The organism is Acidimicrobiales bacterium (genome assembly GCA_036491125.1).
In the GTDB taxonomy this organism is placed as follows: domain Bacteria; phylum Actinomycetota; class Acidimicrobiia; order Acidimicrobiales; family AC-9; genus AC-9.
In genome coordinates this window covers 1-46136 of record DASXCO010000051.1, presented here as the reverse complement: position 1 = coordinate 46136, position 46136 = coordinate 1, and the positions used below count along the sequence as shown (strand labels likewise).

The following is a 46136-nucleotide window of genomic DNA, read 5'->3' as shown; positions in this document are numbered from 1 at the left end:
TGGCCGCCACCAAGCGGGCGCTGTGGCAGGCCCTCGAGCTGGGGCTGACCGACGCCTGCCGGGCCGGGGGCAAGGAGCTGGCGTCGCTGTGGGGCCACCCCGACCAGGAGGAGGGTCCCCGAGCCTTCGCCGAGAAGCGCGAGCCCGTATGGCAGCCGCTCTCCCCTCCGACGGCCGGCGGCGGGGCTGGGGTCCCCGCCCCTTCGGAGGAGGGCGGGGATGGGGCCCCGCCCGGGGCGGCGAAGCCGCAACAACAGAGCGACACGTGATCACAGCGAGCCAGCTCCTGGGCCGGTGGCTCCGCGTGCGGGGGATCGATGTCGTGTACGGGCGATCGCTGACCGGCCTGCGAGTCGTCGAGGTCGACGACCCCGTCGTGGCCACCAGGCTGGCGGCTGCCCACCGGCGGGTGAACGGCCAGCCGGCCGCCGTGCACAGCGGCGACGGCCGGTTGCTCGTAGCCAGCCCGGAGCCGTCGGCACAAGAGCTCGCCCTGACCGATCCCAGAGATCTCCTCGACGCCGACATCTCCCCGGTTGGCGGCGCGGCCGTCCTCCGGTTGGACCTCGACCTGGATGCGCCGGCACCTGACGCGATGCCATCCGCCCCCCCGCCGGTCGACCGGTGGATCGATCCCGACCCCGACCACGTGAAGGCATTGGTGGCGGCCCGATCCCCGGTCGTCCTCGCCGGCCCGGGGGTGGTCGAGAGCAAGGCGACATCGGGACTGAACGCCTTGGCCGCGGTGGGCAGTCTCGGCGTGCTCAACACCTGGGGCGCCAAGGGCGTGCTGGACTGGCGCAGCCGACACCACTGGGCCACGGTCGGTCTCCAGGCGCTCGACTTCGAGCTCGGCGGGTTGGGAGCTGCCGACCTGATCGTGGCCACCGGGGTGGACGCGGCCGAGGCCCCCGATGAGCGCTGGCAAGTGGCGCCGTTCCTCGTCGCACCCCCGGGCTCTCTCGGGCCGCTCGCCGAGCGGTGGTCCCGGCCGGACACGGAGCTGACCATGCCGCCCCTGCGGGCGGCCCTGGCCACTGTCACCCAGCAGGGCTGGGCGGTCGATGCGGGTCCTCTCGCCCCCACCCGGGTGACGCTCCACTACGGGCAGTGCTTCGGCACCGGTGGCCTGGTAGCGGCCGACCCCGGCGTCTCCGGCTACTGGGTGGCGCGCACCCTGGCCACGACGGAGCTGGGCGCCGTGCAGGTGCCGGCGGAGCGCGACGCCGGCGGCTTCGCTCCTGCCTGCGCCCTGGCCGCCCGGCTGCGCCGTCCGTCCCGGTCGGTGCTGGCGGTCGTGGACGCACCGCCGAGCCCGGCGGTGCGAGCGGTGCTCGAGGCCGCCGATCAACTGGGCATCAGCCTCCCTCTCGAGGTGTGGGATCCGTCGGGACCGGCGCTGGCGCCCGCCGATCACGTGGACCGGCTCAGACGACTGGCCGTAGCCGATCGACCCGAGCCGGTATCGCTGGCGGCCGACCCGACACAGCTGAGCCGGATGGTCGACGCCGCCGGCCCTGTCGTGGCGTGGGGCGGCTGCGTTGCGAACAGCTCATGAACCTGACCTCGTTGCTCACCGACCATCCGTTCTCCGACGACGAGCTCCTACTGCACACGGTCGACCGGTCTGTCACGGCAGGCGATGTCCGGCGCGCGGTAGCCGGGTGGGCGAAGGCCCTTCGTGAGAGCGGGCTCCATCCCGGCCAGGCCGTCGCCGCCCAGCTGCCGAACGGTCCGGAGGCGGTCATCGCCATGCTCGGCACCTGGATGGCCGACTGCGTGTGGGTTCCCGTCAATCCTCGCTCTCCATCGCACGAGGTCGACCGCGTGGTGGACGTGACCCGACCCGCGGCGCTGCTCGACGAGTCCGGCCTGGCTCCCCGCGCACGGGGCCGCACCTACGAGCCGGGGATCGCGTTCGTTCTCTGGACGTCGGGGACGACCGGCGAGCCCAAGGCCGTGCTGCACACGCACGAGGCCTACCTCGAGCTCATCGATCGGGTGCTGGGTCCTTTGCGACCCGGCCCCGGCGACCGATCCCACCGACCGACCCCCAATCTGATCCCGGTCTCGCTCGCCCTCAACGCCGGGATCTACAACGCGCTGTTCGGACTGCGGGCGGGCGCCGCCCTCGTGATCATCGACAGGTTCGAGGCGAGGGGGTTCGCCGACCTGGTGCGACGATTCCAGATCCGCTCCACTGTGCTGCCACCGGCCGCCATCACGATGCTCAACGACGATCCCCACATCACCGACCTCTCTCCTCTCAAGTACGTGCGCAGCATCACCGCGCCGCTCTCGCCGCTCCAGGCTCGACGCTTCACCGAACAGTTCCACGCCTTCGTGTTGAACGGATACGGTCAGGCCGAGATCGGAGAGGTCATCGGCTGGACGGCGGCGGATGCCAAGGGTTTCCCCGAGAAGATCGGCGCCGTCGGGCGGCCCCATCCGGGGGTGAAGATCAAAGTCGTCGGGGACGAGTCCAGGGTCCTCGAGCCGGGTGGGACCGGGCGGCTCCACGTGCGGCCGCCCAACCGGGCCCTCGGCTACGCAGGAGGGGGCGATCTCGACGACCGCGTGGACGCCGACGGCTACCTCGACACCGGCGACATCGCCCGGGTGGACGGCGACGGGTTCGTCTGGATCGAGGGCCGCGCCAGTGACGTCATCAACCGGGGCGGCAACAAGGTGTTCCCGGGCGACGTCGAGGAGGTGCTACGACTCTCCCCCGCGGTGGCAGATGTGGCTGTCGTCGGAGCGCCCGACGACCGTCTGGGCGAGGTACCGGTCGCCTTCTTCACCGGAGAACAGGCTCGAGCCGGTGAGTTGGAAGCACTATGTCGCGACCACCTGGCGCCCTACAAGGTGCCGGTCGCGTTCAAGCACGTCGGGCTGTTGCCTCGCAACGAGGCTGGCAAGCTGCTGCGGAGCGAGCTCGTCTCACGGGCGATCGTCGAGCCCAGTTGAACGCCGGCAACCTCGGGCGACGGTCCGTCTCGATACAATATGCATCATAAACGGAGCTCGTTGCGCCCCCTGGAGGACAATGCCTCGCACCGCTTCTGCCCAACAGTTCGCCAGACGCAGCAGCGGCACCGACGCCGCGTTGTACATCCGGCGACTGATCTTCGAGGGCGAGCTGCGCCCCGGCGAGCGGGTACCCCAGGACGAGCTCGCCCAGGACCTCGGGATCAGCCGCATCCCCATCCGGGAGGCGCTCATCGCCCTGGAGAGCGGCGGCTGGGTGACCATCGAGCTGCACCGGGGCGCCTTCGTCACCGCACTGGACGAGCAGGCGGTCCGAGACCACTACGAGCTCTACGGCCTGGTGTACGGGTTCGCGGCCAAGCGGGCGCTGGCGCGCAAGGCGCCGGGCCTGGAGGACAAGCTGGCCGAGCTGGCCGAGGCGTTCAACGAGACCGACGACACAGAGGAGCTCGAGAGCCTCGCCATCGACTTCCACGCCGCCATCACGGGCGCGGCGCGCTCGCCACGGATCAACGTCGTGCTTCGGGCCATGTCGGGACTCGTGCCGGGCAACTTCTTCGAGCTCGTCCCCGCCGCCATCGATGGCGAACGCCGGGGGCTGACGGCCATCGCCAGAGCCATGAAGCGCCGCGACGGGGATCGGGCCGCCGCCGAGTATCAGCGGATGATGAGACGCCAGGCGGACAATGTCGTCGCCGTCCTCCGCCAGCGGGGCCTGCTCGACAGCGCTGGCTCCGGCGGAGCAGACACCAGATAGCTCAGAGGTCCTGCCAGTCGTCGCTCCTGTCCGACTTGTTGGGTTGGCGGCCGGTGCGCAACGGCGACAGGGGTGAGTCGACGACGAGGAAGCGCTGGGACGAGATGGTCCGGTCGTAGCTGGCGCGCCGCCACCGTCTGATCGGGGTGTCGGCGCACTCGACCCGCTCGGCACGCTCGAGGGCCGCCCATCGATCCCACGACGGGATCGCCCACAACAGGATGCACTCGGACTCGTTCGTCATGGCCGTCTCCCACGCGCCGACCAGCACCCAGCCGTGCTCCTCGTACAACGGCACGGCCGCGTCCCGGACGTGCTCGAGGAAGTCGCGGGAACCGCCCTGCGGCAGCTCGACCTGCTCGTGGGCGTAGACCTGCCCCCGTACACCGTCGGCGCACAGCTCCGCGATGGTGCGACTCCACGGCGCGGGGACGAGGATCCTGTCCACCCCGCCGCGGCGATACTTGGCCGCCTCGGCCCACCACTTGGCCAGCTTGGGGTCCTGGAGGCCCGGGTGCTCGAACTCGTGACCGAACGATGCCGCCAGCCCGTCGAAGCCGTCCTCCTCCCATATGTTGAGGACCCTCGGCCAGTACGACGTGCTCCCCACCACACCCCACACGCCGTAGCAGAGCTGATGCCGTTCCTCCTGGGCGATGGGGCTCCAATTGGCCGTCATGTGGTACATGTACCGAGCCCGATTGTGGCCGAGGATGTCGACCAGCTCGTGGATGTAGACCTTCTCGTTCGTGGACATCTCTCCTCGGGCCCCCTCGCCAGGAAGGTATATAGAATACGAGGCTAGTCGTACCCAGGAGGCCCACAGTGCGCCCCGAAGACATGGTCCTCATCAGCGTCGACGACCACATCGCCGAGCCGGCGGACATGTTCGACGCTCACGTGCCAGCCAGGTACCGCGATCGCGCCCCTCGGGTCGTCACGGACGAACGGGGCTTCCAGCAGTGGTGGTACGGCGAGAAGCCAGGCCGCAACCTTGGTCTCAACGCCGTGGCCGGCAAGCCTCCGGAGATGTACAACGTCAACCCCCAGCGCTACGAGGAGATGCGTCCCGGCTGTTACGACGTGCGCGAGCGGGTGCGGGACATGTCGGCCGGCGGGCAGCTGGCGGGGCTCAACTTCCCCAACTGGACCGGGTTCTCCGGTCAGGTCCTCAACGAGGGCCCGGACCGCCACATCAACGAGATCATGATCAAGGCGTACAACGACTGGCACGTCGACGAGTGGTGCGCCGCCTATCCCGACCGGTTCATCCCCTGCGGGATCCTTCCGCTCTTCGACGTCGAGCTGGCCGCGGGCGAGGTGCGCCGACTGGCCGACAAGGGCTGTCATTCGGTGACCTATTCGGAGAACCCCGCCGCCCTCAAGCTCCCCTCGATCCACAGCGGCTACTGGGACCCGCTGTTCGCCGCCTGCTCCGAGGTCGGCACCGTGCTGTGCCTGCACGTCGGCTCGTCCTCCCGCAGCGCCGCGACCTCACCCGACGCGCCGCCCAGCGTGGCCATGAGCCTGTCGTCGGCGATGTCGATCTACTCGCTCGGGGACCTCGTGTGGGCCGACTTCTGGTGGAGGTTCCCGAACCTGCGCTTCTCTCTGACCGAGGGGGACATCGGGTGGATCCCGTACTTCCTGCAGCGGGCCGAGCACACCCAGGAGCGCCACGCGGGCTGGACCCGTCACAGCTTCCCGTCCGGCTCCGGCCCGGCCGAGGTGTTCCGCGAGCGTGTCCTGTGCTGTTTCATCAACGACAGGGTTGGGATCAAGCTCATCGAGGAGTTCAACATCGACAACGTCTGTTGGGAATCGGATTATCCGCACTCCGACAGCAGCTGGCCCCGGGGACCGGAGACGCTCGAGTCGCTTCTCCAGTCCCTGACCGACGACCAGATCGACAAGATCACCCACGAGAACGCCATGCGCCACTTCCAGTTCGATCCTGCGGTCGCCCGACCTCCGGAGCGGTGGAACGTGGCCGCCCTGCGGGCCGAGGCGGCCGATGTGGACACCACCACGCGGGTGGGCCGCGCGCCCGATGACAGCGACGTCGAGTACTTCCAGAGCCTCAGGGCGGCACCGGTCGCGCCCCGCCGCTGACCGGCCTACCCCAGGGCTCCGGCGGCGCGGAGCTCGGCCATGCGAGCCTCGTCGTAGCCGAGCACCGTGGTCAGGACCTCGTCCGTGTGCTGGCCGACCGTCGGTGCCCTACTCGGGGTGGGCTGCGCCTCGCCCACGACCTTGATGGGGTTGGGGAGCAGGTCGGCGCCCAGCTCGGAGGCGGGGAGCCACGACATGCGGTCCTTGAACTGCGGATCCTCGGCGAGCGTCTTCGGCGAGTTGACCGGGGCGATGGGCACGTTGTGCTGGCCGGCAAAGTCCATCCAGGCCTGGGTGCTCCGCTCGGCGAACACCTCGGCGAGGATGGCCCGCAGCTCCAGATTGCCCTTGGCGTGGTCGGCGAGCTTCGACCCGGGCCAGCGCTCGAACAGCTCAGGCCGGCCGACGCCTTCACAGAACGACTTCCAGAAGGCCTGCTCGGACGCCATCAGCATCACGAACCCGTCAGCCGACTCGTAGATCTGGTAGCGGACCCCGTCGCGCATTCCAGCCGTGCCCGGAGGCCGGCGCTCGTAGTCGTCTGACTTGTTGCCTGTGACCTCGGACTCGGGCCGTTCGTAGGCCCGCCAGGTCGAGCTGCGAAGCCAGTCCATCGCCGCGGCGGCGTCGGACTGCGCCACCTCCAGCTGGCTCGCCTGGCCCGTGGCCCGGGCGTTGGTCACGCCGGCCAGGATGGCCAGGGCTCCATAGAGGGGCCCGGCGTTGATCCCGATCGACACGTGCTCGGGGATACCAGGGAAGCCCTCCGGGGTGCGCTCCGGCGTGACGACCCCGGCCCAGGTGTCGTAGGCGATCCCGTGGCTGGGCAGGGCACGGTACGGGCCCGTCATGCCGTAGCCGGAGATCGTGCAGAAGACGATGCGGGGATTCACCTCCCGCAGCTGCTCGAAGCCCAGGCCGCGGCGGGCCAGCCCCCCGGGCCGCATGGCCTCCACGACGGCATCGGCTCCCCGCACCAGGTCGAGGAAGACGCTCCTTCCCGCTTCGGTGCGCAGGTCGAGCACGACGCTGCGCTTTCCCCGGCTGAGCTGCAGGTGCATGAGCGAGACTCCGTCCACGATGGGCCAGGTCATCTCCCGCACGTAGTCACCCTGCGGCGGCTCGACCTTCACCACATCCGCACCGAGGTCGGCCAAAGCAGTGGTGACGGCGCCCGGTCCGAGCATCGAGCACTCGACGATCCGCAATGATGCCAGAGGTGCGGTCACAAACAGCGCCTGGTGTCGCCCATGCTCGAAATCTACGCGATCGGCGAGGGCCTCATCGCTTCTCGTAGGTGACGCCGGCCTTCTCGGCGTCCCAGGTCGCTCCGGTCATGGCCTCGGCTCGCAGCTCGCGCTTGAGGACCCGACCGACCGGGCTGCGGGGAAGTTGGTCGCGGAATTCGATATACCGGGGCAGGGCAAAGTACGGCAACTGGTCCACGCACCAGCGAAACAGCTCCTCCTCGGTGATCGAGCTCTCCTCCTTGATGGTGGCCGTGACCTTGAGATCGTCCTCGGTCAGCTCGCTCGGCACGGCGTGGACCGCCACGTCGGCGAGCGCACCGTGCGACATCAGCACCCGCTCGATCTCGAAGCTCGAGATGTTCTCCCCCCGCCGCCGCAGGTAGTCGGCCTTGCGGTCCACGAAGTACAGGTAGCCGTCCTCGTCGATGCGACCTACGTCGCCGGTGTGGTACCACCAGTTCCTGCTGGTCTCCACGGTTGCCTCAGGGCGGCCCCAGTAACCCTCGAACATGACGTGAGGGCGCTTCGGGCGCAGGACGATCTCTCCGTCGACGCCCCGAGGAACCTCTCGATCGTCCTCGTCGAACACTCGGGTGTCGAAGTACTCGTCGTTGAGCACGCCGGCCGCGTTGGGCCGATTGGTCGTGCCCGGTGGCTGCCAGGACACCAGGCTCGCCTCGGTCACGCCGTAGGCGCCGCTGAACGTCCGAACGCCGAACCGCTCCTGCACGACGCCGTCGACCTCGACGGGCAGAGGCACGGCCGCCAACAACCGCAGCGTCTTGTTGGCCGCAGGTTGCCCCGACCGCGGCATCTCCGGCCTGTCGACATCGTGGGCGAGGAGATAGGCCATGGTGCCCAGGCTCGAGGTGATGGTGGCTCCCACCCGGTTCATCTCGGGCCAGAAGCTGGAGACGGAGAACCGCCGGTAGATGGCGGACCGCCCACCGAACAGGAGCGCCCCGAGGACAGCCGTCGTCAGGGCGTTGAAGTGGAACAAGGGCAGGGGCGTCCACACGACGTCGGCGGGCGTGCGCTGCCAGCAGATGCCGATCTGGCGGGCGAGGGCGGCGTGGTAGTTGTGGCTGAGCATGCAGCCCTTCGAGGGCCCCGTCGTTCCCCCGGTGTAGATGAAGGTACCGAGATCGGACGGCCGGCAGTCCACAGACGGCTGGTCGGCAGGCGCCCCGAGAAGGTCGGCCCACCGGTGGACCTTTACCCCGGACATGGCCGGGACGTCAGCGCCCGCACCGCCATCGTCGGCCTGGTCGACCACCACCACGTGGTCGAGCCCCTCGACCTGGCCGACGACCTCGACGGCGCGCTCGAGCAGGTCCTTCTCGACGACCAGGACCCGTGAACCCGAGTCCTGGAGCTGGTGCCGGAGGTAGTAACCCTTGTACGCCGTGTTGATCGGGACACCGATGGCCCCGCCGCGCACGGCCCCCCACCACGCCAGCAGCGCCTCGGGCGAGTTGTCGATCAGCGTGGCGACACGCTCTCCCTTGGTAGCGCCGAGGTCCCTCAAGGCGTTGCCCAGCCGGTTCGCCGTCGACGCCACCCCGGCGGCGGTGAGCTTGGTCCCGCAGACGTCGAGGTACTCGCCGTCGGGGTCGTCCTCCAGGCGTCTGTCCAGGAGCTCATTGATCGTGAACTGCTCGTCGCTGATCCACACCTGGTCGGACATAGGAACCCTTACTGACGCATACCCGTGATCACCGGAGGCGCCGCTGCTTGCGCACCTCGTGGTCCGCGGTGAAGGCTACATACTGTATACAGAGGGGAGCGGAGATGGCAGACGACGGCAGCGGCCACGAGGGCGAGGCGCGGTACGCCGAGCGGATGTTCCCCGCCCCCGTCGACCACGGCATCGCCAAGGAGGACCGGGCGGTGTCGACCGTGGTGTCCGGCGTCGACACGGCGACCCTCGGGGGCTGGGAGAACGAGACGTGGTACCAAGGCGGCGGGAGGTCGGGTGAGAAGGCCGTCGAGTCCATCGTCGTCTACCCCCCGACCCGGGGCCTCCAGACCCAGGGAGACCCCTTCGAGCCGGTGAAGATCGGCATTCTGATCGACATGGACCTGGGCCAGCTCCTGGCCGACTGGATCGATCCGACCATCCTCGCCATCGAAGACGCCCTCAACGAGGGCGTGTACGACCGGCCGGTCGAGATCTTCACGGTCGACGCCCGCGGCCTGCCCCGCGAGAACTACCGGAAGGTGATCGCCGGCTACCGCCGCCTCGTCGAGGAGGGCTGTGTCGTCGTGATCGGACCCATGATCTCCGACAACTCTGTGGCCCTGCGGGACACCATCAACGCCACCGGCGTCGCCTGCCTCGGCTGGACGGGAGCCGTCCGCTTCTCGGGTGAGTACTGCTTCACCGTCGCCAATGGCGACATCCCCATCGAGGGCCGGATGTGCGCCGGATGGTGCGCCCAGCAGGGTCACACCGAGGTCGGCTTCTTCTGGGAGCGGGGCTCGTCGGGGTCCGATTACGCCGACTTCTTTCGCTCGGCAGCGCGCGACGAGGGACTGGAGATCGTGAAGGAGGTGACGCTGGGGCCGAACCCACGCGACCTCGAGCGCCACCTCGCCACCATGCGCCGTCTGGGCGCCGAGGCCATCGTCTATCTCGGCTACGGCTACAGCACGTTCCACTTCGCCCGGGCGTTCAAGGCGATCGACTGGGACCCGCCGAGGATGATGGGGACGGCGTTCATGTTCTACTCGAACTCCAACGCATGGGCCGAGGGCCTCGAGGGCTGGCATGGCGTCGACCAGCTCGGTGAGGACGGGGCGAACCCCAACTACGAGGCCATGCTCGAGCGCTTCGACGCCCGTTTCGGCCGGACATCGAGGAACGTCGTCGTCGCCCTGGCCTACGACTCGGCCCGGGCGGCCGTCCACGGCATCGCCAATGCCCTCATCGCCACCCCCCGAGAGGTGAAGGACGGCCTCGAGCGCCTCAAGTGGCTCCCGTGCACCAACGGCGGTCCCGGGACCAGCCTCACCTTCGCCCCGTACGACCACCGGGGCTACAAAGGCGACTTCCTGACCATCCGGGAGCTGCGGCGCGGCGCCCTGCACTTCCGCGGCTACTTCCGACCGACCTGGCCCTCCAACCGGAGCTCGCCCCTGATGGAGCCTCGGTCGAGCGCAGGGGTAGCGTCCGAGGAGAGCCGATCGTGAACGGAGACCACCACATGCAAGACCCGCTCGGATACGAGGGCAAGCACGTCGTCGTGACCGGCGCCGCGTCGGGGATGGGACAGGCGGCCGCGGCGATCCTCGTCGACCTCGGTGCCGACGTGATGGGGCTCGACGTCAAGCCGGTCGACAAGCCGGTCAGGCAGGCGTTCGAGATCGACCTTCGCGAGCGGGCGTCCATCGACAAGGTGGTCGGCGCCATCGGGGGGCCGGTCGATGGCGTGTTCAGCTGCGCCGGGTTGCCCGGGCCCCCGTTCTCCGACCTCGACACGGTGCTGGTCAACTTCATCGGCGCCCGGCACCTGATCGAGTCGCTGGTGCCCAACCTGCCACCCGGCTCCGGCGTGGTCGCGGTGTCGTCGGCGGCCGCTGTCGGGTGGCAGCAGGCGCTGGACTCGCTGCAACCCCTCGTCGAGACTGATGGCTTCGAGGCGGGCAAGGCCTGGATGGAGACGCACCCCGACGCAGTCGGCTACAGCGCCTATGCCTTCACCAAGCAGCTGATGAACGTGTGGGTCTCCTCGCGAGCGGTCGACCTCATCGACAAGGGCATCCGCCTCAACTGCATCTGCCCCGGCCCCACCGAGACACCCATGATGCCGGCCTTCCACGCCCTGGCCGGCAAGGAGCTGGTCGACATGGCCGTCGGTCCCATCGGGCGGTACTCGACGCCCGAGGAGCAGGCGTGGGCGCTCGTCCTCCTCAACAGCCCCCGGCTGAGCTACGTGACCGGTGAGGTGTTCGACACCGACGGCGGCTTCACCGGCGCGCTGATCACCGGCCGACAGAAGGGTTGGGGCGCATAAAGGCGCGGCCGGTGTCCACTAGTTGACGCTGTCATCCGGAAGGTACGAGTAGAACTGCTCGGACCACTTGCGGTGCTCGAGAATCGACCGCTCGGACTTCGTCAGGACCGGCCGCTCCCGGTAGATCTTGTTCTCCCAGATCGGGATGTCCTGGCTGACGCCGGTGCAGAAGCTCTCGGCGGCCTGCTGACTCACGTGCTCACCCGCTGACTTGGGCGCCGTGAAGATCCACCTGACATGCAGGTTCTCCTCGTCGATCGGCGTCGTGCTCGACAAGAAGGTGCAGTACCCGCTCACGCGGAGCACGCCGAGCCCGAGGCCGAAGCCCTCGCGGACGAAGTTGCCGTTCATGCCCACCGAGCGCTTGTACGTTCCGTCGACGACGAACTCCTCCTCAGGGATGGCATCGGTACCGTGCACGTACTTGAAGTGGGCGTAGTCGACGTTGTTCTCCGCCATCTCCTGACAGCAGCTGGCGACCTGGTACTCCCGAGAAATGATCGGCGCCCAGTCCGCGTCGTGGAACTCGGCTACGACGGGGACGTCGTAGAAGGGCGGCTTCTCCTCCCGGTGGTGCCAGGCCCAGATCATGTGGTTGCGCTCCAGGGTCGGGTAGGTGCGCGTCGTCGCCCGGTTGGGGAGGTGGTCGCTCTCGCTGTAGGGGATCTCCACGCAGGCACCCGTCTCGCCATCGAGGCACCAGCCGTGGAACGGACAGCGGATCACCTCCCCCTCGACCCGTCCGCCGACGGCCAGGTTGGCCCCGAGGTGTGGACAGTGGGCGTCGAGGAGCCTCGGCTCGCCCCCGGCCGTCCGATACAGCACGAGGTCCCGCCCGAAATAGAACAACGGCATCACGTCGCCCACGTCGAGCTCGTCGCCGCGGGCCACGATGAACCAGCCGTTCGGGATCGGAAAGGGGAACCGCCGCCCTGACCCTCTGGTCACGCGAGGTCGCCGAGCCCGGTCGAACACCAGATCCTGGTCGGCGGGCATGGGCAACCCGGCGAACTCCCGGCTCACCGAGCCGCGGTCGCTCTGCGAGACAGACATCGCTTCCTCCTCGACCCGAGGCGCGTAGATCCTCGGGTCACTCATGCTGGAGCCGGCTCCACCGGCTGGTCCCCGTGCACCTCTTCGACCGTCGGACCGATCTGCTCGGCCTGCGCCGTCACCTTGGCTACGTCGAGCCCATACAGCTCGGCGGCATTCGCGCCGAGCATGCGGCGGGTCTCGTCCTCGGGAACGTCGCGGAAGCGCCTGCGGATCCAGTAGTGGGTGTACGGAAAGGTGCCCTCTGGATGGGGCAGGTCGCTACCCCAGAGCAGGTTCCCGACGCCCACCCCGTGTCGACGGTCGATGTCCTCCTGGCCGGGCGTCGACGCCGCCAGGAAGCAGTTGCGATCGAAGTACCCGGTCGGCCTCATCGTCAGCTCGGCTCGGAAGGCGTTGCCCATCTTGGCGGTGTTGTGCCCGCCGAGGTACTTCTCGTCCATCTTGTCGAGAATGTCTGGCGCCCACCAGGCGCCGTTCTCGGCCACCACGTACTTGAGCCCGGGGTGCCGCTCGAACACGCCCGACCAGATCAGCACCCACAACGGTCTCGCTGCCCACCAGTGCGCCTCGGTCGCGTAGATGGCGATCATTCCCGGTCCCTCGCCGTAGTCCGCCGGTCCGGCGCCCGAATGCGTGTGCAGGACCATGCCATGCTCTTCGCAGGAGCTCCACACCGGGTCATACCGGGGGTGGTGGTAGGCGGGCTGATCGAACCACCTGGTCGGGATCATGACCCCTCGCAGGCCACGCTCGCGGGCGGCGCCGATCTCGGCGACGGCCGCGTCGATGTCGTGGAGGATGGGCACCACGGCCACCCCTATCCGCCGGTCGGGCGCCTCGGAGCAGAAATCGGCCAGCCAGCGGTTGTGGGCCGTGGCCCCGGCCATGACGAGCTCGGGATCGGTGCCGGTCCCACCGGCGAGGCCTGAGCCGAAGGGTGACGCCGCCACCCGCCCGGTGCCCAGGACGTCGGCGTCCGGGAAGAGCACCTCGGCGGTGACGCCCTCACCGTCAAGCACCTTGTTGCGGTACTCGGAGTCGTACGCAGCCAGCAGACCGCCATCGCCGCCCGTGAGCTTCTCCCACTTGGCGATGAACTCGGAGCTCTGCCGTTCGACGTTTGCCGCCTCGAGGAGCCCCTTCATCGCCTCCAGGTGGTCATCGAATGCGGCTCGGTACCGGGGATCGAGGTACGTGCGGTACTGAGCAGCGGGGGGTCCCGCGTGACCGTCGGACGAGATCACCAGATAGCGATTCATCGATCTCCCAATCGGGGCCTCGGGACGCGTGCCAAGGATTCCGACGCGTACTCGAAAACGTTATCAGAAAGTCCCCCCGAGACGTCAAGGTGGGTGGTCGGGTCAGGGATGCATGAAGCCCGTGCCTCGGCCCTCGGCGTTGACGTGCCGCGCCAGAGCCGGCAGTTGCTCCCATGGCTCGCCCCGCCTCGCCGCGATGCCCACCAGCACGGTGCGGATCTGCTCCTCGAACGACGGCGCCAGCTGCTCGGGGGCGCCGACCAGCTTGCGGATCTGGGTGAGCTCGGTGGGCCGGCGGCGGGCCAGGAGCCGGTGGTACTCGGCGACCGAGGACCGCCCCGCCTCGGCCTCCCTCGCCTCTCGGATCTCCCCGACGGCGACACCCAGCGACGTGGCGCTCACGAGGCGGAACGCATCGATGGCTTCGGCCGGCGAAAAGCCCTGCGCGGTCATGAGCTCGATGACCGCATCGAGATGGTCGACCATCCGGTCCATCCCGATCGACCCGCTCAGGAACTGCCCGAGAACGTCGGGCAGCGACGTCAGCGCGGCACGCACGTACTCCGCCCACTCGAGCAACCAGACCGACCAGTGCTGGCCCCGGTCGCTCGGAACGTCGATGTGGGAGGCGGCGTACTCGGCGGCCAGGCGGATCAGGTCGTCACGGCTTCGTACGTGGTGGTAGAGACCGGGGACGCTCACCCCCAGCCGATCAGCCACCGCTTTCATGGTGACCCGGTCCAAGCCCATCTCGGCCGCGGTGCGAGCGATCGTCTCCCGGTCGATGCGGGGAGGCCTTCCGGCCCGCCGGGGCGACCGGTCACTGCCGGCCGCGGTCATTCCGGAGTCGTGCCGAGCGTCGCCTATTCGGTCCTCCCTGCGTCGGGCCGGCCTCGGCCGGCAGCTGCGCCACGATGCTACCGAGCGTCCCGTTGCGCCCGGAGGAAACAGGCGATAGTTTCGGATATAGTATTCGAATCTGCTTAGAAGAGGGAAAAGTCGAAGCGACGGAAGTCGAGCAACCGACCCGGCAGAGCCGAGGGGGCGCGGGTATGAGCCAGAACCGTTGGGTGAGGGAGCCTCCGACAGGGAAGTCCCACGGCGCCAACAGCTTCTCACCCGTCTTGCCGTCGCTGGAGGCCGTGTACCTCACCGACCCTGACGTCCTGGCAGCGGTCATCCCACCACCCCTGGAGCCTCCCGACGAGCCTCGGGTCCACACCCGCATCACGGAGATCAACCTTCAGTTCGGTGACTTCACGTACCACGAGATGGTCGGGTACTTCGCGGTCGACGCCAGGTACCGGGGCGAGACGGGTGAGTATCCGCTGCTGATCCCCATCGACCTCGAGCCGGCCGTCTCGATCAGCCGGGAGAGGTTCGGCGAGCCCAAGAAGCTGGCCGACATCGAGCTGACGCGTGACGGTGACCACGTGGAAGGCCGCATGAGTCGCCAGGGCGTCACCTTCGTGGAGATCATCGGCGATGTCGTCGAGAAGCTGGAGACACCGGCCGAGTACCCCGCCATCCAGTGGTGGTTCAAGTTCCTTCCCGCCGTGGACGGCGACGGCTTCGACGCGGGTCCTCTCCTCGTGCGTGTCGACCAGGTTCGTGCCCCCCAGTCACTGGAGCGGGTCGAAGGCAAGCTGGTGCTGCGCGACCTTCCGAGCTGTCCTGTCGTCGACCTCCCCGTCGTCGACACGGTGTCGACGAGCTGGACCATCCGGCGGGCGACGCACGAGCCGAAGGTGGTCGGTCCGGTTGACCCCGATGCCTTCGAGCCCTACGCCCACAGTCGCTACGACGCCGTGCGCTGACCAGAGGCCGGCCCGGGTGGCGCGGCGCGCCTCAGACCAGAATGGGGACCCTCTTGTAGCCCCGGACCGTGCTGGTGTGGAGGCGTTCGGCGTGCTCGTGATCGACCTCCCACCGTGGGAAGCGAGCCAGCGTCTCCTCCAGGGCGATTCGACCCTCGAGGCGGGCAAGGGCGGCGCCCACGCAGAAGTGGGTCCCGAATCCGAAGGCGACGTGGCCGTCCATCTGACGATGGATGTCGAAGCGATCGGCGTCGGGGTACTTGCGCTCGTCGCGATCGGCCGAGCCGGTGAGGAGCAGCACCTTCGACTGCGCCGGGATGACCTTGTCGTGGAGCTCCACCTCTCTGGTGGCCCATCGTCCCTGCACCGGTGACGGGGCCTCGAAGCGGAGCAGCTCCTCGACCGCCTTGGGGAGGAGGGAGGAGTCACCCGCCAGCTCCGCCCGCTGCTCCGGGTAGTCGGCCAAGACGACGGCGGCCCAACCGAGGAGCCGTGCGACTGTCTCGGTGCCGGCGCTGACGAGAAGATTGGCGAAGCTGGCGCTCTCTTCGTCGGTGAGGCGCCGAGGTGCGCCAGTCTCGTCGGTCAGCTCGGACTGGACCAGGCCGGTGAGGAGGTCGTCACGGGGGTGACGGCGGCGTTCCTCGAGCTGACCATGGAGATACTGGTTGAGCTCGATCCCGGCGGTCAGCGAAACGTCGTTGATCATCCCGACACCGGGCTCGATGTGGAACAGGGTGTCTATCAGCTCGAGAACGGCGGGCCGGTCCGACGGCGGTACCCCCAGCAGGTGGGAGATGATCCGCGACGGAAGCTGGGCGCCGAAGTCACGGAGGTAGTCGAACCCGTCCCCTCCCACTTGTGGGTCGAGATATTCACTGCACACCTCACGGACGCGCTCCTCGAGGGCCGCCACCCGTCTGGGTGTGAACGCCCGCGATACGAGCTGGCGAAGCCGGTCGTGCTCGGGCGGGTCCATGAAGATCATCATGGGGCCGGCCTCGCTCATCTCGGCGCCCATCATCTCCAGCACCGTGCCCCGTCCGGAGATGTAGGTCGCCACGTCATGGTGGGCGGCCTGGACGTCGTCGAAGCGGCTGAGAGCCCAGAAGTCGTAGCGCTCGTTCCGGTACACAGGAGCGCGATCCCGCATCCTGCGCCAGATCTCGTAGGGATTCGTGTCGATGTCGGTGTCGAACGGGTCCCAGTAGATGTCCTCCATGACGGTCAGCGCTCAACCTCCAGTCGGCCTGGGAGCACTGCTCCCCTTGGCGGGTGGCCTCAGATCGTATATTGTAGGCACTCCGGCCACCGCGTGCAGGCGCATCTCGCCTTTCAGCCGGTCGCGCGATCCTCGGTCCAGTCGACGAGGAGACGACGACTGCTGATCCTCCAACGACCATCGTCGCACCGCTGGTAGGCGTCGAGGTACCGGATGAGCATGACGTAGTCAGTCGCACCTGCAGGGTCGTGGGTCAGATGGTGAGCCACGCAGTAGACCTCACCCGTTGCCGAGTCGTCGTCGATCTCGTAGAGAGCGTTCCCCATGAAGTGGAAGGTCTTGGGATACCGAGCGATCAACCGCGGGATCCCACTGATCTCGCTGCGGCCTCGAAGCACTCGGGAGGGCGGTTCGGCCTCTGCGGGCTCATGAATGCTGAGCTCGGCGTCCTCGGTGAAGATGTCGGCGATGGCGTCGGCGTCGCGTCGATCAACTGCCCTTGCGTACCGGTCTGACACCTCGCGCAGGGTAAGCCGATCGGCGATCTGGTCGGACCAGGTCATGAGTGATTCTCTCCCGATTGCCCTCGAATTATCGAGCGAGTTATGATACATATATCAGATATATGTCGAGGACACCTGACTCGAGGAGAGCAGCGATGTCGAGCCCGATCACGAGCTTCAGCGGCAAGGTCGCAGTCGTCACCGGAGGTGCCTCGGGCATCGGCAGGGCCCTGTGTGAAGCGCTCCTGACCGCCGACGCAGACGTGGTGATCGCGGACGTCGAGAAGAAGGCGCTCGACCGTGCGATCGACGAGGTGGCGGCCCCCCCGGGCAGAGAGCTGGTGGCTGTCGTCACCGACGTCACTGACTTCGAGTCGGTCAGATCCCTCGCCGACCAGGTGTACGAGCGCTTCGGACGGACCAATCTGCTGTTCAACAACGCCGGGGTCGGCGCTCCTGCGGCCAAGGTGTGGGAGACGACACCGAACGACTGGAGGTGGGTGCACGCCGTCAATGTCAACGGGGTGATCTTCGGCATCCAGGCGTTCGTTCCGCGGATGATCGCCAGCGGCGAACCGGGCTACGTCATCAACACGACCTCCGGAGACGGCGGCATCACGCCGATGCCCACCGCCTCGGCCTACGCGGCGAGCAAGGCCGCTGTGTCAATCCTGACGGAGTGCCTGGGCGTCCAGCTCGAGGAGGTCGGGGCCAACGTGGCCGCCTCGCTCTTCTTCCCGAGCGGGAAGGGGCTGCTCGCCACCGGCATGTGGACGAGCGACCGCAATCGCCCGGCCCGATGGGGGCGGGAGGTACCTCGTCCGACCGAACCCCTCACCATCGAGTCGCTCAAGGAACAGGCGGCAAAGGCAGGACGCGGGCTCCCCCTGCAGCCCCTCGACGAGCTCGCCGACGCCGTCCTCGACGGCATCGTTGCCGGTCGCTTCGTCATCACCCTGGGCCCCGTCGACGGTATGGCCAACACGCTGCGCCAACGGGCTGATCGCTTCGGAAAGACGGAGAATCCCGTGGGTGGCGCCGAGGGACACGGCCTTCCCCTGGCGACCTGACGAGTCGATCACGCACTGCCACGTCGCCTCCCTCACGCCTTGGCGCTTCCCAGATAGGTGGCGCTGAGCTGGTCGATGTCCGCCTCCGCCGTGGCGCCAGTCCAGGTCACGAGGCCCAGGTCCATGCAGACGACCGAGTCAGCGACCTGAAGGGCGTTCTGGGCGTGCTCTTCGACCAGGAGCACGGCCGTGTCGTCGTCACGCAGCTCGAGGATCGCCCGCAAGACCTCCTCGGCCGCGAGCGGTGCCAGTCCGAGCGTGGGCTCATCGGCGATCAGCACCGCTGGAGGATCGGCCAGCGCCGGAGCGAGACTCAGCATCTGCTGCTCGCCGCCGGACAGCAGGCCCGCGTGCTGATTGCGGCGCTGGGCCAAGAGGGGAAAGCGCGAGTAGGCCCGTTCCCGGTCCTGAGGGACACGGAGAGACACAGAGAGATTCTCCTCGACCGTGAGGCCAGGGAACACCCCGCGCGCCTCGGGGACCAACACGAGGCCGGCACGGGCGCGTTGGTAGGCGGGGCGAGCAGTGAGGTCGGTCCCCTTCAGCGTGATGCTTCCGTCGGTGGGCGCGACCAGGCCGGCGGCGACACCACAGAGAGTCGACTTTCCAGCGCCGTTGGCGCCGAGCAGCGCGATGACCTTTCCGGCGTAGAGGTTCATCGTCACCCCGTGGAGGACCTCCGCGTCGCCATAACCAGCGACGATTCCTGAGAGCGACAGGGCGGCGTCGGGATCGCCGGGTCCCGTGGCGGCCGCGCCGGTGTGGGTCCGCTCATGCTCAGGGACCGTGCCGCCGTGCATACCAGCCTCGACCGCGGCGATCCGCTCCCGCCGCCTCGTTCCGGGCCACCTCAGCCGCGTCCGGCCCGCCAGCGACAGAATGCCGTCGGGCTCCCGGGCGAGCTGGATGGCACCGAGGCCCGACAGGATCGGGACGAAGTAGACCGAGGTGACGAGCGTGTTGATCGAGCCGCCGGGTAGGACCGACGACATCCAGTGGAACAACGCGGTGGCCCCGGCGACGAACAAGCCGGCAAGGAGCGCACCGCCCGGCCGGCGAATGCCGAACACTACGACCACCGCCAGCCAGACGAGGCCGATGAGTGGCGGCGCGGTGCTGTTGCTGGCGGCGGACGAGAACAAGCTGAGCATGACCCCACCGAGCCCGGCGATGCCGGCCGACAGGGCGAAGATGAGGATCCTGGTGCGGTTGGCTCGGATGCCGAATGCCTGAGCTGCGATGGGAGAGCTGCGCACGGCGAGCATCGCTCGTCCCGACGCCGAGCGCAGCAGCGCGTGGATCACGGCCGTGATCACGCCGAACACGGCCAAGAAGAGAAGAATCTGGTCGGCCAGGCGGCTGAAGTTGAACGCCCCGCCCTGAGGGGCCGCAAGGGTGTGCACCCAGTTGAGACCTGGCACGTTCAATCCCGGGGACGGGATGGTCCAGCCCAGCTGCCCCTTGCCGATGGCGTCGTAGGCGAAGGGCACCAAGGAGAAGAAGAATGCGGCCGCCAGTGACCAGACAGCCAGGTAGACGGCGCCCAGCCGGACGGCTGGCAAGGCGATCAGCGCCCCCAATGCCGCCGCCGCGACAGTGGCGATGAGCACTGCCCAGGCGAAGTTGAGGTGTCCATGCGAGGCGATGAGCGGGATGTCGATGCCCCAGTTCCGGCTGAGGGCCCACCCGGCAGCGAACCCGCCTGCGGTGACAAAGGTCGCTTGGGCAAGGCTGACCATGCCCCCCATTCCCGTCACGATGACGAACGACAGGAAGATGATGGCGGTGGCGAGCCCCTGGGCGATCACGGTCTGGTCGTAGGTGTCGGCCCGCAGCCAGGACACGTTCAGCCACTGCATCGAGAACCCGACCAGGAGCACGACAAAGACCGCCCACGGCAGCCTCCGGCGGAGCGCGGACATCCCCCGGCGATGGTCGGGCGGCGACCGCTCCTCGGCGACCGAGCCCGCCTGACGGGAGCGGTCCCGACCGATGATCAAGCCCAGCACCAGGACGAGTAGGTACGGCACGGCCGATCGGAGGCCGGTCAGGTTGCCGATGAAGCTGGGCAGGACGTTGTTGTAGCCGGCGATGAGGTTCTGCACCACGCCGAGCAACAGGCCCCCGGCGAACGCGATGGGCAGGGAGCGCAGCCCGCCGAGCACCACGGCGGCCAGTGAGCCGAGCACGACGAGGGTGAAGGTGGTGTCGTCGAGCTGAAAGAGGGGGGCTATGAGCACACCGCCGAGGCCGGCGAGGATCATGGTGAGGATCCAGGCGGTGGCTGAGGTGCGCCCGGAGTTGACGCCCCGAAGCCCGGCGAGGCTGTCGCGGTCGACGACCGCGCGCATCTCCAGGCCGACCCGTGTGCGGCGCAGTAGGAACCAGAGGCCGGCGGCGGCGAGGGCGGCGACCACGAACACGGCCAGCTGGTCGGAGGTCAGCGCCACCCCGTGCAGGGGGTGGTACACGTGCGCGGGGTTGGGGCCCACCCCCGGCACCTGGCCGCCCCCCTGTGAGGACGCCGCGTTGCCGAGCAGACCCAGGCCGAGCACGTTGTTGCCGAGGGTGACCACCAGCCACTGCATCAGGGCCGGGAGGGCGACGAGCAGGCCGATGGTCCCGACGATACGGGCGTACACCGGTGCCTTGGCGAGACGGCGAAGGATCAACCAGTCCAGCAGCAATCCCAGCAACGGAGCGAAGATCAGCACCGATATCAGCAGGGCCGGAACGATGGGTACGCCCAGACCGGAGTGCAGCTGGTAGTAGAGGTAGGCGACGGCGAAGGCGACCGCGGCGTGAGCGAAGTTGAAGATCCCCGACGTCGTGTAGGTCAGAACGAGCCCGGAGGCCATGATGGAGTAGATCGACCCGGTCACCGCGCCAGAAAGGACCAGGTTCAACAGCTTGGTCACGCTGCCGCTACCTCCCTCCCCCATTGGGCGAACCATCTCCGAGGTAGGCACTCCGCACCATCGGGTCGGCCTGGATCGCCTCGGGCGACCCGATGGCCAGGACCGATCCCAACGCCAGCACCACGACCCGGTCGCTGCGCGCCATTACGAAACCCGAGTTGTGCTCCACCAGGAGCGCGGCGCACCCGGTTTCCGCTCGTACTGCTTCGATCTGCTCGCCGAGTCGACCTGCCTCTTCCTCGTCCAGACCGGCCGCCGGTTCGTCCAGCAACAGCAACCGGGGCGGCTCCACGGTCGCCCGGGCGAACTCGACCATCCGGGCGATGCCGATGGGCAGCGACCCGGCGTACTCCGAGCGCACCTTCGTGAGGCCGCAGCGCTCGAGCGCACCGTCGGCCAAGGCGCGGCGAGCTCGCTCCCGGCGACGGCGGGTAGGCAGGGCGACGAGATCGGCCAGGAGCCCACCCCCGCCGCCGCGCCACTCGGTCGCGGCCAGCACATTCTCCTCCACGGTCAACCAGCCGAAGGTCTGGACCCGCTGGAAGGTACGGCGCATCCCCTTCCAGCACCGCTGCGGTGGCCCGAGTGAGCTGATGTCGACGCCGTCCATCACGACGCGGCCCCGCTCGGGACGACGGACTCCCGACACCACGTCGAACAGGGTCGTCTTCCCCGCTCCGTTGGGGCCGATCAATCCGCAGACCTCACCTCGGCCCACGGTCAGCGACACTCCCCCCAGCGCCGTGACCCCACCAAAGCGGACGGCGATGTCCTCCAGCACCAGCACGGCCGCCTCCGACGGTGCCGAGTTCGTGGAGGCAAGCGAGACAGGGCGGGTGCTCATCGGTCGTCCCCTGATCGCCGCTCACTCCATCTTGGCGACTCGGGGGCCTCCACGCCCCCAGCGCCATGCCCACTCAACGCGACGTCACAGCGCGAGCCCGCCCCAGCCCCGCGCCTCCCAGGTCCAGCAGGATGAGGTGCGTTGTCATCCTGTGAAGTTCGGGTCGATCGAGATCTGGCGGTTCGAGCAGCTGAAGGGCTCGACGATCTGGTACCCGGATCCCCCGGGCGGGTCGGCTAGCAGCTCGGTGCATGCTGGCGTCGGCACCGCGGTCGAGGACGGGTACACGGTCGGACCGACAAACCCCGGAATCTGCCAGGTGATGGTCGAAAGTGCCTTCTGCACGGCTTGGGGGGTGATGTTCCGCCCCACCTTCTTCACGGCCTGAATGAACATATCGGCGGCGAAGTAGGCCGGCACGTTGGAATACCCGGTGAGCGCGGTGCCCGGCTTGAACGCCTGGAAGTCGGCTTGCATCTGGGCCAGTCCGGGGTTCGACGCCGTGTCCGTGTTGTAGAAGGCGGCCGTGTAAGTGCCTGCGAACACCTTCGCCAGCGCATCGACGTTACCCAGCGTGTGGTAGAAGGTGCCCTGGTAGCCCGCCGCCTGCACCGCCTGCCAGATCTGGATGCATTGCGTGGCCGCCAGGCAGGTCAACGTGTCAGGCGCCTTACCGCCGGCGGCCCTCAGCCACTGCTGGACGTAGGGCGTGTAGTCAGAGGTGACAGTCGGAAAGACCCCCTTGGCGTAGACAACGTTGAAGCCGGCACCCTGGGCCGCCGAGGCCTGGAACTTGGTGGCGTCCTTGCCCGACTGGATGTCGCTGGAGAAGAGCGCCATGGTCGGGTGCTGCTTGCCGGTCTTGCCGCTCACGTACTTGTAGAGGTTGCTGAAGGAGTCGGGCATCTTCGGCGGGTTCGTCGGCACCAGGCAGCCGTTGTAGCCAAAGCCCCATACCGACGTCGACGGCGTGGGGCTGCAATAGCTGGTGTCGAACCCGTACCCGAGGTAGGGGACCTGCTGCTGAGCCAGGTACGGCCCCGGGTTCTCGGCCGAGAGGTCGGGCACGATGGCAAAGACCTGGTCCTGTGTCACGAGGCGGCGAACCTCCGACAAGGCCGTGGCCGGATCGAAGTTCGAGTTCGCCATCTCCTGAAACTGGATCTTGATGCCGTTCAGCTCGTTGGTGTCGTTGGCTCTCTTGAAGCGCGCTTCTGAGCCGATCTCGGCTCCGGCGAAGTTCGACAGCTCGCTGATCCCGGCGACCTTGATCGTGTGGCCGTCGAAACCCCGCGACGACGCTGCCGACCCAGACGACGACGCGGCCGACCCAGACGACGACGACGTCCCCGGGCTCGACGAACCGCCCGACGAGCCGCTGCTACACCCTGCCGCGGCCAGCGCTGCCGTAAGAAGGGCGACCGCGCCGGCCTTGGATCCCGTGCGCAACTTCACGAGTGGTTCCTCCGTTCCCGGTACGTCGCCACCAGGGCACGGCCGCTCCGGCGCGTCGAGCCGGCGACAGCCCGAGGCGTGGACCATTTCGGTGGCCTGGAGCTTCGCAGCGTGAGCATATGAAGATGCCCCCCTTGATCACAGCACTCGCCCGTACGACAGTTCGAATACTTTATCCGATACTTTATGCAAACGTAGCGGCTGGCACCCCGGGGCGCAACGAGCGCCCTCGTCCCCCGACAGGGACATAGGTTTCGGGCCATGTTCACCATGCGATTCGGCATGCGGGCCACGATGAGCGACGCAGACGGCCGTGCCGACCTCTACCGGGCGGCTCTCGACATGGCGGCCTGGGGGGAGGTTCACGGGTGCCTCAGCGCCGTCGTCTCCGAGCACCATGCCAGCGACGACGGCTACCTCCCCTCGCCGGTCCCCATGGCGGCTGCCCTCGCGGCAAGGACGACAACGCTGCCGATCATCGTGGGCGCTCTCCTTCTCATCTTCTACGAGCCGGTGAAGCTGGCCGAGGACCTTGCGGTCGTCGACCACCTGAGCCGGGGTCGGGTGTCCTACATCATCGGGATCGGCTACCGCTCCGAAGAGCTCGAGATGTTCGGAGTCGACCGGCGGGGGCGGGGTGGCCTCGCCGAGGAGCGGATCGCCTTCCTCCGCCGGGCCTGGACCGGCGAGCCGGTCGAGGTCGATGGGAGACGGGCCTTGGTGCGCCCACTCCCGTTCACGCACGGCGGGCCGGTCCTGGCCTACGGCGGGGGAAGCGAGGCGGCGGCGCGGCGGGCGGGCCGACTGGGAATGCCGTTCGTCGCCGAGAAGCCTCACGCCGAGCTCGAGCGCGCCTACCGCAGCGAGGCGGCCGCTGCGGGCGTGGACGCGCCGGGCTGCGTGTTGCCATCGCCCGAGTCGCCCCCAACGGTGTTCGTGGCCGAGGACCCCGATCGAGCCTGGGACGAGATCGGCGAGTACCTACTGGTCGACGCCCTGGGCTACGGGCGCTGGTTCTCGGGCCGGGAGCTCAGCACTTCGGTCTCCCGGGCGAAGACGATCGACGAGCTTCGCGCCGAGCACGGCCCCTACCAGATCATCACCCCCGCGGACGCCGCCGCACACGTCGGCCGGGGCTTCCCGCTCGCCCTCCAGCCCCTCGTCGGGGGCCTCCCTCCCAGCCTGGCGTGGCCCTACCTGGAGGCCGCCGCTGCCGCCGCGGCTACCGGGTGAGCCGCTGTGTCAGGCCACCTGACGGAGCTGGCGCTCCACCCACTCTTCGATGTCTTGGTGGGCCTGCCGGGCGACGCGGGTGTTGACGAACAGCTCGAAGCCGTGGGGTACACCGGGGTAGACGTGCAGCTCGGTGGGCACACCGGCCTCACCGAGCCGTCGCGCGTAGTCGATGCTCTCGTCGCGGAACCCATCGGCGCCACCGACACAGATGAAGGTTGGCGGTAGCCCGCTGAGATCCTCGGCCCGGGCGGGTGCCGCCTCGGCCGGCACCTCGGAATGCAGCCCCGCCAGGTAGGCACGCCAGCCGAAGGAGTTGGACGCCCTGCTCCAGATCACCAGGTCTTCGTACTGGCTCGAGGGCGTGATCTGGCGGTCGTCGAGCATCGGCGCCTCGAGCATCGCGAACCTGATCGGGATCGCACGGTCCCGCGCCGCCAAGGCGAGCGCGGCCGCCAGACCTCCTCCTGCGCTGACACCTGCGATCCCCACTCGCGCCGGGTCGACGCCGAGCTCGTCGGCATGTCCGAAGACCCACTCGAGCCCCGTCAAGCAGTCCTCGTGGGCGGCAGGGAACGGGTGCTCGGGCGCCAGGCGGTACTCCACCGAGATGCCCACGCAGCCGAAGCGTGAGGACCAGCTGTCGAGTCGCTGGTCGTCCATGCTTCGGTCGCCGATCACATAGCCTCCGCCGTGCATCGAGTAGACGCACGCTCGCGGACCCGACGCCTGCACCGGTCGGTGCACGCGGACGACGACTCCCGCCTCCTCGTCGACAACGTGGTCAGTACGGGTCACTCCGGCCGACGGCTCCGTCGCCTGCACCATGTCCGCGAGCTGGCCTCGAAGGGTGGGCAGGCTGGCGTCGTCGATGGTCAGGTCGGGGAACGCCGCGGCCAGCTGCGCCAGCTCGGGGTCCAGCTCGGGCGCTCGCGCCCCGGCCGGGGTCGTGAGGATGCTCGATTCGGGTGATCGGCTGGCAGACACGGGGTACCTCCCGACCTTCGCCTTCGCCTCCGACGAGGCCGAAGCCGTTCGACTGATGGCGGAGATCATATGCACAAGGGACTTGACCAGTTGTGAGTGACCCTATCGGGTCGGCGCCGACGGCACCGAAGCGGATAAGGTCCCCGGGCGGTGACAGCGTGAAGCCACTGCTGGCGAGCAAACTGGCTCTGATCACCGGCGCCGGCGCCGGCATCGGGGCCGCAGCCGCGGAGTTGTACGCCTCCGAAGGGGCCGCGGTGCTCGTGGTCGACATAGACGGAGATGCCGCGGAGGACGTCGCCAAGCACATCATCTCTGACAGCGGGACCGCGACGGCGATCACTGTCGACGTCCGCGACGCGGCCCAGGTCGACCAGATGCGAGACCGCGTCCTCGACCAGCACGGACCCATCGACGTCCTCGTGAACAACGTGGGCCACTGGGTGCACCTACCACCGTCGTTCGCCGAGGGCGGGCCCGATCACTGGCAGGCGCTGTACGAGGTCAACCTCCTGCACATCCTGCGAGTCAGCTATGCGTTCCTCCCCTCGATGCTCGCTCGCGCCAGCGGGACGATCATCAACGTCTCATCGATAGAGGGTGTCCGGGGCTACCCGCCCGACAGTGTGTACGGTGCGTTCAAGGCCGCGGCGATCCATTTCACGCGGTGCCTCGGGGTCGAGCTCGCGGGCAAGGGCATCAAGGTCAACGGCATAGCCCCCGACCTCACCCAGTCGAAGCAGTCCGACTTCGAGCGGTTCGATCCTCCCGAGTTGCGGGACAAGTGGCCCACGTTCCTCCCGGTCGGTCGGATGGGCGAGCCACTCGATCAGGCCCGCGTCCTGGTCTTCCTGGCCAGCGAGCTCTCCGACTTCCTCGTCGGCCACACGATCCCCACCGACGGTGGGACCGGGGCGGCCGGCGGTTGGTTCCCGTCCTCGCGTCGAAGGGGCCGGTCGTGGACCAACCGACCGTTCGATCCGTGAGCGACGAACCCGTAACACGCGCGCATCACCGATCGAGCCGGCCGTCCCTCTGTGGGAGGCCCTCGACTGTTTTGCGAACCGCCGCAATTGATCCCCGCAGATGCTCACGAGAGGTGACGCCACATGACCATGCCCAATGATGTCGGGATCGTCGACACCATGATCGGGTTCCCGGGCGGCGATTTGAAGGCGCTCTACCGCTTCATCACCCGCCAGACCAAGGACGTGCAGTCGCGGGAGGAGTTCGCCTTTCCCGCCGAGTACATGTTCAAGGACGTCCCCGACAAGGACGTCAGTGGCACAGACAACAGGATCGGGCTCACGTTGCGGGAGATGGACACCTGGGGCATCGACAAGGGACTCATCGGCGTGGGCGATCCCGACGGGGTCGGCGCCGAGGCGATCCGCCGGCATCCCGACCGCTTCATCCCCTCGGCCAATATCGACCCCAACGAGGGTATGGAGGGCATCCGCAAGCTGGTGCGCGAGCACGAGACGTTGGGCGTCCGGGCCGCAGGGGTCTTCCCCGCCGGCACCTTCCCCCAGGTGGCGATCAACGACAAGAAGATGTACCCCATCTACGCCAGGTGCATCGAGCTGGGGATCCCGATCTTCTGCTGCGCCGGCGTGCCTGGACCGCGCCTCAAGTTCGCTCCCCAGCACGTCGAGCTCATCGACGAGGTGATGTACGACTTTCCGGATCTGATCTTCGTCACCCGCCACGGCTGTGAGCCGTGGACCGAGCTGGCTGTCAAGCTCATGCTCAAGTGGCCGGGCCTGCACTACTCGACGAGCGCCTTCGCGCCGAAGTACTACCCGAAGGCGGTCATCGACTACGCCAACACAAGGGGTGCGGACAAGATCATCTACGCGGGGTACTTCCCGATGGGCCTGTCACTCGAGCGCATCATGACCGAGCTGCCGGCCGTGGGCATCAAGGACGACGTCTGGCCCAAGTTCCTCCGCACCAACGCCCTCCGCGTGCTCGGGCTCGAACGCTAGCGGACCCGCAAAGGCCCGGCTCAGTCGAACTCGAAGGCCACGTGGGCCGACTTCAGACCGAACACGAAGGCGTTGGGCATCTCCACCGGACGGGTGCCCGGCACCAACCGCAGGCTCCGCACCCGGCGGACCAGCTCCTCGAAGAAGAGCCGGATCTCCATGCGGGCCAGCGCCGCTCCCAGACAGAAATGGGTGCCGAACCCGAATGCCAGGTGGTCGTTGGGCTGGCGGGAGACATCGAAGCGCTCGGGGTCGGCGAAGTGGGCGAGGTCACGGTTGGCCGAGCTGTACATCAGAACGACCTGCTGGCCGGCGCCAACCTCGTGCCCGGCAACCTCGGTGTCGATCCGGGCCACCCGGCACATGTTGTGGATCGGCGTGACGTAGCGAATGAACTCCTCGGTGGCGACGCCGAGGTCGGCCCCGTTCCGGAGCAGCTCCCACTGGTCCGGGCAGCCGATCAGGTTGAGGAGCGTGCGAGCAATCACGGTCCGCGTCGTCTCGGCGCCTCCGTCGAGCAGCAGCAGGCAGTCGGAGATGACCGTGTCGACCCCGAGTGGCTGGCCCTCGACGTCGGTCTGTGTCCAGATCGACATCACGTCGTCGGCCGGACACCCGACTCTCGCACTGTGGAGCTCCGACGTGGCCTGGGCGAACTCCATCGCCGCCATCATGCCGTCGTCATTCATGTACCGCGGCCCGCCGCCAAGGGCGATCGTCCGCTCTGACCACGCCTTGAGCTGGGGCCAGGCGTCCTCCCCGAAGCCGAGCAGCCAGGCGATCGTCATGGCGGGAAGAGGCGCTGCCAGCTCGTCCACGATCTCGGCCTCTCCGCCCTTGGCCTCGACGACATCGAAGAGCCGGTTGACGGTAGCCCGGACGTGCTCCTCGCGGTCGGCGACGGCTCGAGGGGTGAAGCGACGAGACACGAGCCCACGCCGCTTGTGGTGCAGGGGGTCGTCGAGGCCGATCATGGCGGGATCGGCGGGGATGTTGGGCCGGTAGCCGCCCTTCTTCTGATCAGAGTTGATGAAGACGTCCTTGCGCTTCTCGATCTCGAGCACGTCGTCGTAGCGGGAGACGCCCCAGAGCTCGTTCGTCGCGTCCCAATACAGCGGCGCGTGCTCTCGCATCCACGCGTACGTCGGGTAGGGGTCGCCGGCGTAGAAGTCGCCGTCGAGGAGGTCGATCTCGCGAGTCACCATCGAGCGACACTCTAGAACGTGTTCTCCTCGAGACTCCAGGCCTCACCCGTAGGAGAAGGTGAGGGCGTTCGACGTTCCGGCTCCGGTTGTCACCGTCACCGAGACTGTTGATACAGGCGACGAGATGTCGGGCACGGTGATCGAGCAGGACGTCCGAGCGGGACATCGGGTCGGCGCCGCCGCCCCGTTGAAGCGCGCCAGAATCTGTCCGTCAGCGCTGATCAGGTTGGTGCCAGAGATCACCACCACCTGTCCGGCGGTGCCCCCAGATGGGCTGATGGACGAGATCTCCGGTGCACCTCTTGGCGCGGGTGCTGCCGCCGTCACCGGAGGCGCGAGCAGAGAAGGCGCCGTGGTGGTCTCCGGAGCTGGTTGCAGCGGTGGTGGAGGCGAGGGGCTGGCGGGGATCGGGGTCGGAGCCCCCCGAGGCGTCAGCAAAGTAGCTGGCGGTCCTGGGCTGGCCGGGGCAATAGACCGCGTGCGAGAGGTCGTCGAGGTCCCCCCGGTGCTGAGGGCGATCGTCACGCTGGCGGCGATCACCACCCCAGCGAGAATCCCGGCTTCGGCCGCCCGACCGAGCCTCCGGCGTCTCGGTGGACTTGGAAGCGGCGGAGGGAGCGGAGGCGATGGAAGTGGCGGCAGCGGAGCGCCGGGAGGTGAAGGAGGTGGCGGTAGCGGAGTTTCACGAGCCCGCCGAGCCGCATCGGCCATCGCCCTGAGCGCTGGCTCTCGAAGTCCAGAGCGTTCCGACTGGTCTCGAGGGACACCTACGGCGTCATCAATGTCCATGACGACATCCCCTATTCCTCTCGACGGCCTCCAACCAGACCACCAGCCGGTGGTCCGATGAAGGCCTCGACGCCCGCGCTGCGATTGTCACACACAGACGTGGGAATCGCTAAAACAGCTGGTCCGAGAGGACCGATTCGCTACCTCCCAGGCAGGCGACGACTCAGCACGACCAGTTCCCCCCGATTCTCACCCTGCCCGCCCACTCGGGCCCGCACTCGCGACGAGGATATCGAACGGTCGGGCAAAGGGCACGGGACATGCAGACAACCTAGGACGTCTGCGCCCTGCGCACCGCCCGACCAGGTCGCTCGCCGGTGTGGACACCATCGCGGACCACGAGCGTTCCATTCACCCACACGCTTCGAATCCCTACGGGATGTCGGCGGGGCGACTCGTAGGTCGCGACGTCATCCACCGTGGCGGGATCGAACAGGACCAGGTCCGCCCAAGCCCCGGCCTCGATGACGCCCCGCTCCGCGAGACCGAACTTGGCCGCCGGCATGCCAGTCATGCGGTGGATTGCCTCCTCGAGGGTGAGCACCCGTTCGTCGCGGACGTAGCGCCCGAGGACCCGGGCGAACGTGCCGTAGAGGCGGGGGTGTGGTCGGCCGCCGACCGTCGGGAGGCCGTCGGATCCGATCATCGTGCTGGGATGGGCCATGACCGTGCGCACGTCCTCCTCGTTCATCGAGTGGATGACGACCGCGGCGGCGTAACCTTCGGCATCGACGACTCTCCGCGCTGCGTCGACGGGATCGACCCCGAACCTGTCGGCCAGCTCAGTCAGCGAGGCGCCCTCCCAGGCAGGGTGACCGGGCGACGAGGCCATGACGACGGCCGACCAGTCGGTCGGACCGAGGCCAGACGCACCCTCCTCGTAGTTCTGGACCACAGCAGCGAGGCTGGTGCTGGCTGCGGTGTACGGGTACTGGTCGGCGGTGACGTCGGTGCCCCGAGCCCGGGCCTCGTCGATCATCGCCAGTGAGTCTCTGACCAGACCCCACGCGCCCCGACCGCTCGCCTTGTGGTGCGATATCTGGACTGGTACGCCGCCCGCCTCACCGATGTGGATGGTCTCGGCCACCGCGTCGAGCAGTCGGTCGGACTCGTTGCGCATGTGGCTGGCATAGACGCCGGCGTGGCTCGCCATGACGCTGGCCAGCGCCACCAGCTCTTCGGACGTGGAGTAGCGACCCGGTTCGTAGATGAGGCCCGTGGAGAAGCCCACGCAGCCGGCGCCCAGCCCCTCCTCGAGAAGGTCGACCATCCTCGCTTGCTCGGCGCCGGTCGGCGGCCGGCGCTGGTTGCCCACCGCGTCCACTCGCACGGTGCCGTGACCGACCAGAACGGCCAGGTTGATGCTCGGGGGATCGGCGTCGATCGCGTCCAGGTAGCCGCCATACCCGTCCCATGCGGGGAGGGATGCGCGCTGCGCGTCGGCGACAACGACCGCCATGGACGTACCAGCGGCCAGCAACGGCGCAGCGCCGAGCCCGCAGTTGCCCACGACGTCGCACGTGACACCCTGGGCCACCTTGAAGTCCATGGCGGGCGTGAGGAACACGGCGAAGTCGTCGTGGCTGTGCACGTCGATGAAGCCGGGTGCAAGGGCGAGGCCTCGACCGTCGACCTCGGTGCCGGCGGCCTCGGCCGTGAGGTCGCCGATGGCAGCGATCCGCTGCCCGGTTACCGCGACGTCCGCATGACGCGGAGTGCCGGCGGAGCCGTCATAGACCGTCGCGCCCCGGATCACCAGGTCGGTGCTCAGGGAGCGACCGACCCCCAGTCGGCAAAGCCCGACGGATCGTGACGCCCGAAGGTGCCATGCTCGAACAGGCCCCAACCTTCTGAGCCGTTGCACGTGGCCCGTGCCACGTGGTCGACGACGCCGAACGGGGTGCGGGCGACGATGCCGGGGTCGGTCAGGTCGTATTCCCTGCCCTCGACCCAGCCCTCTCCCTGCCACCGCCCGTGCCCCCAGTCGGGATCGCCCCCGTACCCGGCGCCCACGTGGAGGGCCACGAACCCCAGGGTGTCGACCTCGATGGCCAGCGGCTTGCCGTCGCGCTCCTGGAGATGAAGCGTCGCCCGCTCGGGGTGACGGGTGCCGGACCGGTAACGGATCTCGACCCCTGGCCAGCCCAGCTGCTCGCGCCGCCCGTCCGGCCACACCCGCACTGCGTCGTTGAGCGTGCGGAACCCGTCCGGCTGCTCCTGCACGATCACGAGGACGGCGTAGTCGTCGAAGCGGAGCGGAGCGTAGAGCCACCACATGCCCTCGATGGGCTGGTCCGCCGCTCGCCCGGCCGGCTCGGGCTCGCCCACGGGACGTATCCCCCACGACCGATCGCGGGCGCCGACCCAGCGGTCGTCGTCGACGGTCAGCTCTTCGCCCCCGACCTGGAGCATGCCGCTCCAGGTGCCGACCTGGGCGAAGCGCGAGGCCTGGATGATGGCCCGCCCGCTACCGGTCCGCATGAGGTGGGGTTGCTCCTGCACGGCGGGGAACGACCCCTCCCACGTCAGGTCGCAGGCGATCCCGTGGTCGGCGGCGTCGCAGACCAGCCGCAGGCGGCGCAGCGGCTCCAGCACCTCGACCCGGTACGGACCCACGCGCTGATCGAGACGATCGTCGCCGAGCGCGTCGGAGCATTGCACCGCCCACTGCCGGTCGCCGCGACGCACCGTGACGTAAGCGTCGATGACTCCCAGGTTCGGGTACACACCGAGGCCGCTGATGAGGAAGACGTCACCGGTTCGGTCGTGGGCGTTGAAGTAGCTGCGGTCGTAGAAGTTGCGATCGCTCGAGCCGACGTACTCCATCGACAGTGGGGTCTGGTGGATCGGGTACTCATCGAGGGGAACGGGCATCTCACTCCCAGTACTTGCCGGCCAACATTCGTTCCAACGGTGCTGCGTTGCGAAGCAGTCCGTCGACATCGTCGGGCATCTCGATCTCTCCGAAGTGCACCTGGCGCAGTCCGGTACGGAGGAACACGATGGCCCACTGCACCGCCGCGTACGTCAGGTAGAAGTCGAGATGGCGCAGGCGGTGCCCGCTGAGGGCCTCGTACGCCTCGGCCACGTCGTCCCGACGGAGGAAGTCGGGCATCCCGGGCAGCTCGAACTCGGCGGCGAGGTCCTCGAAGGCTCGGTGCGAGTAGACCAGCCAGGCCACGTCGAGCTCCCTCGGCCCCAGCCCGGCCATCTCCCAGTCGAGCACCGCCACCGGTGCGAACTCGCGGAACAGCACGTTGCCGACACGAGCGTCACCCCAGCTCAGCACCGTCGTCCCCTCGTCGGCGGGCAGGTGCTCGTCCAGCCAGGCCAGCCCGCGTTCGATCAGCGGCGAGTGGAGCCCGGCGGCCGCGTACTCGTACCAGGCGCCCCGATCGGCGACATGGCGGCGCAGCGCCGTGGCGCCCGACTGCTCGTACTCGAGGAAGGCGAATCTCTCAGCGGGCTGGCCGATCCCGTGCAGTTCCGCCAGCACACTCACGATCGACTGCTGCAGCCGCGACCGGTCCGGCAGGGCGGCGTCATAGAGCCAGCTGTCACCAAAGTTGTAGGGCATGACGTCAGGAGGAACCTGCCCCTCGACCCGGCCCATCACGAAGAAGGGGGTCCCGAGCGCCCGGGCGTCGAGCTCGAGCCACCAGACCTGAGGGACCGGCACCGAGCAGTGCTCGCCCACGAGCCGCATCACCTGGAACTGGCGCTCCATGTCGTAGGTCGGAAACACGGGGACGTCGACCTGATCAGGCGCCACTCTCGCCACCAGCTGCTCCGAGCGAACCCGCCGGCCCTCGGTCCAGCGGGCCTCGAACAGCAGCGTCTCGGTGGAGACGCCGGTCGCCTCCGTCGGGTGGACCTGGGTCACCATAGGGGCGCTTCCCGCTGGCATCCGCAGGGCGAGCCAGGACTCGAGGCGGCGCCGCACGTCCTCCGGCTCTCGGCTCGAGCGTCGCAGCTCGGTGATCTCGGGGCCCCCGTGGCCCGGCTGCTCGGGCATCCGTGACCTCCTGCGGTCGCCGGGCACACTACCGGAGGCGCCTGCCGCGTGCCGGGCGCGCATTCAGGACATCTATCGGGGCTGCAGCCCGCCGATCATCCGTACGATGGCATCCTTGGCCGAGTCCGGGAGGAGCCTGGCGATCACCCCCGCTGCCTGGGCGTCGCGACCCACCAGGTACCGAGTCCTGGGACGGCTGGAGAACAGGGCGCGCGCCACGACCTTGGCGACCTGCTCGGGAGGAATGCCCATGCGGTCCTGCTGGTCGATCGACCGGCGCAAACCGGCGATGGCGTCGCCATAGAGCGACGTGGCCTGGGGCGGGAGGACCTGCTCCATCTCGTCGGCATAGCGCCGGCCCTTCTCCCAGATGTCGGTCTTGACCGCGCCGGGCTCGACGAGGACGACCCGTAGACCAAACGGGCGGAGCTCGTGGCGCAGCGACTCGGCGATGCCTCCGAGGGCGAACTTCGACGCCGCGTAGGGACTCAGGAGCGGCGTGCCCACCCGGCCGCCGATGGAGCCGATGAACACGAGCCTCCCACGCCCTCGACGCAGCAACGGCATCATCGCCTGCGTCACCGCCACCTGACCGATCACGTTGACCTCGAGCTGGGTGCGCCACTCCTCGATCGGGAGGTACTCGATCGGACCTCCCCGGGCGACGCCGGCGTTGTTGACCACGCCGGCCAGGCCGCGGCCGTCTAGGGTCGAGTCGATCGACTCGACGGCGGCGTCAATGGCACCGGCGTCGGTCACGTCCAGCATCACCGGGGTCAGCCGGTCACTGGCGGCCCGCCGTAGGCTCTCGGCGGCAGACTGAGTGCGGACGCCCGCGAACACATGGTGACCGAGCCCGTCGATGTGGAGCGCACACGCCCGTCCGATACCACTCGAGGCGCCGGTCACGAGCACGGCTCCCGAGGGCATGGTCCTACGGTATATCCGCAGGCGCCTTGCGACCGACAAGCATCGGCGCGAGGCTGCTGCCACCGGCGTGACGGGGAGCGAGGACGGAGCGAGGACGGAGCGACGAGGGAGCGAGGAAGGGGAGGATCGTGCCCAAGTACCTGATCCAGGCGGTGTACACGGCAGACGGAGCAAAGGGCCTTCTCGACAAGGGAGGAACCGCTCGGCGCAAGGCGACCGAGGCTGCGGCCAAGAGTGTCGGAGGCAGCGTAGACCAGTTCTACTTCGCCTTCGGCGAGACCGACGTCATCACGATCCTCGATCTTCCCGACCACGCCTCGGCGGCCGCGCTGGCCCTGACGGTGAGCTCGTCGGGCGGTGTCGAGACGACCACGACGGTGCTGCTCACTCCGGAGGAGCTCGACGCTGCCAGCAAGAAGTCGGCCGAGTACCGGTCGCCCGGAGGCTGAGGAGGCCGGCGAAGGCAGCGGCGCAGCGGCCCCGGAGCGGGCGCCACGGCCTTGACGCAACACGGTCAATTTGCCCACATCGCTCCTGCAGCCTCTAACCTGACGGTCGGTGGGATCGGATCCCTTCCAGGTGCTCGGCCTCCCCCCGGACGCGACCCTGGCCGAGGCTCGGGCGGCCTACCGGCGACTGGCCGAGCTGTTCCATCCTGACCGGTTGCGGGGGCTGCGGGAGGATGTCCAGGCCGAAGGCGCCCGGCGCATGCGCGACGCAACCGCGGCTATGCGGTCGATCCGCGAGCGGTACGACCGGCCGCTGGTCGCCCCCGGCCGGCGGCGCGCCGACAGCGCCGGTGAACGTCCGCCGCGCCAAGACGCGGCGTTCACGGACCGAGGACCAGAACGCCGATCGACCACTTCGCAGCGGACGCGAGCAGGCGCAGCAGCGCCCGCCGAGCAGCCGCCGCGTACGCTGCGGACCCCTCCATCGGACGCCGCGACGGAGGCCGCGGCCCACCTGTACCACGTGCAGCTGCGGGGACTGGACGGGCCCGGCTTTCAGGTCAATTGGGGCGGGCGCCACGCCGCCGCCACCCTCGCCGCCCTCCGGCACGCCCACACCATCGAAGGCCCCATCCGCCAGTTCGAGTGGGGCAGCTACGAGTGGGTGCTCGACGGGGCGGCCACCCGGCGTCTGCTCTGGCACGTGCTCGAGGGCGAGGAGTGGCGCCGCGACCCGGCCGAGGTCGTCGATCTGCGCGCTGACCTGCGGGACCGGTTCCTGCCCGCTCGTCGCGGCGGCGACGGCATGGCGGTGGAGCTGGGCGCGCTGCTCGACCTCCTCGACGAGCGGCAGTGGTACTCGGTCACGGCCGAGGTGTACTGATTGATCAGCTGACGAGGGGCCTGAACGCGTTGGCGATCTGCTGGTAGCCCTCGGCGTTGGGATGCTCGTTCGGGCCCTGCGGTGGCGGCGCGCAGGCCCACGTCCACTGGCAGATTCTCGCCACGGCGACCGGGACGCTCCCGTACCCCGGAAGCTCCGTAGTGGTCGAGAAGCTGTCGTAGGTCGAGAAGGCGCTGGCCACGTTGGCGGTTCGGGCGTTCGCTGCGCGGTGGATGGACCGAAGCGCGGTGTTGAACTCTCGCAGAACCTCGACGCTCTGCTGGGCCACGGTCTGCCCCGATGGCCCCGAGAGCCACGCGGCGAGGAACGGGTCGAAGAGGTTCATGGCCACGATCTTCATCTGCGGGCCGCCCGCGTCGCGCAGCTGCTGGAAGATCTGCGGCAGCTCGGTCTCCACGGTCGAGATTTCGTCCAGCAGGCAACCGCTGTCGACGTTGCCGCTCGTCACGCAGGCCTCGAAGTTGTTGGCGCCGAGCTCGACAGTCACGAAGGCGATCGAGCCCTGGTTGGCACGGATGAAGGATGTCGCCGCGGCCAGCTGCGATCCCTCGGCGTAGTGACAGGTCCCTCCCTTGATAGCCGTCGTGGTCGTCTCGCCCGAGCACCCCAGCTTGACGAGCTGGAGGTCGGGCACGCTTGGCCTGACGTCGTTGTACAGGTCGTCGGGGTAGCCCTGGTTGGTCGGAGCGCTGTTGCCGGCCGCATCAGGCTGGACCCCCGTGGCGTACGAGTCGCCCAACGAGACGTAGTACCTGGTGTTGTTGCTGGGCCTGGACGTCGAGGTCGTGGAGGAGGACGACGAAGCCGACGAGGAGCAGCCGCTGAGCACCGCCGCACCGAGCACGACGGCCGCCAGCGCCAGCGTCACGGCCCGCGGCGATCCCAGCCGCGCCCTCGTTGGGTACCCCGCCATGTCCGAAGGGCCATAGTACCGATAGGTCGTCGCGACCTGGGGCCACCTGTGCTGAGCTGGTCGGGTGAGCCATCGCGGCAGATCTGGGCGATACTGGCCGTCGTGGTCGGTATGGTGCTGGCCCTGCTCCTCACAGTCGCCCTGGTCGTCACGGCGCCGGGCGGAGTGGCGAGCGCGACCGGCTCGGCCCCGTCGTCGGCCGGCTCCTACGCTCCCCCGGATCGCCCCGGACCGCCGCTGGACGTTCCCGTCACCGACCTGGCCGCCAGCCTCGCCTGCACGGGCAACGTCGCCGCCGCCACCCGGGAACCCGTGCTCCTCGTGGCGGGCACCGCCCTCACCCCGGCCCCGAACTTCTCGTGGAACTACGAACGGGCGTTCAGCGCCCTCCAGCTGCCCTACTGCGCGGTGACGCTTCCCGGCCACGGGATGTCCGACATCCAGACGGCTGGTGAGTACATCGTCTACGCCCTCCGGACGATGCACCAGATGTCGGGGCGCAAGGTCGACGTCCTCGGCTTCAGCCAGGGCGGAATGGTGCCCCGGTGGGCCTTACGCTTCTGGCCCGACACCCGGACCCTGGTCGACGACCTGGTGGCCATCGACCCCTCCAACCACGGCACCCTCGACGCCAACGGGATCTGCGCGCTGTCGTGTGCCCCCTCCATCTGGCAGCAGCGGACCGGCTCCCACTTCCTCGCTGCCCTGAACAGCGCGGCGGAGACCTTCGCCGGCATCTCCTACAGCGTCGTCTACAGCCGCGTCGACGAGGTGGTCTTCCCGAATCTCGATGCGTCGGGTAGCTCGTCGCTGCACACTGGAGGGGGCGCCGTCGTCAACATCGCCGCCCAACAGATCTGTCCGGCCGACGTCTCTGAGCACCTGGCCATGGGGTCCTACGACCCGGTCGCCTACGCCGTCGCCCTCGATGCGTTCACCCATCCTGGCCCCGCCGAGGCCTCCCGCATCCCGACCTCGGTGTGCACCACACCGTTCCAGCCGGGAGTCGATCCGCTCACCTTTCCAGCCGACTATGCCAGCTACGCGCTCGGGGCTGTGACCGTCGTCGCGACCTATCCGCACACCGGCGCCGAGCCGGCGCTGGCCCGCTACGTCTGGGCGAACCCGCCGCCGTCGCCGTGAATTGACGCGCGACCGGGACGCTTGCTCAATGAACAGCGACCGCCCAGAGGGTCAGGTGTTCTGGTCGGGTCGGTAGGAAGCGGCCACCAAGGCGCCGGCGTTGCCGGCGCCGAGGGCCGTCGCCGCCAGCGCCCACCCCACGCCCGACCGCTGCTTACCCCGCAGGTGGTCCAGCGAGAAGCGCCCATAGCCGAGCGACGCCAGGGCGGCCGCCGCCGTGCCCACGACGGCGACGTACTCCCATCCGCCCTTGAAGATGAAGAAGCCCTTCCCTCGGTGGTCAGTCGCCGCCGCCGTCGTCATCAGCCCGATGACGGCAGCCGCCGGGAGCGGATTGAGTGCGCCGATGGTGATGAGTGTTCCTGCGCCGATCTCGGTGGCCGCAGCGAGGCGGGCGTGCACCCACGCCGGCCTGAGCCCGAGCCCGTCGAACCACTTCGCCGTCCCCTCCAGGCCGCCCGCGCCCTTCACTTTGTTGTAGCCGTGCGTGATCAGCATGGGACCCAGAGCGAGGCGGAGCAGCAGCGCCGGGATGTCGCTGTCGTGGCCTGTGGCCCTCCCCTTACGCACGTGATCTCTCCCTCTCCTCGAGCCGGCCTCCTGGGCCGGGCTACTCCTCGAGCCGGCATCCTGGGCCGGGCTACTCGAGCGGTGCAATCGATCGAAGCGGTGGTCAGGCTACACCGGCCCGTTGCCGGCCTCGCCAGGCCCGGCTGGACCAGACTGAGGTGATGCGTCTTCCCGCCTCCTGCCTGGTCGTGCTCGTCGGGCCGTCCGGCGCGGGCAAGTCCCGCTGGGCGGCCGAGCAGTTCCGCTCCGGGCAGGTCGTCTCGTCCGACGCGCTGCGCGCTCTGGTGGGGGTCGGCGACCAGGACCAGCGGTCGGGCACCGACGCCTTCGACGTGCTCGATCTCGTCCTCGAACGCCGTCTGGCGCGGGGCTTGCTGACGGTGGTCGACACCCTCGGCCTGGACCCCGCCCGCCGCCGCGGCTACGTGGAGCTCGCACGCCGACACGATGTGGCGTGCCGTGCAGTGGTGTTCGATACCCCGGCCGAGACGTGCCGGGCCCGCAACCGGACGCGGAGGGACCCGGTGCCGGCGAAGGTCCTGACGGCACAGCTCGCGGCCCGCGACGAGGCTGCGGCACTGGTGGGCGACGAGGGCTTCGGCGGGGTGCATCCGGCGGAGCCGGTCGAGGTCGTCCCCGCCGACCTCGTCGACGCCCCCGCGTCGGCTGCCCGCCAGCGGAACGCCCCCCTCCCCCTCAGCTTCGGGCTCCAGTTGTCATCCTTCGCCGGCAGGCCACCTGAGGCACCATTTGCCCCCTGGCTGGCCGATGTCGCCGCAACCGCCGAGTCGGTCGGCTTCTCGAGCATCTGGCTGATGGACCACATGGTGCAGATCCCCCAGGTGGGGCGGCGCTGGGACGACCTGCCCGAAGCCTGGACCACGCTGGCATGGTTGGCGGCGTGCACCCGGACAGCCCGGCTGGGCACGCTGGTCACGGGGGTGACGCTGCGCAATCCCGCCCACCTGGCCAAGATCGTCGCCACGCTCGACGTCCTGAGCGGCGGGCGCACCATCTGCGGGCTCGGCGCTGCCTGGTGGGAACACGAGCACCGTCTGTACGGCTGGAGGTTTCCGCCGCTGGCCGAGCGCTACGCGCTGCTCGAGGACGCGCTGCAGCTCCTGCCCCTCATGTGGGGTCCGGGCTCACCGCCGTTCGACGGCAAGGTCGTCAGCATGACCGAGGCGCTGTGTTACCCGAGGCCCCTCCAGCAGCATGTGCCCATCCTCGTCGGCGGGTCCGGCGAACGGACGACCTTGCGGCTGGCGGCCACGTATGCCGACGCCTGCAACCTGACGGGCGATCCCGCCACGGTCCGCCACAAGATCTCCGTGCTCGCCGACCACTGCCACCGGCTGGGCCGGGATCCGACGGAGGTGGGCGTCACCCATCTGTCCACGGCCCTCGTGGCGCCCACCCGCCGTGAGCTGCGGGCCGCGCTGGACCGGCACCGGCCCCGTTCGGCGACGCCGGAGGAGGTCGGGCACCGGCTCGGCGCCGGCACCGTCGAGGAGCACGTCGGGCGTTATCGGGACCTCGCGGAAGCCGGCGTCCAGACGGCGATCGTCTCCCTTCCCGACGTGGCCACTCCCGGTTCTCTGGAGGCGTTCGGCCAGGTGATCGCGGCCTTCAAGGCGGGCCGCCCGGTGCCGGTGGTCTAGCGCGCTAGCTGGGCCGCCCGCCGAGCTCCGCCAGCAGGGGCTTGGCGTACACGACTCGCCCCGTCATCGTCGCCGGATCACCCGTGCACAGCACGAGCGCCGCCTCGGTCATCGCCTCGACGGGCTCCAAGGCGTCCGGCGGCATGGCCCGGTCGAGGCCGTGGTGGACAACTCCGGGCGTCGCCACCAGTCCCGAGGGTGACAGGACGTTGACGGCGACCCCGTCATCGTAGGCCTCGGCGGCCAGACCCGTCGTGAACCGCTCCAACGCCGCCTTGCACATCCCGTACACGGCACCACCGCGCACTCCTCGCCGGTAGGGCGGGCCCTGGGGATGGCGAGCGGCGCCCGACGAGATGTTGAGGATCCAACCGCGGCGACGGGCGCGCATCCCGGGCATCACCAGCTGGGCGAGCTCGAACGGAGCCCGGACCTGCACCTCGAACATCAGCCGGTAGTGCCGTCCGTCGAAGTCCTGCACCGGCTCGAAGTAGGTGACGGCGGCGTTGTTGACGAGCACGTCGACCGGTCCCAGCTTGTGCTCGACCGTGGCGACGAGCGATCGCCGGTCCTCCTCGTTGGCGAGATCGGCGGCCACCGCGAAGGCGGCCCCACCAGACTCGATGATCGATCGAACCGTGCTTTCCAGGCTGCCCGGCAGCGGATGGTCCCCTTCGACCACGGTCCGGGCCGAGACGCCAACGGCCGCGCCCTCGCCCGCGAACCGCCGGGCGATGGCCTCACCGATCCCCCGGCTGGCCCCTGTGACCAACGCGACCCTTCCATCCAGCGCGCCCATCGCTCAGGTCTCTGTCTCAGCCAGCAGGCCGGGGACGACGTCGTCCAGGTCGGCCGGCTCCCACCGGGCGCCGTGATCGGCTCCCGGACCCCGTTCCCACCCCCTCGCGACACCGACGCGGCCACCCCCGACGAGGAACACCTGGCCGGTGACGTGGCGCGAGGAAGGACTCGCCAGCCAGGCGACGAGCGGGGCCACGTTCTCAGGAGCTCGATCGTCCCATTCCCCCGCCGGAGGCGCTGCTCTGCCGCCCAGGTCCTCGGTCATGCGGGTGCGGGCTCCGGGGGCGATGGCGTTGACGGTGACGCCGTAGCGGCCCAACTCCTTGGAGGCGATGATCGAGAAGGTGGCGATCCCGGACTTCGCCGCCCCGTAGTTGCTCTGGCCGGGGTTGGCGAACAGCCCGGAGGTCGATGACGTGTTGATCACCCGGGCGTCGGGGAGACGCCCGGCCTTGTGCTCGTCCCGCCAGTAGGACGCGGCCCAGCGTGTCGGGGCGAACGTGCCCTTCAAGTGGACACGAACGACCGCGTCCCACTCCTCCTCGGTCATGTTGAAGAGCATCCGGTCCCGTAGGATGCCGGCGTTGTTGACGAGGATGTCGAGCTTGCCGAAGGCGCCGGTGGCCGTCTCGACGAGGCGTCGTGCACCCTCCCATTCGGCGACGTCGTCGGTGTTGGCCACCGCCTCCCCGCCCCGTCCCCGGATCTCGTCCACGACGGCCTTCGCCGGCCCGGCGTCGGCACCGGTCCCGTCGATCGAGCCGCCCAGGTCGTTCACGACGACGCTGGCGCCCTGGCGGGCGAGCTCGAGGGCGTGCCCCCGACCGACGCCACGACCCGCGCCTGTGACGACGGCGACCCGTCCCCGGCAGATCTCGCTCACCTCTGCCCCTTCCTTCTTCTCTCGCGTCAAGCGGGCTCGAACTGGGCGAGGTGGCGGCCGTCGGCAAGCGGCTCCCAAGTCACCCGCACAGCCATCCCCACCGTCGCCGCGTCGGGCTCGCAGCCGACGATGTTCGTCATGATCCGCACCCCCTCGGCCAGATCGACCAGGGCGACGGCGTACGGACCCGCAGCCGGATCACGCATCGGACCCGGCCGGTGCTGCACGCTCACTGCGTGGACCTCGCCGCTGCCCGAAGCCTCACGCCACTCGACGGGCCCGCCGAGGCAACGGGGGCAGACCTCTCGCGGATACCAGAAGGGGTGCTCGCACGCCGCGCACCAAGGGAGCACCAGTCGACGTTCGCGGGTCGAGTCCCAAAACTGGATGGCGCTGTCCGATATCGGCGGCTCGAAGAACTTCGTCATCTCGTCGAACCCGTCCCGAGCACGATCGTGCCCATGGTCGAGAGCACCCCGCCCGAGCCGTGGGCCACGCCGATCTGGGGGTCGATGACCTGGCGCGACCCGCATTCGCCCCGCAGCTGCCGGACCGCCTCCACGAGGAGGAACATCCCGTACTGACCGGGGTGTGTGTACGAGAGGCCGCCGCCATTGGTGTTCGTGGGCAACGAACCGCCCGGTCCGAGCTTGCCGTCCTCGGCGAACGCGCCGCCCTCACCCTTGGGACAGAACCCGAGGTCCTCGAGGTGCAGAAGTGCGGTGATCGTGAACGAGTCGTAGGCCATCAGGAGGTCGACCTCGTCGGGCTTGATCCCCGCCATCGCGAAGGCGGCAGGGCCCGAACGGGCGCCTGCCGTCGTGGTGAGGTCCGGCATCTGGGAGATCATCTGGTGGTCGCTGCCGGTTGCCGCACCGAGCACGTAGATCGGAGGCTTGGCCAGGTCTCCGGCTCGCTCGGCCGATGTCACGACGAATGCACCCGCACCATCGGTGACAAGACAGCAGTCCAACAGGTGCAACGGGGAGGCCTGCATCGGCGAGGCAAGCACGTCGGCGATCGTGATCGGATCCCTGAAGCGGGCGCGGGGATTCATCGCCGCCCACCGCCGGGTGTCGACGGCGATCTGGGCCAGTTGCTCCGAGGTGGTGCCGTAGCAGGCCATGTGCCTGCTAGCGGCGAGCGCGTACGCACCCATCGGCATGGCGAGCCCGTAGGGCATCTCCCACTCGGCCATCGGGTTCGGTCCGCCGAACGCCGGACCACCCCGCTGCCCGCCGGCGCCACGCCGCCGGTCGCTCCGTGGCGTTGCGGCATAGACGCTGACGACCACCTCGCACAGCCCGGCGGCGATCGCAGCTGCCGCGTGCTCCAGGTGCAACTCGTAGCTCGAGCCGCCCACCATCGTCCCGTCGACATAACGAGGGTGGACGCCGAGGTACTCGGCCAGGCCAGTCGCCATGCCTGCGTAGCAGATCCCGTCGACGTCGGCGAGGGTGAGCCCGGCGTCGGCCAGGGCCTCGCTGACCATGGCCGCCTCGAGGCGCCGGCCGTGCCGCTCGAGCTCTCCTGTCGGCGACACGTCGTCGGCGACACCCACGATCGCCGTCAGGCCCCGCAGCGTTCGATCGCTCATCGGCGGACCGTCACCTCCCTGTCTGTCAGCGCACCTCTCGGGGTCCCGACCAGCGCCTGGCCGCTCTGGATCTGGCCTCCGAAGTCGCAGCGCGTTCGCATCGTCGCCTCAGAAGATGAGCGGTCACCCTAACACCGCAGCCACTGGCTAACGCCGGGCCAGCTCGTCGAGCCCGCCCATGACCAGCGCCACGTAGGTGTCCTCCAGCAGGGCCGCATGCTCACGCGTCGGCCGCACCCGCCATTGGGCGAGCACCGCCTCGACGGCACCCAACAGGATGGCGACGCCAGCCTTGGCAGTTCGCTCGTCCAGCTGGAGCTCGCGGACGGCGCGAGTCGCGAAGAACCGCAGCGTCGTCCGATCTCGCCGGCGTTGCTCGTCGCGCAGCTCACGGCTGCGCACGCCAGCGGCCCGGAGCACAGTCAGGGCGGGGGCGCGGTTGGCGCGCGCTTGGAGAGCACCGCGAATGAGAGCCCGGAACATGTCTTCGAGCGTGTCGGCCGCCGTGACCTGGGCGGACATCTCGGCATGGACGTGCGCCGCCTCTCGCTGGTAGAGCGCGCCCAGCATCTCGCCGCGGTTGGCGAAGTGCTTGTACACGAGCGGCCGGCTCACCCCGGAGCGCTCGGCCACGGCGTCCATAGTGACCGCGTCGATTTCCACTGACTCCATGAGCTCGGCCGTGACGTCGAGCAGGGCGTCTCGCCGTTCGGCTCGGCTGAGCCGCGCTGGTTCGAGTGGTTCGGGCGCTGAGGATGTGGTCGGCCGTCTACCGCGCCTCATGCTCGGCTGGGGGCTCCCTGGGCTCACGGTGTCATTGTGTCACCGATTTCCCACCCGGCTTGCGCGAGCGCGAGTGGAGGTGTCATTCTGTCACCGACATCGGTGACAGGGCGTCACTGCGAGTTGGGACCCAAGGGAGACGGCATGACGTACGCCGGCGAGCGGACCATCCTCGACGCTGACAGTCACGTCATGGAGCTGGCCGATTTCCTCGACGGCTTCATCGACGCCGACCAGCGGGACCGGCTCCGTCGTCGTGGGATGGACGCGCTGGCGCCAGTGCTCGAGAACGCTGTCGCCACCGCCGAGGAGCGCCGATCGGACCCCGCGAAGGCGGCCCTGGCCGAGGAGAGGCTGCTATCGGACAAGGGCTGGCACGCCATGGGCGGCTTCGATCCAAAGGAGCGGAGCCGTGTCCTGGACCTGCTCGGCTTCGACGCCCAGTTGGTGTTCGCCACCTTCGCTACCGCAATGTTCACTGGACGCGACGTCGACCGGCTGTACGCGGGCAGCGCGGCGCAGAACCGGGCCATGGCCAACTTCTGCTCTGGCGATCCCCGCCTGCTCCCGGTCGCCTTCGTGCCGCTCGTCGACCCGGCCCGGGCCACGGCGCTGACGGTCGAGGCGATCGAAGCGGGCTGCGCTGCGGTGATGGTGCCGTCGACCGCCGCCGGCTCGCTCGCACCAACGCACCCGGATCTCGACCAGTTCTGGGAGGTCTTGAGCGAGGGGAACGTCCCCTTCGTGCTGCACGTCGGCGGCGGAGGTCGACTGCTCGACCCGGCCTTCCACAACAACGAGATGCCGGTCACAGATCACCTCGGTGGTGGCGAGAACATCCGCTCGAAGGACTTCCTCGCCATCCACCACTCACCCGAGCTGTTCCTCGGCGCACTCATCTTCGATGGGCTCTTCGATCGCTTCCCGAAGCTGAGGGGAGGGTGCATCGAGCAGGGCGCCGGCTGGGTCGTCTCCTGGATGCGCCACCTGGAGTATGGCCAGCGCGCATTTCGCCGTACCGAGGAACCACTTCGCAACCTCGAGCTCACACCCTCGGAGTATGTTCGCCGACACCTCAAGTTCACGCCTTTCGCCGGCGAGCCGGTGGGATGGATGATCGAGCAGGCCGGGCCCGAGCTGTTCATGTTCTCGACCGACTACCCCCATCCCGAGGGGGGCAAGGATCCTCTGGCCAAGTTCGAAGCGGAGCTCGGCGCTTCGAGCGAGGCCGACCGGGAACGCTTCTATCGAGGCAATTTGGCCGAGCTCCTCTACGGCGGCAGGCGCCCCGTAGGCCATGCGGAGGTGGCAGTCGCATAGATCACGAATTGACTGACAACGCGATTTCGCCGCCACACGTGAGGTCGGCGCTCTGGGGGGCCAAGAAGACTGGGGAGTAGGTGTGTTGGGGAACGGGGGCATACAGCTGGCGCGTAGGACCGGGTCGTGCGCACCACGGTAAGAACGGTTAGACAACAGGACGAGTCGCTGGGCCAGGTAACGGACCCGTTCGGTCGCAGCGCCCTGAGGCTGGCGTACCACATACGCCGCTATGCGCTGCTGTACGTCTGCGGCGCCCTCGGCGCCCTCGCGCTGTCCCTCTTCCCGACGGTCGCAGGCGGGGGGCTCGGCAACGGCCTGGCTGCGGGAGGCTCCAACCAGTACGGCAACCCCTCGCAGTTCCAGGCCGGGAGCACGGCCGGAGCCGGTGGGGTCACCACGGGCGGGCCCGGCGCGGCAGCGGGAGGCTCGGGCGGCACCGGGTCAGGCGCCATCGCCGCGAACGGCCCCAGCACAGCAGCCGGCGTCGGCACCGCGCAGGCGGGTGCCGGCACGACCCGGGGTGGCTTCCCGTGCAAGCCGGGTGTGCGGCAGCTGCCCTTCTCGCAGTACGCGGCGCCCTGCGTGGGACAGTTCACGGGCAACAACGGCGGGGCCACCTACAACGGTGTGACACCGAACCAGATCACGATCGCCATGCGGCACACCTCGGACTCGAGCGGTCCCAACTCCGCCGC

General features: G+C 69.0%; 43 protein-coding genes. 18 read left to right on the top strand and 25 right to left on the bottom strand.

All coding sequences use genetic code 11. The annotated features are described in order from the left end of the window. From VGF64_04070 to VGF64_04055, 4 genes are all read left to right on the top strand, one after another. Window positions 1-269: hypothetical protein (locus VGF64_04070; protein ID HEY1633911.1), on the top strand; the 269-nt coding region annotated here is incomplete at its 5' end. Next, the gene (locus VGF64_04065; protein ID HEY1633910.1) at window positions 266-1558 is read left to right on the top strand and encodes a hypothetical protein; all 1293 of its coding nucleotides are present in this window, start codon (window positions 266-268) and stop codon (window positions 1556-1558) included. The genes VGF64_04070 and VGF64_04065, both read left to right, overlap by 4 nt. Next, window positions 1555-2967 carry a long-chain fatty acid--CoA ligase gene (locus VGF64_04060; GenBank protein ID HEY1633909.1) on the top strand — a complete coding sequence of 471 codons (1413 nt, stop codon included), beginning with the start codon at window positions 1555-1557 and terminating at the stop codon, window positions 2965-2967. The genes VGF64_04065 and VGF64_04060 overlap by 4 nt, the downstream gene beginning before the upstream one ends. Window positions 2968-3046: 79 nt before the next feature. Next, complete coding sequence (locus VGF64_04055) at window positions 3047-3745, top strand: GntR family transcriptional regulator (protein HEY1633908.1); 699 nt, start codon at window positions 3047-3049, stop codon at window positions 3743-3745. A 1-nt stretch (window position 3746) separates the two neighbouring features. On the opposite strand, the gene VGF64_04050 is transcribed toward VGF64_04055, so the two are convergent. Next, window positions 3747-4502 carry a hypothetical protein gene (locus VGF64_04050; protein ID HEY1633907.1) on the bottom strand — a complete coding sequence of 252 codons (756 nt, stop codon included), beginning with the start codon at window positions 4500-4502 and terminating at the stop codon, window positions 3747-3749. A gap of 68 nt (window positions 4503-4570) precedes the next feature. On the opposite strand from VGF64_04050, the gene VGF64_04045 reads away from it, so the two are divergent. Next, complete coding sequence (locus VGF64_04045) at window positions 4571-5857, top strand: amidohydrolase family protein (protein ID HEY1633906.1); 1287 nt, start codon at window positions 4571-4573, stop codon at window positions 5855-5857. A gap of 5 nt (window positions 5858-5862) precedes the next feature. Here the strand turns inward: VGF64_04045 and VGF64_04040 are convergent, their stop codons facing one another. Together VGF64_04040 and VGF64_04035 are read right to left on the bottom strand one after the other, a co-directional pair. Next, the gene (locus VGF64_04040; protein ID HEY1633905.1) at window positions 5863-7086 is read right to left on the bottom strand and encodes a CoA transferase; all 1224 of its coding nucleotides are present in this window, start codon (window positions 7084-7086) and stop codon (window positions 5863-5865) included. A gap of 52 nt (window positions 7087-7138) precedes the next feature. After that, window positions 7139-8794: an AMP-binding protein gene (locus tag VGF64_04035; protein ID HEY1633904.1), complete on the bottom strand. Its 1656-nt coding sequence runs from the start codon at window positions 8792-8794 to the stop codon at window positions 7139-7141. Between the two features lie 104 nt (window positions 8795-8898). On the opposite strand from VGF64_04035, the gene VGF64_04030 reads away from it, so the two are divergent. Both VGF64_04030 and VGF64_04025 read left to right on the top strand, forming a co-directional pair. Beyond that, window positions 8899-10299, top strand: a complete 1401-nt coding sequence (locus tag VGF64_04030; GenBank protein ID HEY1633903.1) for an ABC transporter substrate-binding protein — start codon at window positions 8899-8901, stop codon at window positions 10297-10299. Next, window positions 10296-11123, top strand: a complete 828-nt coding sequence (locus tag VGF64_04025; protein HEY1633902.1) for a coniferyl-alcohol dehydrogenase — start codon at window positions 10296-10298, stop codon at window positions 11121-11123. The genes VGF64_04030 and VGF64_04025 overlap by 4 nt, the downstream gene beginning before the upstream one ends. Before the next feature lie 18 nt (window positions 11124-11141). Here VGF64_04025 and VGF64_04020 read toward each other — a convergent pair whose 3' ends face one another. The 3 genes from VGF64_04020 to VGF64_04010 form a co-directional block, all read right to left on the bottom strand. Further along, a complete protein-coding gene (locus VGF64_04020; GenBank protein HEY1633901.1) occupies window positions 11142-12221 on the bottom strand; it encodes a Rieske 2Fe-2S domain-containing protein in 1080 nt (359 codons plus the stop codon). Then, window positions 12218-13438, bottom strand: a complete 1221-nt coding sequence (locus tag VGF64_04015) for an amidohydrolase family protein (protein HEY1633900.1) — start codon at window positions 13436-13438, stop codon at window positions 12218-12220. Before VGF64_04015 ends, VGF64_04020 begins: the two co-directional genes overlap by 4 nt. 102 nt (window positions 13439-13540) lie before the next feature. Then, window positions 13541-14278 carry a TetR family transcriptional regulator gene (locus VGF64_04010; protein ID HEY1633899.1) on the bottom strand — a complete coding sequence of 246 codons (738 nt, stop codon included), beginning with the start codon at window positions 14276-14278 and terminating at the stop codon, window positions 13541-13543. 212 nt (window positions 14279-14490) lie between these two features. Here VGF64_04010 and VGF64_04005 point away from each other — a divergent pair, with 212 nt between their 5' ends. Then, window positions 14491-15255 carry an acetoacetate decarboxylase family protein gene (locus tag VGF64_04005; GenBank protein HEY1633898.1) on the top strand — a complete coding sequence of 255 codons (765 nt, stop codon included), beginning with the start codon at window positions 14491-14493 and terminating at the stop codon, window positions 15253-15255. A gap of 31 nt (window positions 15256-15286) precedes the next feature. On the opposite strand, the gene VGF64_04000 is transcribed toward VGF64_04005, so the two are convergent. After that, on the bottom strand, window positions 15287-16477 hold the full coding sequence (locus VGF64_04000; GenBank protein HEY1633897.1) for a cytochrome P450: 1191 nt from the start codon (window positions 16475-16477) through the stop codon (window positions 15287-15289). A gap of 113 nt (window positions 16478-16590) precedes the next feature. Continuing rightward, a complete protein-coding gene (locus VGF64_03995) occupies window positions 16591-17040 on the bottom strand; it encodes a nuclear transport factor 2 family protein (GenBank protein HEY1633896.1) in 450 nt (149 codons plus the stop codon). A gap of 95 nt (window positions 17041-17135) precedes the next feature. Between VGF64_03995 and VGF64_03990 the strand changes: the two genes are divergently transcribed. Then, window positions 17136-18050, top strand: coding sequence for an SDR family NAD(P)-dependent oxidoreductase (locus VGF64_03990; protein HEY1633895.1), 915 nt, complete (start codon window positions 17136-17138; stop codon window positions 18048-18050). Window positions 18051-18082: 32 nt separating this feature from the next. Here VGF64_03990 and VGF64_03985 read toward each other — a convergent pair whose 3' ends face one another. The 3 genes from VGF64_03985 to VGF64_03975 form a co-directional block, all read right to left on the bottom strand. Beyond that, window positions 18083-20968, bottom strand: a complete 2886-nt coding sequence (locus tag VGF64_03985) for an ATP-binding cassette domain-containing protein (GenBank protein HEY1633894.1) — start codon at window positions 20966-20968, stop codon at window positions 18083-18085. Window positions 20969-20975: 7 nt separating this feature from the next. Next, window positions 20976-21812 carry an ATP-binding cassette domain-containing protein gene (locus tag VGF64_03980; protein ID HEY1633893.1) on the bottom strand — a complete coding sequence of 279 codons (837 nt, stop codon included), beginning with the start codon at window positions 21810-21812 and terminating at the stop codon, window positions 20976-20978. A 144-nt stretch (window positions 21813-21956) separates the two neighbouring features. After that, on the bottom strand, window positions 21957-23267 hold the full coding sequence (locus tag VGF64_03975) for an ABC transporter substrate-binding protein (protein ID HEY1633892.1): 1311 nt from the start codon (window positions 23265-23267) through the stop codon (window positions 21957-21959). Window positions 23268-23528: 261 nt separating this feature from the next. Here VGF64_03975 and VGF64_03970 point away from each other — a divergent pair, with 261 nt between their 5' ends. Further along, a complete protein-coding gene (locus VGF64_03970; protein ID HEY1633891.1) occupies window positions 23529-24500 on the top strand; it encodes an LLM class flavin-dependent oxidoreductase in 972 nt (323 codons plus the stop codon). Between the two features lie 9 nt (window positions 24501-24509). On the opposite strand, the gene VGF64_03965 is transcribed toward VGF64_03970, so the two are convergent. Then, window positions 24510-25487 (bottom strand): alpha/beta hydrolase, encoded by a 978-nt coding sequence (locus VGF64_03965; GenBank protein HEY1633890.1) that lies wholly within the window; start codon window positions 25485-25487, stop codon window positions 24510-24512. Window positions 25488-25645: 158 nt separating this feature from the next. Here VGF64_03965 and VGF64_03960 point away from each other — a divergent pair, with 158 nt between their 5' ends. After that, window positions 25646-26473 (top strand): SDR family oxidoreductase, encoded by an 828-nt coding sequence (locus tag VGF64_03960; protein HEY1633889.1) that lies wholly within the window; start codon window positions 25646-25648, stop codon window positions 26471-26473. A gap of 123 nt (window positions 26474-26596) precedes the next feature. Then, the gene (locus VGF64_03955) at window positions 26597-27475 is read left to right on the top strand and encodes an amidohydrolase family protein (protein ID HEY1633888.1); all 879 of its coding nucleotides are present in this window, start codon (window positions 26597-26599) and stop codon (window positions 27473-27475) included. A gap of 20 nt (window positions 27476-27495) precedes the next feature. Here the strand turns inward: VGF64_03955 and VGF64_03950 are convergent, their stop codons facing one another. From VGF64_03950 to VGF64_03925, 6 genes are all read right to left on the bottom strand, one after another. Next, window positions 27496-28680 (bottom strand): cytochrome P450, encoded by a 1185-nt coding sequence (locus VGF64_03950; GenBank protein ID HEY1633887.1) that lies wholly within the window; start codon window positions 28678-28680, stop codon window positions 27496-27498. Window positions 28681-28722: 42 nt separating this feature from the next. After that, a complete protein-coding gene (locus tag VGF64_03945) occupies window positions 28723-29007 on the bottom strand; it encodes an IPT/TIG domain-containing protein (protein ID HEY1633886.1) in 285 nt (94 codons plus the stop codon). A gap of 733 nt (window positions 29008-29740) precedes the next feature. Next, window positions 29741-31225, bottom strand: a complete 1485-nt coding sequence (locus VGF64_03940) for a D-aminoacylase (protein ID HEY1633885.1) — start codon at window positions 31223-31225, stop codon at window positions 29741-29743. 11 nt (window positions 31226-31236) lie between these two features. Then, window positions 31237-32343, bottom strand: a complete 1107-nt coding sequence (locus VGF64_03935) for a hypothetical protein (protein ID HEY1633884.1) — start codon at window positions 32341-32343, stop codon at window positions 31237-31239. Window position 32344: 1 nt separating this feature from the next. Continuing rightward, a complete protein-coding gene (locus VGF64_03930; GenBank protein HEY1633883.1) occupies window positions 32345-33484 on the bottom strand; it encodes a phosphotransferase family protein in 1140 nt (379 codons plus the stop codon). 72 nt (window positions 33485-33556) lie between these two features. Beyond that, the gene (locus VGF64_03925; protein ID HEY1633882.1) at window positions 33557-34414 is read right to left on the bottom strand and encodes an SDR family oxidoreductase; all 858 of its coding nucleotides are present in this window, start codon (window positions 34412-34414) and stop codon (window positions 33557-33559) included. Window positions 34415-34542: 128 nt separating this feature from the next. Between VGF64_03925 and VGF64_03920 the strand changes: the two genes are divergently transcribed. Next, the gene (locus VGF64_03920; GenBank protein ID HEY1633881.1) at window positions 34543-34863 is read left to right on the top strand and encodes a GYD domain-containing protein; all 321 of its coding nucleotides are present in this window, start codon (window positions 34543-34545) and stop codon (window positions 34861-34863) included. Between the two features lie 109 nt (window positions 34864-34972). Continuing rightward, window positions 34973-35746 (top strand): J domain-containing protein, encoded by a 774-nt coding sequence (locus VGF64_03915; GenBank protein HEY1633880.1) that lies wholly within the window; start codon window positions 34973-34975, stop codon window positions 35744-35746. A gap of 4 nt (window positions 35747-35750) precedes the next feature. Here the strand turns inward: VGF64_03915 and VGF64_03910 are convergent, their stop codons facing one another. Then, window positions 35751-36680: an SGNH/GDSL hydrolase family protein gene (locus VGF64_03910; protein ID HEY1633879.1), complete on the bottom strand. Its 930-nt coding sequence runs from the start codon at window positions 36678-36680 to the stop codon at window positions 35751-35753. Between the two features lie 111 nt (window positions 36681-36791). Here VGF64_03910 and VGF64_03905 point away from each other — a divergent pair, with 111 nt between their 5' ends. After that, the gene (locus VGF64_03905; GenBank protein HEY1633878.1) at window positions 36792-37823 is read left to right on the top strand and encodes a hypothetical protein; all 1032 of its coding nucleotides are present in this window, start codon (window positions 36792-36794) and stop codon (window positions 37821-37823) included. Window positions 37824-37874: 51 nt separating this feature from the next. Here VGF64_03905 and VGF64_03900 read toward each other — a convergent pair whose 3' ends face one another. After that, window positions 37875-38393 carry a DoxX family protein gene (locus tag VGF64_03900; GenBank protein HEY1633877.1) on the bottom strand — a complete coding sequence of 173 codons (519 nt, stop codon included), beginning with the start codon at window positions 38391-38393 and terminating at the stop codon, window positions 37875-37877. Between the two features lie 161 nt (window positions 38394-38554). Between VGF64_03900 and VGF64_03895 the strand changes: the two genes are divergently transcribed. Then, window positions 38555-40054, top strand: a complete 1500-nt coding sequence (locus VGF64_03895) for a TIGR03560 family F420-dependent LLM class oxidoreductase (protein HEY1633876.1) — start codon at window positions 38555-38557, stop codon at window positions 40052-40054. Window positions 40055-40058: 4 nt separating this feature from the next. Here the strand turns inward: VGF64_03895 and VGF64_03890 are convergent, their stop codons facing one another. The 5 genes from VGF64_03890 to VGF64_03870 form a co-directional block, all read right to left on the bottom strand. After that, window positions 40059-40853, bottom strand: coding sequence for an SDR family NAD(P)-dependent oxidoreductase (locus tag VGF64_03890; GenBank protein ID HEY1633875.1), 795 nt, complete (start codon window positions 40851-40853; stop codon window positions 40059-40061). 3 nt (window positions 40854-40856) lie between these two features. Then, window positions 40857-41738, bottom strand: a complete 882-nt coding sequence (locus VGF64_03885) for an SDR family oxidoreductase (GenBank protein HEY1633874.1) — start codon at window positions 41736-41738, stop codon at window positions 40857-40859. Window positions 41739-41764: 26 nt separating this feature from the next. After that, window positions 41765-42166, bottom strand: coding sequence for an OB-fold domain-containing protein (locus tag VGF64_03880; protein HEY1633873.1), 402 nt, complete (start codon window positions 42164-42166; stop codon window positions 41765-41767). After that, window positions 42163-43335, bottom strand: a complete 1173-nt coding sequence (locus tag VGF64_03875) for an acetyl-CoA acetyltransferase (GenBank protein HEY1633872.1) — start codon at window positions 43333-43335, stop codon at window positions 42163-42165. The genes VGF64_03880 and VGF64_03875 overlap by 4 nt, the downstream gene beginning before the upstream one ends. 147 nt (window positions 43336-43482) lie before the next feature. Beyond that, on the bottom strand, window positions 43483-44118 hold the full coding sequence (locus VGF64_03870) for a helix-turn-helix domain-containing protein (protein HEY1633871.1): 636 nt from the start codon (window positions 44116-44118) through the stop codon (window positions 43483-43485). A gap of 144 nt (window positions 44119-44262) precedes the next feature. Here VGF64_03870 and VGF64_03865 point away from each other — a divergent pair, with 144 nt between their 5' ends. Together VGF64_03865 and VGF64_03860 are read left to right on the top strand one after the other, a co-directional pair. After that, window positions 44263-45438 (top strand): amidohydrolase family protein, encoded by a 1176-nt coding sequence (locus VGF64_03865; protein ID HEY1633870.1) that lies wholly within the window; start codon window positions 44263-44265, stop codon window positions 45436-45438. A 126-nt stretch (window positions 45439-45564) separates the two neighbouring features. Beyond that, window positions 45565-46136, top strand: a 572-nt coding sequence (locus VGF64_03860) for a hypothetical protein (protein HEY1633869.1), incomplete at its 3' end; no start/stop codon positions are given.

Coding starts and splice junctions, on each gene's coding strand:
- VGF64_04060 (HEY1633909.1), top strand. CDS start 1,555: ATGAACCTGACCTCGTTGCTCACCGACCATCCGTTCTCCGACGACGAG.
- VGF64_04055 (HEY1633908.1), top strand. CDS start 3,047: ATGCCTCGCACCGCTTCTGCCCAACAGTTCGCCAGACGCAGCAGCGGC.
- VGF64_04050 (HEY1633907.1), bottom strand. CDS start 4,502: ATGTCCACGAACGAGAAGGTCTACATCCACGAGCTGGTCGACATCCTC.
- VGF64_04035 (HEY1633904.1), bottom strand. CDS start 8,794: ATGTCCGACCAGGTGTGGATCAGCGACGAGCAGTTCACGATCAATGAG.
- VGF64_04030 (HEY1633903.1), top strand. CDS start 8,899: ATGGCAGACGACGGCAGCGGCCACGAGGGCGAGGCGCGGTACGCCGAG.
- VGF64_04020 (HEY1633901.1), bottom strand. CDS start 12,221: ATGAGTGACCCGAGGATCTACGCGCCTCGGGTCGAGGAGGAAGCGATG.
- VGF64_04015 (HEY1633900.1), bottom strand. CDS start 13,438: ATGAATCGCTATCTGGTGATCTCGTCCGACGGTCACGCGGGACCCCCC.
- VGF64_04010 (HEY1633899.1), bottom strand. CDS start 14,278: ATGACCGCGGCCGGCAGTGACCGGTCGCCCCGGCGGGCCGGAAGGCCT.
- VGF64_04005 (HEY1633898.1), top strand. CDS start 14,491: ATGAGCCAGAACCGTTGGGTGAGGGAGCCTCCGACAGGGAAGTCCCAC.
- VGF64_04000 (HEY1633897.1), bottom strand. CDS start 16,477: ATGGAGGACATCTACTGGGACCCGTTCGACACCGACATCGACACGAAT.
- VGF64_03995 (HEY1633896.1), bottom strand. CDS start 17,040: ATGACCTGGTCCGACCAGATCGCCGATCGGCTTACCCTGCGCGAGGTG.
- VGF64_03990 (HEY1633895.1), top strand. CDS start 17,136: ATGTCGAGCCCGATCACGAGCTTCAGCGGCAAGGTCGCAGTCGTCACC.
- VGF64_03980 (HEY1633893.1), bottom strand. CDS start 21,812: ATGAGCACCCGCCCTGTCTCGCTTGCCTCCACGAACTCGGCACCGTCG.
- VGF64_03970 (HEY1633891.1), top strand. CDS start 23,529: ATGTTCACCATGCGATTCGGCATGCGGGCCACGATGAGCGACGCAGAC.
- VGF64_03955 (HEY1633888.1), top strand. CDS start 26,597: ATGACCATGCCCAATGATGTCGGGATCGTCGACACCATGATCGGGTTC.
- VGF64_03950 (HEY1633887.1), bottom strand. CDS start 28,680: ATGGTGACTCGCGAGATCGACCTCCTCGACGGCGACTTCTACGCCGGC.
- VGF64_03935 (HEY1633884.1), bottom strand. CDS start 32,343: ATGCCCGTTCCCCTCGATGAGTACCCGATCCACCAGACCCCACTGTCG.
- VGF64_03930 (HEY1633883.1), bottom strand. CDS start 33,484: ATGCCCGAGCAGCCGGGCCACGGGGGCCCCGAGATCACCGAGCTGCGA.
- VGF64_03925 (HEY1633882.1), bottom strand. CDS start 34,414: ATGCCCTCGGGAGCCGTGCTCGTGACCGGCGCCTCGAGTGGTATCGGA.
- VGF64_03910 (HEY1633879.1), bottom strand. CDS start 36,680: ATGGCGGGGTACCCAACGAGGGCGCGGCTGGGATCGCCGCGGGCCGTG.
- VGF64_03905 (HEY1633878.1), top strand. CDS start 36,792: ATGGTGCTGGCCCTGCTCCTCACAGTCGCCCTGGTCGTCACGGCGCCG.
- VGF64_03895 (HEY1633876.1), top strand. CDS start 38,555: ATGCGTCTTCCCGCCTCCTGCCTGGTCGTGCTCGTCGGGCCGTCCGGC.
- VGF64_03890 (HEY1633875.1), bottom strand. CDS start 40,853: ATGGGCGCGCTGGATGGAAGGGTCGCGTTGGTCACAGGGGCCAGCCGG.
- VGF64_03880 (HEY1633873.1), bottom strand. CDS start 42,166: ATGACGAAGTTCTTCGAGCCGCCGATATCGGACAGCGCCATCCAGTTT.
- VGF64_03875 (HEY1633872.1), bottom strand. CDS start 43,335: ATGAGCGATCGAACGCTGCGGGGCCTGACGGCGATCGTGGGTGTCGCC.
- VGF64_03870 (HEY1633871.1), bottom strand. CDS start 44,118: ATGAGGCGCGGTAGACGGCCGACCACATCCTCAGCGCCCGAACCACTC.
- VGF64_03865 (HEY1633870.1), top strand. CDS start 44,263: ATGACGTACGCCGGCGAGCGGACCATCCTCGACGCTGACAGTCACGTC.